Source organism: Streptomyces sp. NPDC001890, from assembly GCF_042891445.1.
Classification (GTDB): domain Bacteria; phylum Actinomycetota; class Actinomycetes; order Streptomycetales; family Streptomycetaceae; genus Streptomyces.
Genome location: NZ_JBIATE010000005.1, coordinates 111,877 through 169,547, shown reverse-complemented (window position 1 = coordinate 169,547; position 57,671 = coordinate 111,877). Strand labels below are relative to the sequence as shown.

The window sequence follows — 57,671 nt, the reverse complement described above, 5'->3', positions numbered from 1 at the left end:
GGCCACGGTCGAAGGCACCACGTATTCGCTCTTCCCGATCCGGAACACCGGCCGCGGCGCTCTTCCGGCCTCCCGCGACGTCCGTGAGTCGGTGCTCTCGGACTGGCTGCTCGCGGTCGAGGCGGACGCGAGCGACTGGCCGCCGGCCCGGCTGGACCTGCTCCAGGGCGTCACCCAGTTGATCGCCGTCGAGCGGGACCGGCGCGACGCGGCCCGTACGGTACGCCGCAGGCTCGCCCAGGAGGTCCTGGAGCTGGTCCAGACGGGTGCCCCGCCGGCCGAGATAGCCGCCAGGCTGCGCGTCGCGGCCCCGGTGCTGCTGCCGGGCCTCGGGACGGCCCCGCACTGGCAGGTCGTGGTGGCGCGGGTCGAGTGGGGCGACGCGGAGGGCCGTGCCGCCGCCGGCACCCCGGCGGGCCCCGGATCCTCGGGCCCCTCGGGCTCCTCCGCCTCCTCCGGCTCCTCCGGCTCCTCCGGCTCCTCCGGCTCCGACATCGCGGGCGGCCCGGTCGCCCAGGCGCTGCTGGAGGAGATCCTCGTCGACCCCGCGGTCACCGGCCCCGACACGGCGGACCGGATCGCCGTCGCTCATACGGGCGAGGAGGCCGTCGCCCTCGTACCGCTGCCCGCCGTCGGCGCCCCCGCGCCGGACCGGGACGCCGGTGCGGACACCGCGCACGAGGACCCCGCGCTTCATGCCGATGTGCTGCTCGCCGCCGTCCGCGAACCGCTCTCCGCGGGCCTCGCCGACGACGGGCGGCTGACCCTGGGGGTCAGCGCGGCCGTCCATTCGCCCGAGGGGCTGCGCGGCGCGCTGGAAGAGGCCCGGCACGCCCGCCGGGTGGCGGCGGCCCGCCCCGGCCGGGTCTGCGCGGCCGGCCACCAAGAGCTGGCCTCGCACGTGCTGCTGCTGCCGTTCGTACCGGACGACGTGCGCCGCGCGTTCACCGCACGTCTGCTCGATCCGCTGCGCGACTACGACCGGCGCCACCGCGCGGAGCTGATCCCGACGCTGGAGACGTTCCTGGACTGCGACGGTTCATGGACCCGCTGCGCGGCCCGGCTCCACCTGCACGTCAACACGCTGCGCTACCGGGTCGGACGAATCGAGCAGTTGACGGGGCGTGACCTTTCCCGGCTGGAGGACAAGCTCGATTTCTTCCTCGCCCTGCGTATGAGCTGATTTCCCGGCCCTGTCACGGCTGTTGGCGGCTCCGTTCGTTTGTGAAATCTTTCACCTGAGATTGAACGAACCCTTGGCCCGGCATGCGGATCCGTGCTGAGATGCCGCCAGACTCAACAGCTCGATGGCGCGCTCGGGGAGGGCAATGTGGCGCATACCGCCATGTCTGGTTCCGGAACGACAGCAGATGACGATCCGCCGCTCCAGACAGCGGTATGGCGGCTGCGGTCACGCGCCTGCTGGACGGACGCCGCCGCGCTGCTCGAACCCGGCGCCGACACCGATCCGGCCGCCGCGCTCCAGCGGACCGCCCTGCTGACCGAGCGGTGCCTGTACACCGGAAAGGGCTGGACCGACGCCGAGGACGCCCTGCGCACGGCGGAGGCGCTGGCCCACGACGACGCCGAACGCGGCGCGGCCGCCTGTGAACGCGGCCATCTGGCCTACGCGTCGACACTCCTGGGGGTACGCGACCGGGCCGACGAGGCCAGCGTCGCCCTCAGCCGGGCCGCCGCGCTGCTCGCCCCGTCCGCGCCGGGCCGCCCGCTGCTGGACTTCCGGCGCGGCCTGATCGCGCAGAACATCGCCGATTCGCCGCAGGCCGCCCGTGCCGCGTACCGCAGGGCCCACGCCGGGGCCACCGCCCAGGGGGACGCGCTGCTGCTCTCCTCCACCTGGCGCCACCTCGCCCTGCTGTCCCTGCGCGAGGGCGAAGTGGCGGAGGCGCGGCACGGCTTCGCGGAGTCCCTGCGGATAAGGGAGGAGCTGGGCTACCTGATCGGTACGGCTCCGGCCCTCATCGCCCTCGCGGACTCCGAGCCGGAGCCGGAGCTCGCGACCCGGCTGCGCGCCGAGGCGGGCCGGCTGTTCCGGCTGCTCGGGGGCGTGCCGACGTGGCTGGCCCCGCATCTGGACCCGCCCCCCGCGCAGACGGTCGAGGCCAACTGAGGCCGGGCCCGGCCGGGCGGCCCGGTGGCCCGGCGACCGGCCCCGCACCGGTCAGCCCTCGGCGCCGTTGAAGTGTTCCCGCACGAGCGACTGCACGACGGGCAGATCCTGGGCGATCAGCGCGTCGAGCAGCGCGGTGTGTTCGGCGGCGTCGGCCAGGAGGTCGGCGCGACGGGTGGCGGGGTTGCCCTCCAGCGGCCACTGGGAGCGGCGGTGCAGCTCGTCGGCGACCTGCACCAGCTGCTCGTTCCCGCAGAGCGCGAGGACCGCGCCGTGGAAGGCCCGGTCGGACTCGGCGTAGCTCGCCCGGTCGCCCACGGCCGCGGCGGCCACCGTCGCGTCGGCCAGCGGGCGCAGGGCGCACCAGGCGCCGGCCGGGACGGTACGGGCCAGCCGCAGCATCACGGGCACCTCGATCAGGGCCCGCACCTCGGCCAGCTCGGCGAGCTCGCGCGGGCCTCGCTCGGAGACCCGGAACCCTCGGTTCGGCACGACCTCGACGGCGCCCTCGATGGCCAGCTGCTGCATCGCCTCGCGCACCGGAGTGGCGGAGACCCCGAACCGGGCTCCGAGCGCCGGTGCCGAGTAGACCTGCCCCGGCTCCAGCCGGCCGTCGACCAGCGCGGCGCGCAGCGCCTCCAGGATCTGGCCGCGTACGGAGTGCCGCTGCACGGCCACCCGCGGGGCGGGCGGCTCGCTGTGGGTGTGCTCGCCGCGTGCCTGCTCGGGCACCCGGACGACCGCCGGGGCGGTCGCGGGCACGGCGGTGCCGTACGCCTCACGCGCTCTGCCCTGCTCCACTCGGACCTCCTCGGCCTGCCGTGGGCGCGGCTCGCGAGCGCCATGCCCCTTGTGCACGATAGGCGCAGGAGGCCGCAGTTCAAACATCGATCCGTTCGGGTAAGGTAAGGCTTACCTGCAAACGGTCGCGATTCGGTGGTCCCTGCATGACACTCCCCGCCCTGCTTCCCGGCACCACGGCGTCCGCCGTGACGGACGCGTACGCGCGCCTCGCCGAGGTCTTTCCCGGCCTGCGCGCCCAGGTGCTCGCGGACGACGAGACCGCTCCCGGCGGTGCGGGCTGGGTGGGTGCGGACGAACTCGCGGCGGGCGGCCCGGCACTCGACGCCTTCCTCGACTGGGACCACGCCCAGGTGGTCCGGGACTACGGGCAGGAGGCCCGCCCCGACGTGGTCGCCAGCTTCGGGCTGCACCGCTACGCCTGGCCCGCCTGCCTGCTGGTGACGGTGCCCTGGTTCCTCCACCGGCGGGTGCCCCGGGTCCCCGTCGCGGACGTGGCGTTCCAGCGGGCGCTGGGCCATCTGACCCTCCGGGTGCGGGAGTTCGCCTGCCTGCCGGACGATCCGGCCGCCGCGCTGCCGGGCGCCCGTGTGGTGCCCGACGAGGCCGCGCTGCGGGCCGAGGTGCTCACGGCGGTGGCCGACCACATCGGCCCGGTGCTCGACGGCTTCGGGCCCCGGATGCGGCGCGGCCGGCGCGCGCTGTGGGGCATGGCGACGGACGAGATCGTCGAGGGGCTCTGGTACATCGCCCATCTGCTCGGCGAGGAACGGCGGGCGATGAGCGAGCTGGAGGCGCTGCTGCCGGGCACCACGAAGCCGTACGTCGGCTCCGCGGGCTTCCGCGAACTGACCGGGCCGGACGGCGAGTCGCTGCCCACCCGCGACCGGGCGAGCTGCTGCCTCTTCTACACGCTGCGTCCCGAGGACACCTGCGTCACCTGTCCGCGTACCTGCGATGCCGACCGCGTACGGAAGCTGACGCCCGCCCCCTGATCGACACCACCCGCACGGGCGGTACGAATCGAACACGACTCAGCGGTCACGCAAGGGCATTCGAGCGGATCCCGGTCATCCGGACACCCCGCCAACCCAATGGCGTTCTCTTGCTCCGAAACCCCCCTGTGCGTGTGGGGGTTTCGGCAATCATGGCGCCCGAAATGCCCTACGCAATGCAAGGGACCGCGCATGAGACTGACCGACATATCGCTGAATTGGCTGCTTCCGGGCGCCGTGCTGCTCGTGGGAGTCCTGGCGGCGGTGGCGGTGGTCGCACGCGGCAAGCGCACCGCTGACACATCCGCGGCCGACGACAACTGGGAACGCAGCGAGGAGCGCCGCAGACGCAAGGAGGCCATGTACGCCACCGCCTCGTACATCCTGCTGTTCTGCTGTGCGGCGGTCGCCGCCGCGCTCTCCTTCCACGGGCTGGTCGGCTTCGGCGAGCAGAACCTCGGCCTCTCCGGGGGCTGGGAGTACCTCGTCCCGTTCGGCCTCGACGGGGCGGCCATGTTCTGTTCCGTGCTGGCGGTGCGCGAGGCCAGCCACGGTGACGCGGCGCTCGGCTCGCGGCTGCTCGTGTGGACGTTCGCCGGCGCCGCCGCCTGGTTCAACTGGGTGCACGCGCCGCGCGGGATCGACCACGCGGGCGCCCCGCACTTCTTCGCCGGGATGTCGCTCTCGGCCGCCGTGCTCTTCGACCGGGCGCTGAAGCAGACCCGCCGGGCCGCGTTGCGCGAGCAGGGTCTGGTGCCCCGCCCGCTGCCGCAGATCCGGATCGTACGGTGGCTGCGCGCCCCCCGGGAGACCTTCGGCGCCTGGTCGCTGATGCTGCTGGAAGGCGTACGCACCCTGGACGAGGCGGTCGACGAGGTACGTGAGGACAGGCGGGAGAAGGAGCAGAACCGTCTGCGCAGAAAGGACCAGGAGAAGCTGGACCGGGCCCACATCAAGGCGCTGAACCGGCAGAACCGGGCCTGGCACCGGGTCGGCCGCGGCACCCAGGTGGATGTCCAGGCCCTCCCCGCCACGCCGGGCTCCACGCAGTCCGTCGTGGAGCCCGCCATATCCGAGCCGGGACAACTGCCTCTGCGCCCCCGGCCATCCCTGCAAGCCGTGGCGGGTCCGAGTACCGGCACCTCGGACCGGAGCCCGGATGATCCGGCCACCGTCGACCTCACCGCCGAGGACGACACCCAGGCCCTGCCCCGGCTCGATTCACTGGAGCAGAAACTGAAAGATCTGGAGCAGCAGTTCGGCTGAAGCCGGCGGCCCTGACGGCCCGGTCCCTTCCGGTACGTCAGGGCCTTTCGCCGTCCAGTTCGAACCAGACGACCTTGCCCAGCGCATGGGCGGCGACTCCCCAGGCGTCCGCGAGGCTCCGCACCAGGAACAGGCCCCGGCCATGCGTACCGTCGTCGGCGTCCGGTACGTACGACAGGGGCAGTCCGGACACGAAGTCCCGTACCTCCACCCGCAACTTGGCGGGCGCCACACTCACCGTGACGACCGCCCCGTGCCGGGTGTGGATCAGTGCGTTGGTCACCAGCTCACTGAGCAGGAGCTCCGCCACCTGGGCCGGTTCCTCCTTCCACCGGTAGCGCAGGAACTCCCGTAACGCACATCGGACTTCCCCCACGGACGCCAGATCGGTGTGGGCCAGTCTGCGACGCAGCCGGACCGGCTGCCCGTCCTGCGCCCCCGGCTCGTGCGAGGCCTCGCCGTTCATGGAATCGGCATCTCCCTGACGCTCCATCGTCTCCCCCGCCCGCACAGTGCATCGCCCCCTGCTCATGGTCGGTCGTCCCGTGGAATCCGTTGCTTGTCGAACTCCCCCACGGAACGCGCTCACGGGATGCATGCCCCGCTGACAGGCCGTCACGCTTGTCGACTCATCAATAAGTGAACGGAGAACCGGTCCGGGCCCGCAGACCTCCGGACATCAGTCCGACACATTTCCTACCCCCGGGTTAACTTCCAAAAAATTCACATCGGTTGGCGTTGACGGGACCGTGTCTACGCGCGTCATCATGGGGTCCATGCGAATCCCCCCACGGATCACCACGCTCGGTGGCGCAGCCGCCCTCCTGTCCGTCCTCCTCGTCGGCGGCCCGGTCGCCTCGGCCACCGCCTCGAACCCGTCCACCGACTCGGTGGGCAGCATCTGCTATTCGGCGCTGCCCTCCCAGGCACACGACACCCTCGACCTGATCGATGCCGGCGGTCCGTTCCCGTACGAGCAGGACGGCACCGTCTTCCAGAACCGTGAAGGCGTCCTGCCCGGCCAGAGCACCGGCTACTACCACGAGTACACGGTCGTCACGCCCAACTCCCCGACCCGCGGCGCGCGTCGGATCGTCACCGGCGAGCGGGCCCAGGAGGACTACTACACCAGCGACCACTACGCCACCTTCGACCTGATCGACCAGGGCTGCTGAAGCCCGGTTCCTCCGGACCGATCCGCGCCGTAGCCCCCACCTGCGGCGCGGATCACGGACCGGAGCAGACATACGGACTTGTACGCTCCACCCATGACCGTGACCTATGTGATCGAAGGCTCCCGGGTCACCGGCCTGGAGCAGTTCTGGAAAGAGATCGGCGAGGCCGTGAACGGCCCCGGCGGCTATTTCGGCCGTAACCTCGACGCCCTCGCGGACTGTCTCGGCGGCGGCATGGGCACGCCCGACGACGGCGACTTCGTCTTCGAATGGCGGGATCACACCACCTCCGCTCAGGCCCTGGGCCATGAGGAGACGGCGCGCCGGCTGCGGCAGAGCCTGGACCGGGTGCATCCCACGAACCGGGCGGCGGTCCGGCAACGGCTGGACGAGGCCCTGGCCGGGCGGGGCCCGACGCTCTTCGACCTGATCGTGGAGATCCTGGCGGACGGCACGACGCCCGGCACGCTGCGGCTGTCCTGAACCCGGGGCCGGGTCCGGCGGACGCCGCCCGGGGAACGGCACCGGCCGGTCGAGCGGGGTGACCACTCGACCGGCCGGCACCATGGGGGTCGTAGGGATCAGAACTCGGTGGTGACCTTGGCGCCGTCGAACGCCTCGTTGCCGTAGAGGCTGATGAAGTGGTAGCCCGCTGCCGGGTTGTTGACGGTCAGGGTGTGCTCGTTGCCCGCCCCGACGGACTTGTCGGTGTAGACCTGGGTGGTCGCCCACTCCTTCTCGCTGTAGTAGAGGTCGGCGTCACCCGTGCCGCCGGTGGCGGTGATCTTCAGCTGGGTGGTGCCGGCCGGGATGAGGACGGCCAGGTAGGCGTAGTCGCCCTTGACGGCCTTCAGCCCGCTGCGCATGCAGTTCCGGCCCAGCATCCTGGTGTCGGCGTCCTTGCACTCGGTGATCTCGCCGGGCGGGTTGGTGGACCCGCCGCCGCAGGCACCGGCCGCGCAGGCCGCCAGCCAGGTGTTCCAGTCGGCGTCGTAGCGGCTGCCGATGGTCGACGTGAGCAGGGTGCGGGCGCCGTCCCAGTCGCCCTTGCGGTAGAGACCGAGCAGGGTGTCGACGTCGGAGCGGTGGGATTCCAGCATGTAACGGACGGCCAGGTAGCCCCAGTTGTACACGCGGGTCTGGTCGGCGTTGTCGTAGGTGGTGTCGAACAGGGTGCGCAGGGTGTAGGTGCGGTTCGCGGCCTGGGCGATGGCGGCCTCGTAGTCGAGCTTGCGGTACGAGTAGGAGACGAACTCCGCGAAGCCCTCGACCCACCAGACGGTCGGCGTGGTCATTCCGGCGGCGAAGTCGCCGTACATGTTGAAGCGGCCGTCGAGGTAGTGCGTGTACTCGTGGTTGAGGTTCCAGATCTGGAAGTCGGGGCGGGCCCACTCGGCCTCGTAGGCGATGAACCGGGGCTGGTTGCCCGCGGCCTTGGGGTCGCCCTCCAGGTACATGCCGCCGTTGTTGGTGTCGATGCCGAAGATCACTCCGGCGTAGGTCTGGTAGTCGGTGCTGGAGTCGAAGGCCACGACCTCGATGGTCTTGTTGTTGTCGTCGGCGACCGCGCCGTTGTCCCTGGCCACCTCGTGGAAGTAGGCGTCCTGGTTGCGCAGGCTGGTGCAGCTGGCTTCGAGTTCCTCCGCGGTCATGTCCTGCGCCCGGATGGTGATGCTGTCGCTACAGGTGTGCTTCACCGGCAGAACGGCCTTCTCAAGACGCTCCGCGAGGTCACAGGCGCCGTAGGCCGCGCAGTTGTCCTTGTCGTAGGCATCGACCATCTTGGCCAGATTGACCCAGAGCGAGGCGGTGGGGCCGTCGATGGAGCTCTTGCCCATCAGGTCGATCGCGAGCGGGCTCGCCTTGGCGCGCAGCGAGTCCTCCTTGAGGAAGCGGCCGAGCTCCAGCCCCGCATTGGCGGCCAGGAACGAATTCTTGGTGCCCAGCAGGTCGAGGTGGTTCGCCGCGAAGTCGTGCAGCGAGGTCAGCACGCTGGGGTCGGCCTCGATGGCGCTGATGAACTCGGGCACCTGGTGACCGCGGAACATGACCGTGTACACGCTGTTCACGGCGTTGAGCATGTACCAGGAACTGTTGTACGACTCGTCGTAGTCGGCCAGCATCCGCTTGACGATGTTCAGGTAGCGGGCGTTCTCCTCGGCGCTGTCGACCAGGATGATCGCCTCGGACAGGCTCTCGCCGTTGGCGTCGGTGACGTCGAAGGCGTGCGAGGAACCGAAGAAGCCGTCGAGTGCGCCCTGGATGGCCGTGCGCAGGCGCGGCCCGTACTCCCCGACGGTGTCGGGGTCGTAGTACTGCACGTAGTAGCCGGCCCGGAGGAAGAGGACCAGCTGGGGCATGCCGGTGCTGTCGTCACCCGGGTAGGAGGCCGACGCGCCGCGCATCGCGTCCGCGATGGTGACCATCTGGTCCTCACGGAAGGCGTTGTAGCCGTCCTGGCCCTGGAGACGGAACAGCGTGTTGACGCAGTCGGTGGTCGCCGCCTTGACCTTCTCGACCAGGGCACTTCCGGTGTTGTTGGTGAAATCGGTGGTGTTGCACTCGGCCGCGGCCTTGCCGGACTTGGCGAGGGCCCGCTTCGCGGCCTTCATCGAAGGTGCCAGGTGACTCGGGAGCGAGGTGGCCGGGTCGTCGTAGTCCCGCTTGAGCGCGTCCTTGGACGCGGACAACGGCGGCCGGTCGGCGGCCTTGAGCGACTTGCGTTCCACGTGAGCGGCATCGTCGGCGGGTGCCGTCAGCGACTCGGCGGTGGGGCCGCCGGGGTCCTCGGTCCGGGATTCCGCCCGCTTCTGGGCGGCGTCCGAGGAGTGGGGGGTCGCGGTCGACACGGCGGGGCGTTGTTCGACGGCCTGGCTCGGTGCCGTGAACAGGCCCACGCCCAGGCATGCTGCCAGGACCGCAGTGGACAATCCGGTTATTTTCTGCCGAACCCTCAGGTTCTTCACGTGCCGCCTCCCAGCGGAGTGGTGACCGCGCGACAAGGCGCGGCTGTGGGGGAATGCAAGAGGTCGGTGCCGGACCGGATCTGAAGGTCTGAACTGCACTCACGTCGTGACATGAGCACGGCCGCTTTCCCCTTGCGCGCTGTACAATGGCACATGTCACATGTTGTTTGGAACCCCTCTCGCGCACATTCATCCGCGCGACAACTTCTCGTCGCAGCACGGGATATGACAGGCGGCCCCGAACGCACCGGCCGCCACCACCACCGGCCTTCCCGGCACCGCAGCGTCTCGTCCCGGAAATGCCGGGGTTCCGGCCCCGGCCCCGACCCCCGCCCCGGCCCCCGCACCACAGAGCCCCGAGGAGCAATGCCCGTGTCCCGTTCCTTCTCCGCGCCCCGCAGCGGCAGCGGTAGCCACGATCTGCCGGTGTCACCCGCCCTGGACGCCTTCATGGGCACCGGGTGGGCCAAGTCCCCACTGCCGGCGGACCTTCGTGTCCCCTCCATCGACGCCACCCCCGCCCGCCGGGCCCGGCTGGCCGCCCGCTTCCCCGGCGAGCGCCTGATCATTCCGGCGGGCGCGCTCGCGGTCCGCTCCAACGACACCGACCACCGCTTCCGGCCGCACACCGGCTACGCCTGGCTCACCGGCCTCACCGGCGAGGACCAGGCCGGCCACGTCCTCGTACTCGAACCGGACGGCGACGAGCGGCACGAAGCGGTGCTGTACCTGCGGCCCCGGTCACCCCGCACCGGCCAGGAGTTCTACCGCGACCGCAGGTACGGGGAGTTCTGGGTCGGGCGCAGGCCCGACCTCGCGGAGGCGGCCCGTCTGACCGGCATCCGCTGCGCGCATCTGGACGCCTGGGAGAAGCTGCTGACCGGGCCGCAACCACCGGTCCGGGTGCTGGCCGGCGTGGACCCGACGGTCGACGAACTCCTGCGTTCCTGCCGCGGGTTCCCTCTCGGGCGCTCGGCACCGGCCGGGCTCGAAGCGGTGCTCAGTGAGCTCCGGCTCGTGAAGGACCCCTGGGAGACCGGCCAGTTGCAGCAGGCCGTCGATGCCACGGCGCTCGGCTTCGAGGATGTGGTGCGCAGCCTGCCGCAGGCGCTGCTCCACCCGCGCGGCGAACGCTGGATCGAGGGCGTATTCGATCTCCGGGCCCGGCTGGAGGGAAACGGTCCGGGCTACTCCACGATCGCCGCGGCCGGGGCACACGCCTGCGTACTGCACTGGATCCGCAATGACGGCCCGCTGGAACGCGATCAGTTGCTGCTGCTGGACGCCGGGGTGGAGACCGACTCGCTCTACACGGCCGACATCACCCGCACCCTGCCGCTGTCCGGCCGCTTCTCCCCCGTGCAGCGAACGGTCTACGAGCTGGTGCTCGCCGCACAGGACGCGGGCATCGCGGCGCTGCGTCCGGGGGCGCGGTTCCGTGACTTCCATCTGGCGGCCATGCGGGTCATCGCCGAAGGGCTGCACGAGTGGGGCGTGCTGCCGATGTCCGCGGACGAGGCGCTCGACGCGGACAACGGCCTGTACCGCCGGTACACGCTCTGCAGCAGCGGCCACATGCTCGGCATGGACGTGCACGACTGTGCGCAGGCCCGTGCCGGCACCTATCTGGACGGGCGCCTGGAGCCCGGTCAGGTACTGACGGTGGAACCGGGGCTCTACCTCCAGCCCGACGACGAGACGCTGCCCCGGGCGCTGCGCGGGATCGGGGTGCGGATCGAGGACGACCTCGTGATCACGGCCGACGGCGCCCGCCTCATGTCCTCCGCGCTGCCGCGCACCGTGGCCGGGATCGAGGAGTGGATGGGCTCGCTGCTGGAGTCCCGGGTGTGAGACCCGGGCCGCCGTTCATCGCGCTTCAACGGCCGCCCGGTGGGCGGCCGTTGAAGGCGATGTGGCGAGCCGGCGGTCGAGGTCGTCCGCGGGGGAACGACGAGCGGATAGCGGTGAGCGGTGAGTTGCAGACTGCAAGCGGTGAGCTGCAAGCGGTGAGCTGGAAGCGGTGTGAGCGGTGTGAGCGGTGTGATCTGCAAGCGGTGGATCAGGCCTCGGCGGCCGGCATCCGCACGCTTCTGATCCGATTGCCACCCGCTCCCGTCCCGTTGGGTTCGTCCTCGGCCCAGAGATTCCTGACATGTGACATATGACCCAGCATGCACCGCTCCGCACGCTCCGCGTTGCCCGCGATCAGGAGGTCGAGCAGCTGGGCGTGCTCCTCCGCGGACTGGACCAACAACCCGGATTCGTCGAGCCGGTTGAGCCCGAACAGACGCGACCGCTTGCGCAGATTGCCGACCTCCTCCACCAAGCGGCGGTTTCCCGCCAGGCCGAGCAGTTCGAGATGGAAGCGGCGGTCGGCCTCCAGGTAGCCGAGGATGTCGTGCTCGGCGGCGGCTGCGACGATCGCCTGGGCGAGTGGCCGCAACGCCTCCAGCTCCTTGGTCCTGCCCATCCGGGCGATGCGGCCGATGGTGGGAACCTCGATCATGACCCGCAGCTCGGTGAAGTCGTCGAGGTCCTGTTCGGTCAACTCCGTTATCCGGAAGCCCTTGTTGCGCACCGCTTCGACCAGGCCCTCACGTGCCAGGTCGAGCATCGCCTCGCGGACCGGGGTGGCGGACACCCCGAAGTCGGCGGCGAGCGCGGGAGCGGAGTAGATCATGCCCGGACGGAGCTCCCCTGCGATCAGGGCCGCCCTGAGGGCGTTGGCCACCTGGTCACGCAAGTGCTCCTGCGCGGAGATGGCGTTGAGCGTCGTCAGGCGGGCCATATCTGTTCCTCCAGCACCGTGCGGGGCCTCAGAATACAATGTCACGTTTCCGTCAGGGCCCGTCGCTCAGGAGCTGTGGACAACTCACTCAGAGCACCGAATTCCGGTGCACCGCGGCGGCGACGGCGAGGTCCTCCCAGCCCATTCCGACGCTCTTGAAGAACCGGGGGCCCTCGAAACGGGCCGACGCTTCGCCGGCGGCGCAACCGGTCACCAGCTCGGCGAGGTTGCCGTGGATGTCCTCGGCCCGGAAGGCTCCCTCCGCCATCGGGATCAGCAGATCGCCCGCCTCGGACAGCGCCGCCGACCGTGATTCGACGAAGACGGCGGAACGGGCCACCAGCGCGCTGTCGACCTCCCGGGCATCGGGGGTGTGCGAGCCGACCGCGACGACCGTCGCCCCGTCCGGTACGAGGGCGCCGTCGAACAGCGGAGTGGCGGAGGTCGTGCAGCAGAGCACCAGGTCGGCCGTGGCGACCTCCTTGGCGCCGGGCGCCTGCGCCGTACGGGCGTCCGCGCCGAGTCGACGGGCATGCGCCGCCAGCGCGTCGGCCCGCTGCGGATTGCGGCCGACGACGGTGATCCGTTCGACCCGGCGTTCCGCGAGCACTGCCGCCAGGTGCCCGTACGCCTGGGGGCCCGTCCCGAAGAGCACGAGGTGGCGCACGACGGGCCCGGTGAGGTGGCGGATCGCGAGCACGGACACGGCCGGGGTGCGCAAGGTGGTGAGCGCGGCCCCGTCCAGCAGGGCGAGCGGCAGCAGGGTGGGGGCGTCGAGCAGCAGATAGCTTCCGGTGATCCGGGGCAGCTCGCGCGCCGGGTTGGCCGGGGCCACCCCGGCGATCTTCACGCCGGTCACCTGCTGGGTGGTGGCGGGCATGATCAGCAGCTCCCCGCCGGGCACTGTGACATGGTGCCGGGCGGGGGCCGTCTCCGGATCCAGGCCCCCGCGCAGCGCCGCCTCCAGTGCGTCCACGGCTCCGGTCGGTCCCAGGGACTCGATGTCTTCGGCGCCGAGCAGGGGCAGTTTCACAGCAGGAATCCTTCGGGGAAGGGGTCGGACGGGTTCAGGAAGAATTGTGCGGTACCGGTGATCCAGGCGCGGCCGGTGACGGTGGGGACCACGGCCGGCAGTCCGCCCACGGTGGTCTCCTGGACGAGACGTCCGGTGAACGAGGTGCCGATGAAGGATTCGTTCACGAAGTCGGTGCCCAGGGGGAGTTCACCGCGTGCGTGCAGCTGCGCCATACGGGCCGAGGTGCCGGTCCCGCAGGGCGAGCGGTCGAACCAGCCGGGGTGGATGGCCATCGCGTGCCGGGAGTGGCGGGCGTCGGACCCGGGTGCGATCCACTGCACGTGCTTGAGGCCGTGGATGCCCGGGTCCTCGGGGTGGACGGGCCGGTCGGTGGCGTTGACCGCGTCCATCAGCGCGAGCCCGGCGGCCAGGATGTCGTCCTTGCGCGCCCGGTCGAAGGGCAGTCCGAGGTCGGCGAGGTGAACCATCGCATAGAAGTTCCCGCCGTAGGCGAGGTCGTAGCGCAGCTTCCCGTAGCCGGGTACGTCCACCACCCGGTCGAGCGCGACGCTGAACGCCGGAACGTTGGTGAGGGTCACGGCGGTGGCGGCGCCGTCCTTCACCTGAACGTCGACGCTGACGAGCCCGGCCGGAGTGTCCAGCCGCACGGTGGTGACGGGTTCGGTGACCTCCACCATGCCGGTCTCCACCAGAACGGTCGCCACCCCGATGGTGCCGTGCCCGCACATCGGCAGATAGCCGGAGACCTCTATGAAGAGGACGCCGTAGTCCGCGTCCGGCCGGGTGGGCGGCTGGAGGATCGCGCCGCTCATGGAGGCGTGGCCGCGCGGTTCGTACATGAGCAGGGTGCGTACGGCGTCCCGGTGCTCATGGAAGTAGCTGCGCCGTTCGGCCATCGTCGCACCGGGGATGGTGCCGATGCCTCCGGTGATGACGCGGGTGGGCATGCCCTCGGTGTGTGAGTCGACGGCATGGAAAATGTGACGTGTCTGCAAGGCTCCCCCTTCATTGGTCACGGCGTACACGAAGAAAGCGGAAACGGAACGGAACGGGCTGGGCCGGGCCGGGCAGCGCCAGGACTGTGCAGACCCTGGCGCGGGCAGAGCCGGGACCGGGCGGAGCCGGGACCGGGCAGGGCCTGGCGCGGCTCAGCCCGGTCGTACGGGCGGGTGCCGGTGTCAGTGCAGGCCCTCGGCAAGTGCCTTCTCCGTCGCGGCGCGTACGGCGGCGGCGTCTTCGGCGGGGAGCGGGAACCGCGGCGGCCTGGTACGGCCGCCGTGGCGTCCGGCGACGTCCATGGACGCCTTGATGGCCTGGACGAACTCCGGCTTCGAGTCCCACCTCAGCAGCTCGTGCAGTTCCCGGTACAGCGGCAGGGCCGTTGCCATGTCACCGGTGACAGCGGCCCGGTACAGATCCACGCAGCAGGACGGCAACATGTTCGGGCAGCCCGCGATCCACCCGACGGCACCGGCGAGTGCCAGCTCCAGCAGTACGTCGTCGGCGCCCACGAGCAGGTCGAGACCGGGCGCCCGTTCGGCGATCTCGTACGCCCTGCGGACGTCGCCGGTGAACTCCTTGACGGCCACGATGCTGCCGTCCTGGTGGAGGCGGGCAAGCAGGTCCGGAGTCAGATCGACCTTGGTGTCGTACGGGTTGTTGTACGCGACGACCGGCACCCCGACTTCGGCCACGTCGGCGTAGTGGGCGCGCACCGCCGCCTCGTCGCAGCGGTAGCCGTTGGGCGGCAGAAGGAGTACGGAACCGGCGCCCGCCTCGGCGGCCCGTTCCGCCCAGCGCCTCGACTCCGCACTGCCGTACGCGGAGACGCCCGGCATGACGCGGCTGCCGTCACCCGCGGCTTCGACGGCGACCCGGACGATCTCGTCGCGTTCGCTGTCGGTCAGGGTCTGGTACTCCCCCAGTGAGCCGTTGGGCACCACTCCGTCGCAGCCCGCCTCGATGAGCTGGCGCACATGGGTGGCGTAGGCGTCGTAGTCGATGGTGCAGTCGTCGCGCAGGGTGATCGGGGTGGCGACCATGACCCCGTGCCAGGGGCGGGTGCGCGAGTCGGTGTTCGTCTGCATCGTGGCTCCTTGAGAGGTGTGACATGTCACGGTGTGGCGGACAGAGGAAGGACAGCGGAAAGACGGAGGACGGTCGGTGGACGCGACGTTCCGGCGGAATGCGGGAAACCTGTCGCGGCGTGCCGCCGGACTCCGAGTCGAGAAGTCAGGAAGTCGAGAAGTCGAGAACCGGCCGCGGCCTACCCGGGGCCGGACAGGTCGGCGAGCGTGGAGAGCTTCACGGGGCAGGCCAGTGGGCGCCGGTCCGGGCCGCCCGGCTCCTGCCCGTCGCCGTGCCCGGTGCCGTGCCCGGTGCCGTGCCCGTCGCCGTGCGCGGCGGCCAGTTCACGGACGGCGAATCCGCACGTCCGGCCCTGGCACCACCCCATTCCGGCCCGGGTGAGCAGTTTGACGGTCCTGGTGTCACCGGCTCCCAGCTCCTCGCACGCCGTACGGATACGGCCAGCGGTGACCTCTTCGCAGCGGCAGACCTCCGTGTCGCCGGTCAGCCACTCGCTCCAGCCGGGCCCCGGCCGGTGCACGGTCCCCATCAGCGCGGCGAAGGCCCGCAGCCGGCGGCGGGAGCGGCGCAGCGCGACGGCTCTGCGCGCGTCCTGCCGCCGTACCCCGCCCCGTACCTCACGAGCGATGGAAAGTGCGGCCAACTCACCTTCGTACAGGGCGAGTTCAACACCTCCGACACCACCGGTCTCGCCGGCCGCCCAGATCCCGGGGACGGTGGTCCTGAGCTGTTCGTCGAGGGTGACCGCGTGTGTGCCGTCGGGGCCCGTACGCGTACCGCAGCCGGCCGCCACGGCGAGTTCGAGCTGTGGCACGAGCCCATGTCCCACGGCGAGCGCGTCGCAGGCGATCCGGCGGCCGGTCCCCGCGACGGGGCGCCATCGACGGTCCACCCTGCTGACGGTCACCGCCTCCACCCGCTCGTCGCCGTGCACCTCGGTGACCGCCCGGTGGCCGAGCACCCGGACCCGGGCACGGGCCAGCTCCGCCCCGAAGCGGGCCGCTTCCGCCGCCTTGCCGGGGTTGGCGGCCAGCACCCGGGGAGCACGGGCGTACGCCCCGTATCCGGCGGCCTCGACCAGTGCCGGCACGCGCGCCCCCGCACGCGTCAGCGAGACGGCGACCGCCTGCAGCAGCGGCCCGCTGCCCGCGACCACGATGCGGCGCCCCGGCAACGCCAGCCCGGACTTGAGCATGGCCTGGGCCCCCGCCGCGCCCACCACTCCCGGCAGGGTCCAGCCCGGGAAGGGCAGTTGGCGCTCGTGGGCGCCCGTCGCCAGGATCATCCGGCGGGCCCGGATGGCGGTACGGGCCTCGTCCTCGGCCTCCCCGGTGACCGCGTGCAGGATCCAGTCCCCGTCACCGGTTCGTTCGACCGTCCACACCTGGTGGCGGGTGAGGTGGCGGATCGCGCCGGTGTCGCGGTGCGCGGCCAGCCGTGCGGAGAGTTCCGTGAAGGCGTGCCAGTGGTGGTGCAGGGCCTCGGGCCGGGTGGCGCCGAGCCCGTCGGCCAGGCTGCGGTAGTACTGCCCGCCGGGGGCGTCGGCCGCGTCCAGCAGGATCACGTCGAGCCCGTGGTCGGCGGCGGTGACGGCTGCGGCCAGGCCCGCCGGTCCCGCGCCCACCACGGCGATCGCGGCGCGGTCGGTCTCCCGCGCCCGGGGCTCATCCGTCGAGTGCGGCATGCCCGTCGCCCTCCTGCGTGGTGATGACGTCGCCCGGTCCCGCGGGCAGCAGGCAGGCACGCTGGTTGGGCCGGCCGTTGACGGTGGCCAGGCAGTCGTAGCAGGCGCCGATGGAGCAGAAGGCACCCCGCGGGCGGCCGTTGACCCGGGTGGTGCGCCAGGTCAGGATGCCCGCCGCCCAGAGTGCGGCGGCGATGGTCTGGCCCGGCAGTCCGCGGATCGGGCGGCCGTCGAAGGTCAGCTGGAACTCCGGTTCGGGCGCGGCCCCGACGAGTTCGGCGGGGGTACGTGCGCGGGTGCGTCTCACTGGGTCCTCTCCTGGGGCACGGGCGCCCCGCTCTCCACCGTCATGTGACATCGCAGGTGGGATCACCTGTGGCATCACCTGTGACATGGCATGTGGCATCGAACCGGTCGGGGGCGAACGGTCCGAGATCGAGTGCGGGCCGCTCCCCCCGGATCGCGTCGGCGATCAGCCGTCCGGTCACGGGCGCCAGTCCGATCCCGGCCCCCTCGTGGCCGCAGGCGTGGAAGAGCCCCGGCACACGGGGGTCCGGTCCGATCGCGGGGAGGTGATCGGGCAGGTAGGGGCGGAATCCGTGGTAGGCGCGCATCACCCGCACGTCGGCGAGTACGGGAAAGAGCGCTGCGGCCCCGGCCGCCAGCCGGGCCACCGCCGGAACGGACAACGTCCGGTCGAAGCCGACCCGTTCGCGGCTCGCCCCGATGAGCACCGGCCCCGAGGGCGTGCCCTCCACCACCGGCGAGGTCTGGAGCGCCGCGGACCCGCTGGACACGTCGCCCACGTACTCCGCGGCGTAGACCTTGTGCCGGATCAGCCGGGGCAGTGGTTCGGTGACCAGTACGAACCCTCTGCGGGGCAGGACCGGCAGGTTCACCCCGGCCAGTGCGGCCAGGTCGCCTCCCCAGGTGCCCGCCGCGTTGACCACGACGGGGGCGCACAGTTCGCCCCTTGTCGTGCGTACCCCGCGTACGGCGCCCTCCCGGTCCCTGAGTATCCCGACCACTTCCTCCCCCGGGCACACGAGCGCACCGGAACGGACAGCCGAACGCAGCAACTCGGCTGCGGCCAGGGCTGGTTGGACCTGAGCGTCCTGCGGGTAGTGGCAGCCGCCGGCCAGGTCCGGTGCGAGGTGGGGCTCGATGTCGCGGAGCCGGTCGGATGCGAGGTGGTGCGCCTCGACACCCGCCGCCCGCTGACCGGCGGCGGTCGCGGACAGGGTGGTCAGGGACTCCTCGGAGGCGGCGACGACCACGCCGCCCTTGAGCTCGTACTCGATTTCAGGGGGCAGCTCCTCGGCCAGTTGCCGCCACAACGCGGCGGAGAGCAGGGCCAGTTCCAACTCCGGTCCAGGCACTTTGTCGGAGACCAGGAGGTTGCCCTCGCCAGCTCCGGTAGTGCCGCCGGAGACCGGCCCGCGGTCGACGACGGCTACGGACAGTCCGGACCGGGAGGTGTAGTGGGCGCAGGCGGCACCGACCATTCCGGCCCCGACGATGACGACATCCACGGGGTGTCTCGTGAGCACGGCAGTAATATGTCACATTGCTCAAGGGTCGCCAAGGGTGCGCACAGGGCCAGTTGATCAGTCATCACCCCGCCGCACCGCCCGCAGGGATGCCGGATCGGCCGGCGGGGAAGTGGAGCCATGAAACCCGCAGGCACCGACCCCTGGAGCCGTGATGCACGACGACCGCACCCTGGTGGAGGACCGGCTCGAACGCGCCCTTCACCAGTTCATCCGCCCCGCCCAGTACCCGGACCGCACCCCGCTCGCGCTCTCGGTCCGGCACATCACCGGCGAACCCGTTCCGGTGGCCCAGGTCCTCCAGGAGCCGTTCGAGCCGTTCTGCACCGGCACCGAGTGGGGGAAGCCCTGGTCGACCAGCTGGTTCCGGCTGGAGGGGACCGTGCCGTCGCAGTGGGCCGGGCGGCGGGTCGAGGTGGTCGTGGACCCCGGTTTCTCCGGTCAGGGGCCGGGGTTCCAGGCCGAGGGCATGCTGTACGACCTCGCGGGCGTCCCCATCAAGGGCATCCATCCGCGCAATCGCCATCTGACGGTGGCCTCCCCCGCGGTGGGCGGCGAGCCGGTCTCGCTGCTGCTGGAGGCGGCGGCCAACCCCGCCGTGCTGGAGCACGGCTTCGTGCCGACACCGCTCGGGGACGTGACGACGGCGGGTGACCGGCCGCTCCACCGGTTCGCCTCCGCGGAGCTGGCGCTGCTGGACGAGGAGGTCTGGCACCTGGTCCTGGACATCGAGGTGCTCTCCGAGCTGATGCGGGAGCTGCCCGTCGAGCGTTCCCGGCGCCACGAGATCCTGCGCTCGCTGGAGCGCATGCTCGACGCGCTGGATCTGCACGACGTGCCGGGCACGGCGCGGGCCGGCCGGGACGAGCTGACCGAAGCGCTGTCCCGCCCCGCCGCGGCGAGCGCGCACCGGATCTCGGCCGTCGGTCATGCGCACATCGACTCGGCGTGGCTGTGGCCGCTGCGCGAGACGGTGCGCAAGGCCTCGCGCACCTTCGCCAATGTCACCGCGCTGGCCCAGGACTACCCGGAGCTGGTCTTCGCAGCCTCGCAGGCCCAGCAGTACGCCTGGGTGAAGGAGCACCAGCCGCACATCTGGGAGCGGATCAAGCGGGCCGTGACGGACGGGCAGTGGGTGCCCGTGGGGTCGATGTGGGTGGAGTCCGATGCCAATATGCCCGGTGGCGAGGCGCTGGCCCGGCAGCTCGTGCACGGCAAGAGGTTCTTCGAGCAGGAGCTGGGGGTGGATACCGAGGAGATCTGGCTGCCGGACTCCTTCGGCTACACGGCCGCCTTCCCGCAGCTGGCCCGGCTGGCGGGGGTGAAGTGGTTCCTGACCCAGAAGCTGTCCTGGAACCAGAGCAATAAAATGCCACATCACACCTTCTGGTGGGAGGGCATCGACGGGACCAGGGTCTTCACCCACTTCCCGCCCGTGGACACGTACAACGCCCAGTTCCATGGCGGCGAACTCGCCCACGCCGAACGCAACTTCGCCGAGAAAGGGCTCGCAACCCGCTCCCTCGCCCCGTTCGGCTGGGGCGACGGCGGGGGCGGGCCCACCCGCGAGATGCTGGAGAAGGCGCGCAGGCTCAAGGGCCTGGAGGGTTCACCAAGGGTCGCCATCGAGCGGCCGACGGCGTTCTTCGCGGCGGCCGAGGAGGAGTACGGGGAGCAGGCTCCGGTCTGGTCGGGCGAGCTCTACCTGGAGCTGCACCGGGCCACGTACACCACCCAGGCCAAGACCAAACAAGGCAACCGCCGCAGCGAACACCTGCTCCGCGAGGCCGAGTTGTGGGCCACGGCAGCGGCTCTGCGCAACCTCGGCCGCGATCAGCGCTACGCATATCCCTACGAGGCCCTGGACCGGCTGTGGAAGACGGTCCTGCTGCATCAGTTCCACGACATCCTGCCCGGCTCGTCGATCGCCTGGGTGCACCGCGAGGCCCGCGAGACCTATGAGCGGGTACGTGCGGAACTGGCGGATCTGGTGGCGGACGCGGTGGCGGCACTGGGCGGCGCCCAGGGTCTGGTGGCGCTCAACTCCGCCCCGTACCAACGCCGCGAAGTGGTCGAGCTGGACGCGGCGGCGAGCGCGGTGCTGCCCTCCGCCGCGCGGGTGCAGCACCTGGGCGGCGGCCGCACGGCGGTACTGGCCGGCGCACCGGGGCTCGGCGCGGGTCCACTGGACGGTTCGGCGGTACCGGAGCACCCCGTCCGCTCGACCCGTACCGCGAACGAGGGGATCGTGCTCGACAACGGTCTGCTGCGCGTGGTGGTCGACGGCGACGGACTGATCGCCTCCGTCCGCGATCTCGGCGCGGGGCGGGACGTCCTCGTCCCCGGCCACCGGGCCAACCTCCTCCAGCTGCACCCCGATCACCCCAACCACTGGGACGCCTGGGACATCGACCGGCACTACCGCCGCTCCCGGACCGATCTGACCGACGCCGACTCCGTCGAACTGGTGGAGGAGGGCCCGCTGCGGGCGGCGGTCCGTGTCCGGCGGTCCTTCGGGCAGTCACATGTCACACAGGACATCCGGCTGGGCGCGGGCAGCCGCCGGATCGACATCGACACCGAGGTCGACTGGCGGGAGTCGGAGAAGGTCCTGAAGGCGGCGTTCCCGCTCGATGTACACGCCGAACGCTCCACATCCGAGATCCAGTTCGGCCACATCCATCGCCCGACGCACGACAACACCGGCTGGGACGCCGCCCGTTTCGAGATCTGTGCCCACCGCTGGCTGCGGGTCGCCGAGCCGGGGTACGGCGTCACATTGCTCAACGACTCGACGTACGGGCACGACGTGACCCGGACCCCGCACGGTTCGGGCCTCGGCACGACCGTACGGCTCACGCTGCTGCGCGCCCCGCACAGCCCCGACCCGGAGACCGACCTCGGCCGGCACCGGTTCGGCTACGCGCTGGCGCCGGGCGGCGAGATCACCGACGCGGTACGGGAGGGGCTCGCGCTCAACCTGCCGCTACGGGCAGCGGTGGCGCCTGCCGTGCCGTCGCTGGTCGAGGCGGGGCATCCGGCGGTCACGGTCGAGTCGGTGAAGCTCGCCGAGGACCGCAGCGGCGATGTGATCGTGCGGCTGTACGAGTCGGCGGGCGGTCGCGCCGGCACCACGCTGCGGGTCGGCTTCCCCGTCGTCCGGGCCGTGGTCACCGACCTGTTGGAACGGCCGCTGCGCGAGGCGGAGACCGACGAGCACGGTCTCGTACTGTCGCTGCGGCCGTTCCAGATCCTGACACTGCGGCTGACCCCGGCCTGAGACTGCGGTGGGCCCGGCCTGGCTCTGCGGTCGTCCCCGGCCTGAGACTGCGGTGGGCCCCGGCCTGAGGCGGCGACCGACCCCGGCCTGGCACTGCGGTCGTCCCCGCCCTGATCGGGGCCTGATCCGGCCGCGAGGGGCCGGATCAGGGGCGGGGCACGTTCCGCAGGTTGGAGCGGGCCATCTGGACCATCCGGCCCACTCCCCCGTCCAGCACGATCTTGCTCGCGGAGAGCGCGAAACCGGTCACCATCTCGGCGCTGATCTTCGGCGGGATGGAGAGGGCGTTGGGGTCGGTGACGACATCGACGAGCGCCGGGCCCTTGTGCTTGAAGGCGTCCTTGAGGGCGCCTTCAAGCTGCTTGGGCTTCTCCACCCGTACTCCGTACGCCCCACAGGCTCGGGCGATGGCGGCGAAGTCGGGGTTCTTGTTGGTCGTCCCGAACGACGGCAGGCCCGCGACCAGCATCTCCAGCTCGACCATGCTCAGCGACGAGTTGTTGAACAGTACGACCTTCACCGGCAGGTCGTACTGCACCAAGGTCAGGAAGTCCCCCATCAGCATGGTGAATCCGCCGTCGCCGGACATCGAGACCACCTGGCGGTCCCGGTCGGTGAACTGGGCGCCGATGGCCTGCGGGAGCGCGTTGGCCATCGAGCCGTGGCTGAACGATCCGATGACACGGCGTTTGCCGTTGGGGGAGAGATACCGTGCGGCCCAAACATTGCACATGCCGGTGTCCACGGTGAACACGGCGTCGTCGTCGGCCAGTTCGTCCAGCACCGAGGCGACGTACTCCGGATGGATCGGGACGTGCTTCTCGACCTTGCGGGTGTACGCCTTGATCACGCCCTCCAGCGCGTCGGCGTGCTTCTTCAGCATCCGGTCGAGGAACTTGCGGTCGGACTTGACCTTCACCTGCGGGGTCAGACAGCGCAGGGTCTCGCGGACATCTCCCCAGACGGCCAGATCCAGCTTGGAGCGGCGGCCAAGGTGCTCGGGGCGCACATCGACCTGGACGATCTTCACATCGGTCGGAAGGAAGGCGTTGTACGGGAAGTCGGTGCCGAGCAGGATGAGGAGATCACATTCGTTGGTCGCCTCGTAGGCGGCACCGTAGCCGAGCAGTCCGCTCATCCCGACGTCGTACGGGTTGTCGTACTGGATCCACTCCTTGCCGCGCAGCGCGTGCCCGACCGGGGCCTTCACCCGTTCGGCGAACTCCATCACCTCGGCGTGGGCGCCGGCCGTTCCGCTGCCGCAGAACAATGTCACACGTTTCGCCTCGTCGACCATCCGGCGGAGCTTGTCGATCTCCTCGTCACCGGGCCGCACCGTCGGCCGCGAGGTGACCAGTGCGTGCTCGATGGTCTTCTCCGGGGCGGGCTGCGATGCGATGTCACCCGGCATCGTGACGACGCTGACCCCGCCCCGGCCGATCGCGTGCTGAATGGCCGTCTGGAGCAGCCGGGGCATCTGCTGCGGATTGGAGATCATCTCGTTGTAGTGGCTGCACTCCTGGAAGAGCAGCTCCGGGTGGGTCTCCTGGAAGTAGCCGAGTCCGATCTCGCTCGACGGGATGTGCGAGGCGAGGGCGAGCACGGGGGCCATGGAGCGGTGGGCGTCGTAGAGACCGTTGATGAGGTGCAGATTGCCGGGGCCGCACGAGCCGGCGCAGGCCGCCAGCGAGCCCGTGACCTGGGCCTCCGCACCGGCGGCGAAAGCGGCGGTCTCCTCGTGCCGGACCTGGATCCAGTCGATGGACCGGTTGCGGCGGATGGCGTCGACGACCGGGTTGAGGCTGTCGCCGACGACGCCGTACATACGCTTGACGCCCGCCCGGACGAGGATGTCGACGAACTGCTCCGACACGTTCTGCTTGGCCATGGGTTGCGTACCCTTTCCGCGCTTCGGCTTCCGGACTCCGCATCCATCAACCCATGACCCGCGCGGTTACGCCTCCCAGACGCCCACGCCCGTACGGTCGTCGGAGTACCCCTTCACCCGGAGCTGGGTGTCCACGAGGAACGCCACGAGCCCGGGTGCTCCTTCGGGAGCCCAGCGTCCGGCGAGTTCCTCGGCCAGGGCGGGCTCGCCGCGCAGCGGTTCGGCCAGTCCGGGGCTGCACAGCAGCAGCGTGTCTCCCGGCCGGGCGACCGAGCCCCGGAAGCGGAACGGTTCTGCGGGCGAATCGGGCGGGCCGAACGGACCCGACGGATCTGCCGGACCGGGCAGCCCCGACAGATCTGCCGGACCGGGCGGGCCGGGCGGGGCCTCGACATGGGACGGCGCGGATGTGGTGACGGCCGGATCCGTGGTGAGGCGGTCACCGTCGGGGCTGCTCTCGGCCGGCGCAGCCCCGGACCTGGGGTCCCTGCCGAGGTCACCGGCTGCCGGGACCACCGGTTCGAGGTCCTGCCAGACACCGTCGCGCAGCCGGAAGAGTCCACCGGCGCCGATCCCGAAGAAGATCCGCGTACGGCAGTCGGGATCCGCCGACAGCAGGAGGCAGCGCAGACCCGCCGTGTACTGCTGCGGCTCCACCCCCAGCTCGGCGGCGCGGGCCCGCAGCTTGCCGTACGTGCGGTCGGTGAGGCGGTGCAGTCCGGATTTGAGCTCGCCGCGGCGGCCCGCCCTTATGTCCTCGGAGAGCCGGGCGTGGCTGCGTCCGACCGCTGCGCCGATCCAGCGGCAGGCGTCGGCCGCCGCCAGATGTGCCGATTCGGTGGCGCGTGCCCCGGTGGCGACGGCGACCAGGACCAGGGCGCGTTCGTCGGTGCCGAAGCGGGCGGTGAGCAGCGCGTCGCGGCGGGGCTCGCCGCGGAACCGCGCGGAGTCCCCGCGCACGGAGGCGGCGCGCAGGGTGTACGTGCCGTAGCGGGCGCCGTCGAGCGCGGTGTCGGCGACGATGCCGTCCAGCTCCTGCGGGACGGTGGCGGGCAGCGCGGTGGGTTCGGCGTCGTAGGTGGGCGGCCGGTCACCCACATGGCCGACGGATCCCCTGTCGGCTCCCCCGCCTCCGCCCGGACCCACCGCTTCCGACGCCGAGTCGAAACGGTCGTCGAGGCTGTCGACACTGTCCGGACTGTCGACACTGTCGGAACCGTTGGCACTGTCGGGACCGTCGGCACTGGCGACACTGGCGGCACTGTCGGGACCGTTGGCACTGTCGGAGCCGTCGGCCGCGCGGCTCGTCCCGGTGCCCCGGTCGTTCTCGTCGTAGAGCCTGCGCCACCAGTCGTCCTCGTGGGCGGCGGGCTTCTCCCCCTGCTGACTCATGTTCTTTATTGTCGACCGCGGGGGCCGTACGAAAACGGGTCATCCGGAAATAGTGGCCGCGGACATGGGTCCGCCGGACGTCCCCACCCCCCACGGGAAGGACGCCCGGCGGACCGGTCAGGTCGTGATCAGCGCACGGCGTACGCGTCGTTCACGGTCTGGATGACGGAGTTGCCGTTGGCGTCCGTCAGTTCGGTCTTCAGGGTGACCGGCTTGCCGGCCGCTCCCGCGTGGTTCACGGTCGCGGTCCACCGGCCGTCCTGCTGTGCGGTGGTCGCCTCGGTCCAGGTCTTCCCGCCGTCGTAGGAGTACGAGACCTTGGCCGCGGTCAGCTTGCCGGGCGTGTAGCCGGCGTGACCGGAGACGCTCAGGCCGATCTTCTGACCGTCCTCGGCCGCGAGGGTCTTGAGCCCGTCCGAGTCCAGGTCGTAGCCCGGGAAGAGCAGCGGGATGCCCTGGGAGTACGCGTTCTCTTCCCGCTCCGAACGGAACTTCCAGGTGGTCTCGGTGCTGGTGGACCGCTTCCACACGGCGGCGGGCTGACCCAACCGGGTGGTCTGCATGGTGAGTTCGTACGCGGCGTCCTCCGCCGGGACGGTGAACACCCCGGACGGCCAGCCGGTCTCGCCGATCAGCTTGCCGCCGCTGGACAGCCTCATGTTGCCCACGTCACCGAAGGAGCCCTGCAGACCGGCGTGCTCGCTGTCGCTCCAGAAGCCCGGGGCGACGCCGATCAGGTTGTCCTGGCGCTCGGCGGCGAGCTGGAGCTTGCCGGCCACGTCACGCGGGGCGGCGGGGACGGGGATGCCCCGGTACCAGTTCTCCGTACGCTTCGAGCCTGCCGTGTAGGTGCGCGGCTGGTCGACCATCATCTCGCCCCAGGGGAAGCTGGAGGAGATGTACCGGACCCACGCGGTGTCGCCCGCCGAGTAGTACTCGGTGCGCTTGCTGGGGGCGGCGACGTAGTCGGTGACGCCGGAGAACGCACCGCCGTACGGCCGGTTGATGATCATCATGTCGACGTAGTCCGCCGCGAGGCCCATCGCCTCGTAGTTGGCCGTGACCTTGCCGAGCTTGGTGTCGCGAACCTTGTAGGTGCGGTCCGAGGTGACCGGGCCGGTCTCCGGGAAGGCCAGGTTGTAGACGAACGGGCTGACCGCGGTGGCCGTCCAGCTCAGCCGGACCGGGCCGTCGGCCAGGGCGGTCTTCAGCGCCTCGGCCTCACCGGCCTCGATGCCGAGCGCGGGCAGCGTCGACGCGGCGTAGCCGATGGACGGCTGCCAGGGTCCTGCGGAGGGACGGTGGGCGATGATGGCCTTGGCGCCCGCGGCCCTGGCGTTGCGCACCTGGGCGTAGACGTTGTTGTTGCCGTCGGCGACCTGGACCAGGGCGATCTTTCCGGCGGCGTCCGCGGCCTTCAGCTCGTCGGGGGTACCGGTTCCGGCGTCGACGAGGGCGGCCTCGCCGGTGCCGTCGAGGTTGACGGAGCCGGTGCTCGCCACCTTCGGGTGCAGTTCGACACCGCCGACGACCGACAGCTTCTCGATCTGCGGGGCGTACGCGCGCCAGAAGCTGGCGAACTCGAAGTCGCCGTCACTGGCCTTGCCCTGCACGTCGACCAGGTAGTTCCTGACCGCGGAGCCACCGGAGACGGAGCCCGCGTGCAGCCAGACATCGTCCCAGGTGCGGCCGAACGCGAGCGTCGTGGAGCGGCTCTCGGAGGCGCGGTCCTCGGTCTTCACCTGAAGCCGGTGTGCCTTGCGGGCATCCAGGACCAGGGTCGTGTCCTTGGTGACGTTCACCTGGGGCCGCGCGAGGTAGGCGACGGACTCGTCCGCGTTGCCGGTGGCGTCCTTCGGGTCGGCCGTGGTGACGAAGCCGGAGACGAAGTACGCCCCGGGGCGCACCTGGTAGACCTGATCGGTGGAGCCGTCGTTGAAGCGGCGCTCGCCCTTGGAGTCGTCGGTGCCGATGACGTCGAGCGAGGAGGAGCCCGCAGCCGGCTTGCCGGCGCCGTCGACGAGCTTGACCCGCAGCGTGACGGTCTCGGCCCCGACATACAGCGAGAACGGGGTGGAGACCCTGGCGCCGCCGGGGCCGGTGGCCAGCACGCGTCCGGTGACGTCACCGTACTGCGCGGCCTTCAGCCTGGCCGTCGGATCGATCTGCAGCGGGACCTTGACGGTGGCTCCGGCCGGGACGGTGACGGTGTTCGCACCGAGCTTCGCGACGGAGGAGCGGACGGCCGAGCCGTCGTTGCCGGTGACGCCCTGCACACTCAGCGACAGCTTCACCGGCTTGGTACCGGAGTTGGTGTAGGGGACGTCGACCGTGGTGCGGTCGGTCCGGTCCTGCGGCCAGTTGTAGGTGCCGCCCTGGATGGCGGGGGCGCCGACGACGGTGGTGTCGATGGCGGCCTTGACGTCGAGGCGGCCGCCGCCGGTCTCGCGCACGTCGCCGGGGATGTCGCTCTTCGCGGACGAGACGAGCGCCGCCTTGATCTGCTGGGCGGTCCAGTCCGGGTGACGCTGCTTCACGATGGCCGCGGCGCCCGCGACATGCGGAGTGGCCATCGACGTACCGGACATCGACTGGTACGCGTAGACGCCGCGGCCACCTGCCGCGGCGGCCGAGATGGCGACGCCGGGGGCGGTGATCTCGGGCTTGAGGGTGTGCGATCCGATGACCGGGCCGCGGCTGGAGAACTGGGCCGTGGTGTCGTCGCGGTCGACGGCCCCGACGGTCAGCACGCTCGGGGCGCAGCCGGGCGAGGAGACGGTGTTGAACGTCGGGCCCGCGTTGCCGGCCGCGATCACGAACAAGGTGCCCTTGTTCTGCGCGAGTTCCTCGGCGGCGACGCTCATCGGGTCGGTGCAGTCCGTCGGTTCGGGGCTGCCGAGGCTCATGGAGACGACATCGGCCTTCTGGTCGACGGCCCACTGCATGCCGGCGATGATCCAGGACTCGGCGCCGGAGCCGCTGTCGTTGAGGACCTTGCCCGCGAGCAGGTCGGCGCCGGGTGCGACGCCCTTCTTCTTGCCGCCGCTGGCCGCGCCGGAGCCGCCGACGGTGGAGATGGTGTGGGTGCCGTGGCCCTGGCGGTCGTCGGTGGAGTCGGAGTCGGTGAAGTTCTCCGAGGCGGCGACCCGGCCCTTGAGGTCGGGGTGTTCGGCGTCGACACCGGTGTCGAGGACGGCGACCTTGGTGCCCTTGCCGTCGTATCCGGCGGCCCAGGCGAGGTCGGCGCCGACCTGCTTCGTCGACCTGTCGAGGGTGGCCTGAACCTTGCGGTCGAGCCAGAGCTTCTTCATGCCGGAGGTCGAGAAGGAACGGGTACCCCGGGTGACGTCCGACCAGAATTCGGCGGCCTTCTCCTTCTCCGCCTTGAGGGCGAGACCGCCGATGGCGTCGAGCGCGAGTCCGCGCTTGGCGCCGCGCGGGGTGGCGAAGGTGGAGCGGGCCTGTCCCTCGCCGTACACCGCGATCAGCGGCAGCGACTTGGTGTGGGCGTCGTCGTAACCCTGCCGGATGAGGCCGGTGACATTGAAGAGCTCCTCGTCGACCTTGCCCGCGGCGAGCGCGGCGGCGGCGCTTTCGGGGTAGACATAGAGGTCCTTGCCGGACTGCCTGGTCTGCACCAGGGGAACGGTGCCGTCCTCGCGGGGCAGCGCGGTGGCCGAGTCGGCCCCCGAACTGTCCTTGCCCACCAGGATCTTGTCACCGGTGACCAGGGTCACGGTGACCGACTTGTCCTTCTTGGCTTCGGCGGCCGAACTGCCGGTCAGTGCTCTCTTCCCTGTCGCGTCGTCCTGCGGCGCTGCCGCGGACGGTGCGATCGCGGTGACGGCCAGGACGGCGGCGGTGGCCGCACCCAGCGCCGTACGCGATATCGGACGCATCGCTCTCCCCAAGTAAATCCGGAACCAATCAGCGCAAACCGCAGTCTTCCGGAGGTTGTTGGTACTTCGGTGGCGCCACATTGGCAGAGCGCCAGGCGATAAAGGGATGATGTACACGGCGGGTTTACGCCGTGGCCGCTTTCCGCCATGGGAGGACGCCCGACGACGGCGACATCGTGCGGAATCAACGCGTCCGGGAGGGGTCCGGAAATGCTGGGAGCCATAGGGCTCGACGAGATACAGGAGTCGGCGTACCGCGCACTCGTGGCGGTGGGGGCCGCGGAGGTCTCCGATCTCGCGCACCGGCTGGGCCTTCCCGAGCCGGACACCGAGCGGGCGCTGCGCAGGCTGGAGCAGCACGGTCTGGCCGCGCAGGCTTCGGCCCGCACGGGACGCTGGGTGGCGGCTCCGCCGGGAGTGGCGCTCGGGGCCCTGCTCACCCAGCAGCGCCATGAGCTGGAGCAGGCGGAGCTGGCGGCGGCGCTGCTCGCCGAGGAGTACCGGGCAGAGGCCGCCGAGCCTGCCGTGCACGATCTGGTCGAGGTGGTCACGGGGGCGAGCGCGGTGTCGCACCGCTTCCACCAGTTGCAGCTCGGTGCGACGAGCGAGGTGTGCGCCCTGGTCACCGGGAAGCCGATCGCGGTCAGCGGGATGGAGAACGAGGCCGAGGAGCAGGTCGCGACGCGCGGGGTGTCCTACCGGGTGGTGGTCGAGCGGGAGACGCTCTCGATGCCGTTCGGGATCCTGGAGCTGTCGACGGCGCTGAGCCGGAACGAGCAGTGCCGGGTCATCGACCGGGTGCCGACCAAGCTGGTCGTCGCGGACGGCGCCCTGGCGATGGTGCCGCTGACCAGGCACGGCGCCGAACCGGCCGCCCTGGTGGTCCATGCCTCCGGGCTGCTGGAGTCACTGATGGGACTCTTCGAGGCGGTGTGGCGCGAGGCGATGCCGCTCAGGCTGGGCGAGGGAGGCCGGTTCCAGGAGGAGGCCACCGGCCCCGATCCCACGGACCTGGAGATCCTTTCGCTGCTGCTGGCCGGGCTGACGGACGCGAGCGTGGCGAAACAGCTGGAGCTGGGACTGCGGACCGTACAGAGAAGGGTGAAGGGGCTGATGGAGCTGACCGGCGTCTCCACCCGGCTCCAGCTGGGCTGGCACGCGTACGAACGGGGCTGGGTGGCCCGCACGCCCCGGCCCTGACCCGCACGCCCCGGTTCCGGCCCACACACCCCGGTTCCGGCCCGTGCGCCCCCGGCTCCGAAGAGACCCGTCACGGTCCCGAAGAGGCCGCCCCGGCACGGCCGCGACCACACACCGCTACTGCTCCGATACGGCCCTGAGCTGCACCGACCCCCTCTGCCCCCGGGTGCGCTGGCGGGCGGGACCGGCCGGACTCCGGCAGGCTGGTCAGATGAGCGTGTGGCAACTCGTCGCCGTCGGCCTCGTCATGCTCCTCGGCCTGCTGGGTGTGCTGGTGCCGGGGGCACCCGGGCAGGCGATCGTCTGGGCAGCCGTGCTGTGGTGGGCGCTGACCGACATGACGCCGGTCGCCTGGGGCGTACTCATCGGCGCGACGGCGCTGCTGCTGCTGAACCAGGCGCTGAAGCCGCTGCTGCCGCCACGCCGCCCGCGCGAGACGGGCGCGCCGCGCAAGACCCTGATGCTCGGCGGGATCGGCGCGATCGTGGGCTTCTTCGTGGTGCCGGTGATCGGTGCGGTCGCCGGATACGTGGGGACCATCTACGGAGCGGAGCGGCTGCGGCTTGGCAGCCACGGGGCGGGGTGGACATCGGTGCGCTCGGTGATGCGGGCGACCGGCTACGCGGTACTCGTCGAGCTCTTCGCGTGCCTGCTGGTGACGGGCGCCTGGCTCGGCGCGGTGATCTGGGCCTGATCCACGCCCCACCCTTGCGACATCCTGCTGGACACCGTCCAGATACACGGAAACACATCGGATCTCTCCCGCTCCATTGACGCAGCAATACCCCGGGCCTACCTTCCCTCAAGGAATAGCTCGGATGAATTGAGCGCCTGCGTACGAGTCGCCAGGAGAAGCCTTGTCCACAGCACCGGACCCCTCCCGCTCGCCCCGGACCGAAGCCTCATCCCCGTCCCGACCCGCCCCTTCGCGCAGGACGGTGCTCGCCACCGGCACCGCGATCGGCGGCGCACTCGTGGCGGTCGGCCCGGCCGTCCCCGCCCTGGCAGCCACCCCGGCCGCACCTGCCCCCACCCCGGCCCCCGCCACCCCCACCACCGTGCACTCCCCCGACGACAGCTGGCGTACGGTCCTCGACGACGCCGATCTGCTCTGGCAGAAGCTGCCGAAGACCTGGTACGAGGGCCCGTACCTCGGCAACGGCCGCCTCGGCTCCGGCATCTACGCGGAACCCGGCGCCACCACCCGGGCCGTCCGCTTCAACGTCCAGCACTCCGAGGTCCAGGACCACCGCCCCGAGTTCGGTTCGCTCTTCGGCCTCGCCCGCCTCCCCATCGGCCACTTCACCCTGGAGCCGGTCGGCGCCATCACGGGCATCGAGTGGTGGATGCGGCTGCGCACCGCCCAGCTCGAAGGCACGATCACCACGACCGCTGGCACCCTGAAGCTCCGTGCCTTCGTCCACTCCACCAGCGATCTGCTCGCCGTGGAAATCACCCCGAGCGCGGGCGAACAGGACTTCCGCTGGGTCTTCCACCCCGCCGAGGCGATCAGCCCGCGCGCCGCCTTCAAGCCGGTCCCGGACGGCTACACCGGCAACCCTCCCGCGGTGACCGAGCAGCACGGCGACACCACCACCGCCGTCCAGCCGCTGCTGGCAGGCGGTCAGCACGTCACCGCCTGGCGCGAACGCACCAGGGGCACGACCCGCACCCTCTACGTCACGGTCGCGCACTCCCACCCGGCGACGACAGCCCGCGACCGTGCGCTGCGTACCGTCAAGACCGCTTCCGCGCTCCCGTACGGCCCGCTCGCCGCACCCCATCGCGCCTGGTGGGACCGGTTCTACCGGAAGAGCTTCCTGTCCCTGCCCGACGCCCGGCTGCAGCGGTTCTACTGGATCCAGCTCTACAAGACCGCGTCGGCGGCCCGCAAGGACGCCCCGGTGATGGCCACCTCCGGCCCCTGGCTGGAACCCACGCCCTGGCCCAACACCTGGTGGAACCTCAACGTCCAGCTGGAGTACTGGCTGATCCACGGCTCCAACCACCTGGAACTGGACGCCGTCACCCGCGCCCTCAGCGAATTCCGGGACCAGCTCTCGCGCGAGGTCTCCGCCCCCTACCGGGCCGACTCGGCCGGCATCCCCCGCACCACCGATCCCCAGTTGGTCAACGGTGCCTCGGTGACCGACGGCGGCTACGGGGTCGGCATCCCCGGCCAGGACCCGCCCACTCCCGAGGTCGGCAATCTGACCTGGGCGCTGCACAACGTCTGGCTCTCCTACCGCCACACCATGGACGAGTCGATCCTGCGCGACACGCTCTTCCCGCTGCTGCGCAAGGCCGTCAACTACTACCTGCACTTCCTGACGCCCGGCGCGGACGGAAAGCTGCACCTCCCGGCGACGTTCTCCCCCGAGTACGGCGTCAACGCCCCCGACTGCAACTACGACCTGATGCTGCTGCGCTGGGGCTGCCGCACCCTGCTGGAATCGGCCGAGCGGCTCGGCGTCCGCGACCCGCTGACCGCCCGCTGGCAGGAGGTCCTGGCCAGACTCGCGCCCTACCCCGTCGATGCCGACGGATTCATGATCGGCGCCGGGGTCCCGTTCGCGAAGTCGCACCGCCACTACTCGCACATGCTCGCGGTGTACCCGCTGTACGAGCTGACCGGCGCGACGGCCGGCGAACGCGCCCTGATCGAGAAGTCCCTCGCCCACTGGGTCGGCTTCGAAGGCGCCCTCCAGGGCTACACCTTCACCGGCGCCGCGTCGATGTCCGCGCTGCTCGGCAAGGGCGAGGACGCGCTGAAGTACCTGGGCCAGTTGATGAGCCGCTTCATCCAGGCGAACACCATGTACAAGGAGTCCGGCCCGGTCATCGAGACCCCGCTCTCGGCGGCCCAGTCGCTGCACGACATGGTCTGCCAGTCCTGGGGCGGCACGATCAGGGTCTTCCCGGCACTGCCCGCCGCGTGGCGGGAACTGACCGTGCACGACTTCCGGACCCAGGGCGCCTTCCTGCTCAGTGCGGTACGCGAGGAGGGCCGGACCCGCTGGGTGCGGCTGACCAGCGAGGCCGGCGCACCCTGCGTCGTACGCCACGGCATCGACGGCCCGGTGGAGATCCGCGACCGGCGCGGACGGCCGCTGGAGCACGAGGCGTCGGCCGACGGCACGGTGCGCATCCGCCTCGGCAAGGGCGAATCGGCGCTGATCACGGCGCGGGGCGACCGGCCTGACCTGACCATCCGCCCGGTAGCGGCGAACGAACCCGCTCCGCGCTGGGGTCTGCCCGCCTGAGCCCCCTCACAGCAGCCCCAGGTGGCGCACCCCGTACGAACGCCAGGGCCGCCACCGGTCCGCCTCGGGCCGCCCGTCCGGATCCACGTCCGGGTCACCGAGCGCACGCATCCTGATCAGCGCCGCGGCTGCCGGGCCGATCCCCGGCAGCCGCAGGAGCGCCTGCTCGGCCTCGTCGCGGTCGGCCCCGGCGTCGAGCCTCAGGTCCCCGTCGGCGAGCGCGGCCGCCAGCGCCCGCAGCTCCGGATCGCTCGCCGCACCGGCCAGCACCCCCGGCTCGGGAAACACATGCGTCAGCCCGCCGAAGGGCACGTCCAGGGCCTTCCCGTACAGCTTCACCAGCCGCTCCGCCTCTTCCCGCCCCACCAGCGCCCGTACCGCGAACTCCTCCGGGTCCGCGGCGCCCGGCGAACGCAGCCCGGGGCGGGCGGCGACGCCCGGCGCGAGGAGCGGGTCGGCGCCGAGCCGCTCGTCGACGGCGTACGGATCGGCGTCCAGGTCGAAGAGCCGCCGCAGCCGCTGGACGGCCGTTGTCAGGTCCCGCAGATCCGTGAGGTGGATCCTGGCCTCCAGCCAGGCCCCGGCGGACCGCTCGTCGACCGCCACGACGCCCGTGCCGTACGGAAGCCGCAGCGCGCGCCGGTAGACCCGGGCGCCCGGCTCACCGCCGACCTCCTCGATCCGGGCGACCGTCTCGGCGGCCAGGAGGTCGAAGACCTCACGGGTGGCGTACGGCCCCCGGTGGGCGAGCCGCAGCGGGATCCCGGCGGTGTGCGCCTCCCGGACCGCCGCTCCCAGCCCCGTCCCCGCCTCGGCCCGCAGCGCGCTCGGCGTCCGGGCGTAGATCTGCCGGATCGTGTCGTTGAACTGGCGCACGCTGGCGAAGCCCGACGCGAAGGCGATCTCCGTCACGGGCAGCCCGGTCGTCTGGAGCAGCACCCGTGCCGTGTGGGCCCGCTGGGCGCGGGCGAGCGCCACGGGGCCGGCGCCCAGCTCGGCGTTGAGCTGCCGCTGCACCTGGCGTGAGCTGTAGCCGAGCCGGTGGGCCAGACCGGGCACGCCCTCCCGGTCCACCACACCGTCGCCGATCATCCGCATGGCGCGGCCCACGACATCGGCCCGCACGTTCCATTCCGCCGAGCCCGGCACGGCGTCCGGGCGGCACCGCCGGCAGGCCCGGAAGCCGTGGCCCTGCGCGGCGGCCGCGGTCGGGTAGAAGCGGACGTTCTTCCGCTTGGGCGTGACGGCGGGGCAGCTCGGCCGGCAGTAGATCCCGGTCGTTTCGACGGCGAAGAAGAACTCGCCGTCGAAACGGGCGTCGCGGCTGCTCACCGCCTCGTACCTGGTCCGTTCGTCCATCACACCGTCCAGTGTGCGGCACCCACCGGCACCGGACTGGCGGTTTTCGGACGTGGACCCACCGGTCGGCGGCCCGGGACGCCCGCGGACCGGGGACCACCGCCTACCGCACCCGGCCCCGCTTCGCCTCCATGGCGAACCGGCCCTCGGCGCCCTTGCGCTTCCAGTCGCGCAGCATCTCCGTGCGCATCCGGGCGTCGGTCTTGGCGGCGATGCGCTGGTTCTCGCGGATCAGCTTGCGGAAGCTGTCGAGGCGCCGCTCGTGCAGCGAACCGTCCTCGATCGCGGCGAGCACCGCGCAGCCGGGCTCCGACTCATGGGCGCAGTCGTGGAACCGGCACTGCTCGGCCAGCTCCTCGATCTCGGAGAAGACCTGGCCGACACCGGCCTCCGCGTCCCAGAGCCCGACCCCGCGCAGCCCGGGGGTGTCGATCAGCACGCCGCCGGAGGGCAGCAGCAGCAGATTGCGGGTGGTGGTGGTGTGCCGGCCCTTGCCGTCGACGTCCCGCGCGGCCTGCACCTCCATCACGTCGCGGCCCAGGAGGGTGTTGGCGAGGGTCGACTTGCCCGCGCCGGAGGCACCGAGCAGCACGCTGGTACCGCCCGAGACGATGGCGGAGAAGACATCGATGCCCTCTCCCGTGGCGGAGCTGACGGTCAGCACCTGCACCCCGGGCGCGACGCCCTCGATGTCCTGGACGAGGTACGACAGCGTGGTGGCGTCCGGTACGAGATCGGCCTTGGTCAGCACCACGATCGGCTCGGCCGCACCGTTCCCGGCCGGCCCGCCGCCCCCCAGCAGCGCGTCACCGCTGGAGCTGGACATGGCGAGGGCGAGGAAGCGCTCCACCCGCCCCAGGTCGAAATCGACCGCGAGCGAGAGGCAGATGACGATGTGGTCCACATTGGTGGCGAGCACCTGGCCCTCGGAGCGCTGCGAGGACGTCGAGCGGACGAAGGCGGTTCGCCGCGGCAGCAGCGTCCGTACGAACTGCGGGTCGCCGTCGGGGTCGACCGCGACCCAGTCGCCGGTGCAGACGATCCGCATCGGATCGCGCGGGACGACGAAGGCGGTGTCGGCGCGGAGCGTGCCCTCGGGGGTGACGACATCGCACTGACCGCGGTCCACCCGCACCACGCGCCCGGGCAGCAGACCCTGCTCGGCGTGCGGCGCGAATTCGGCCGCCCACGCGTCGTCCCAGCCGTACGGGGACAGCGGGTGCGACGCGGACGAGCCCTGAAGAGAGGAGACAGAAGAGGGGAAGGACGGGAAAGACAAGGGAAACCCTTCAAAGGGTGGCCCCGGCAGCGCGCACACGGGCGCGGAGAGTTGCGGAGTAGGTCAGCCGGCGACCACGGGGGTGGGAACGATGCTCTTCGAGTTGTGGGCAGCGCCCATCGCAGCGACAGTCATCACGATCCTCACCTCCTGGTTCAAGCACGGGACCGACAGCGGTAGTTGATCTCCGCCGTCCGGAACAGTGAACACCATAGCCCGCACGCACCGGCCGGCTCAACACATTTGATCGAGGCCGTGTCCATCCGTCGGATGGAAACGATCCGGGCCACTTTCATCAGGTTTATCCCGGTACATCCCTCAATCAGGTGATACGCATGCACAACGCCCGGTCCGGGGCCGTTATGGTGCCGAGCATGACCTCACCCCAGACCGGTACCGGCACGTTCACACAAGCCCAGTTGGGCACGATCACACTGATCGGGTGGAGCGGTGAACATCCCGCCGACGGCCAGGATGTCGCCTTCCTGCTCGTCTACTCGCTGGGCGACGGCTCGGAGGGCCCCGCCGTCGGCGAGACCGCCACGCGCGCGGCCCTGGAGCGCTGCGGACTGCCGGTCGGCAGCGCTCCGGTGTACGCCGCCGAGAACCCGGGCCTCCCCGTGAAGCTGCTCGTCCAGGCCGGCCAGGCCGTCCTCACGCTGCCTCACTTCACGGCCCAGTACCCCGCACCGCCCGAGTGGCTGGCCGCGGCCGGCCTGCGGGGCGAGGTGCACACCATGTTCGCCACCCGGCCGTGGCCCCAGGGCGCACCGGGCCGGCCGGTGAGCGAGGAGCTGCTGCGGTCCTTCGCGGCCGACCCGGAGGTCATCACGACCTCCGCCCACTGCGTCGTCCCGGTCCGCAGCCTGGGCTGACCCGCCCCCGGAACGCCGGATGCCCACCGCCCCCCGTGGTGCGGTGGGCATCCTTGTGCGTGGAGCCCTGGGGCGGTGTGCCCCGGATCCTGCTGTACGGCGCGGTGCACCGCGGTGCGGGCTGCCACGGGGTGAATCCCTGGGCAGCCCGCGCCTCGGGCGCGTCAGTCGTTGGCGATGCCGTTGCCCGAGAGCACCGGGATGTCGTCGACCAGGTGCGACAGCGGCTCGTCGCCCTTGGCCTGGGTGGAGTTCTCGGCGCACTGCTGGTTCTGCGGCGAGGACAGCACGTTGACGTCCTGGACCGCGACCGGCACCAGCACGCCGACGAGCGAACCGGCGTTGGCCTTCACCGGCAGACCGACGCAGGCCTTGTTCAGCGTGCCCTGGACGAGCTGGAACTGCGGGCTGCCGTCGCCCGTGGTCACGCTGTTGCCGAAGTCGCTCACGGCGCCGTTGCCGTTGACCGACGTGGTGCCCTCGTCATTGCCGATCGCCATGGCCGCGGGGGCCGCGGCGGCGGACAGACCGACCAGGGACACGGCCACTGCTGCGCCGGCCATCATCTTCTTCATCACGCTTCACCTTTCGGAGCGTCCCGTTGTGGAACGTACTGATCAACCCGCTACGGAAGCGTCGGTTCCGCAGTACCACTCAAACGGGTTCGATCCGGCATGAGTTCGACGGTCGTGGTCACCCGTCGACGGCCTCGCCGGAGGTACGGGCCGCGGGAACCCTGCTGCCGGCGCGGCTCCGGTCGGGCCCTGCCGGGGGCGCGGGCTCCGGACCGCCGCGGGCCGCCTGCCACTCGGCGAGCAGCCGGTCGTAGATGGGTGTGCCGTCCTGTGCGCGCCACTGCCGGTCGCGGGGGCGTTGACTGTCGTACTGGTCCATGTGTGGCCCCTACCCGGTGCGGCGGGTGAGGGCTGCCCGTACTACGGCAACCGGCCCAGTCCACCCGCCCCTTCGAGGGGCCGTCGCGTCCCGGACGCACGAGTGGGGCCGGCACATCCGGGCGGCCGGAGACCGGCTGCCGCGTGGATGTGACGGCCCCACAAGGTGTTTCAGCTACTGCGTGCAGGCGGGCTCGAAGCTGCCCGCGGCACGCTCCCCTGCCGATCCGTGGAGTTCAGCGAGGAGAGCCCGGCGCGGTACGGCCTCAGTTGTTGCCGGCACCGTTGCCGGACAGGATCGGGATGTCGTCCAGGATGTGCGAGAGGGCCTCGTCACCCTTGGCCTGGGTGGAGTTCTCCGTGCACTGCTGGTTCTGCGGCGAGGCCAGGACGTTGATGTCCTGGACCGAGACCGGGACGACCCCGAGGACCGAACCGACGTTGGCCTTGGCCGGCAGGGCGATGCAGGGCTTGTTGAGCGAGCCCTGGATGAGCGCGAACTGCGGGCTCATGTCGCCGTGGGTGGCGGAGTTGCCGTACGACTGGATGGCGTCGTTGCCGTTGACCGACGTCGTGCCGCTGTCGTTGCCGATGGCCATGGCCTGCGGGGCGATCGCGGCGGAGACACCGACGATCGAAGCAGCGACTGCTGCCGAGGCCATAATCTTCTTGATCATTGAATAGCCCTTCTGGGGTTTTCTGTTGCCCGCCTGTCCGGAGCGAACTGATCAACTCGCGACGACGGGGATAGTTGTGCTGATTCACTCGAACGGTGCTTTTACGTTCGACTGTTCGCCGAATTCAGTGCACCGGAGGAATACGAAAGGCCGGGGCCGGCCGGGAACCGCTGTGACGCGACAGGTCAGCCGCCGACCGGCAGGCCGCCGATGAGCGGGGCCGCACCCTTGGCCGCACCGGTCGCCTGGTCGGCCAGCTTGGTGACGGTGCCGTTCTTCTGCACCGATTCCGCGGCGTCGCCGACCGTGTCGACGATCGGGTCGACGGCCTGCGGGGCGCTCTCCACCACCTGGTTGATGCCTCCGTTGAGGCTGAAGTTGGGGGCCGTGGCGTTGGTGACGGCGAAGGCGGGAGCAGCCGTTCCGAGCGCAACCACGGAACCGGCAACGAACGCAGCAGTCTTCGCGTACTTCACTTTCGGGTTCCCTTCTGCAGCGGCATCTGTTCGGTCGCGCACCCGCGCCGCACGAGCCTTCTTTAGCCGTGCCTTCTGCCGCTTTCACCCTGGGTAACGATGCGATGGCGACACGGCAACTGGACGGAGTCGCCTTTTCTGCGGGACCACCCGATCGAATGCCGGGGAGAATGCAGAAAGGCCCCGGATCGCATCGCATGCGATCCGGGGCCTTCCGGTCACGGGCGTTCGGCCCGTCCGACCAGGGATCAGACGTTGGCGCAGTTGTTGCCGAAGGCGGGGTTGAGCAGACCGATCACGTTCAGGGTGTTGCCGCACGCGTTGATCGGAACGTGAACCGGGATCTGGACGGAGTTACCGGACAGCACGCCCGGGGAGAGGGCGGCACCGCCCTCGGCGCCCGAGTCGGCGAAGGCGGGGGCGGCGGCACCCATCGCCATCAGGGTTCCGGCGGCGATGGCGGCAACCTTGGTGTACTTCACTTTTGTTCCCTTTCTTCGACGGAGTCCGAAGCAGCAACGTCTTTCGTGCCGCACGAGCGCGATCCTGATCACTCGTAACTCCGCCGCTGTAATTCATAACGATTTAAGACCATGGGCGAAACTCTTCAGCCAGAAGATTCTCTGAAAGTCGCCCGATTGACGCAATATCGATCGCTCGATATCACCAACGAGATCTTCCGACAATCCGACCCACCCATTCCGGGGAATGACAGCAACAGGCCCGGGCCGCGCGGAGGAGGAACACCGGCGGCCCGGGCCTGTTACGGCTGGGTCAGCTGCGGATCAGCTGTTGCCGGCACCGTTGCCGGAGAGCACCGGGATGCCGTCCAGGATGTGCGAGAGCGGCTCGTCGCCCTTGGCCTGGGTGGAGTTCTCGGTGCACTGCTGGTTCTGCGGCGAGGACAGGACGTTGAGGTCCTGGACCGCGACCGGGACCAGGCCGACGAGCGAGCCGGCGTTGACCTTGGCCGGCAGACCGACGCAGGGCTTGTTCAGGCTGCCCTGGACCAGGCCGAACTGCGGGCTGAGGTCACCGTGGGTCTCGGCGTTGCCGAACGACTGCGAGGCTCCGTTGCCGTTGACCGAGGTCGTACCGCCGTCGTCACCGATGGCCATGGCCTGGGTCGCGCCCAGACCGAGGATGGAGGCGGCAACGGCACCCGTAGCCAGAACCTTCTTGATCACGATTAACCCTTCTCGTACTGGATGCCCCGTACCGGAGCCCCCTGCCCAACTCACCAAAGGGCGTTTGGTTCTCTCCATTCACCCGAATGCCCGTGAGTGCGCACAGCAGTACGAAATAGCATTTCGGAGGCGACCGGACGGGAGCGGTCCGACCGGGTACCTTGTGGCTCCCAACAGCCCTTTCCTGCCCGATCGCCCGAACTCCGCGCATGCCCGCCGAGCCCGGACCGGCCGGTACGTGTACTCCATTCGTGTGATCACAAAATTTCCACGACCTACCGAGTTTCCTCAACAATTCCTCCTCGTTATGAGTGACACATGCGAGCAGGTTCGGGCGCTTGACCGGCAGAGGCACGGATGCCTCACATGAAGCGCATGCCTTCATGTTCTCCGTGCTTTCCGTAACCGCCGCTTGCCGAGTCACGCGCGGGCACCGCCGGATCGTCCTACCGGCGGCCTCCGCACCGGCCTGATGAAGGAACTGCGAGCCTTCCGCTCGCACGGGATGTCCTAAGAAGGGGCAGTCAATGCGAAAAGCCTTGAGTAAGAGCGTGCTGGTGATGGCGGCGGCGTCAGGGATCCTGACCGCCGCTGGTGGATACGCGTTCGCGGATGCCTCCGCCGACGGCGCGGCCGTCGGTTCGCCCGGCGTCGGCTCGGGCAACAACGTGCAGGTACCGGTACATGTGCCGGTCAATGCGTGCGGCAACACGGTGAATGTGATCGGCCTGCTGAATCCCGCGTTCGGCAACACGTGCGTGAACGCCGGCGGTTCCGGTGCCGGAGGCCGGGGCGCGAGCGCCGAGGGCGGCGCGGTCGGCTCCCCCGGGGTGCTGTCCGGCAACAACATCCAGGCTCCGGTGGACGTGCCGGTCAATGCCTGCGGCAACACCGTGGATGTCGTCGGTGCGCTGAACCCGGCTGCCGGGAACACCTGCGCGAACGTGGACGGGCCGCCCGTCGAACCGCCGGTGGTCGAGCCGCCCGTGGTCGAGCCGCCTGTCGAACCGCCCGTAGAGCCGCCCGTAGAGCCGCCTGTCGAGCCGCCGGTGGTCACGCCGCCGGTCACTCCTCCGGTGGTCACGCCGCCGGTCACGCCCCCGGTGGTCACACCCCCCGTGACGCCCCCGGTGGTCACGCCTCCCTCGACGCCTCCCGTGGCCACGCCCCCGGTCACGCCTCGCGGTGGTGAACCGCGGCCCGGTGTCGAACCCAGGGGCACCGTCGGGCAGCTGGCGCACACCGGTGCCGATGCCGACCTGGCCATGGCCGGTGGGGCCGCCGCGGCCATGGTGCTCGGTGGAACCCTGCTGGTCCGCCGTACCCGCGCCGCGAAGGGCTGACAGGCGCCGTCGGTGGACAGCCGCTGAAAAGCGGACCAGAAAGCAGCGGTCCGTCGCCGCAGCCGGGGCTGTGGCGGCGGACCGCTCTCCTCACTGTTCCGGGCGGGGCTCAGACCCTGCTGAGCCCCGCCCGGTCGAGGCAGGCCGCGATCTCGGCGGTCTCGGCCTCGTCCAGGCGGCGCATCGGCGCGCTCATCGTGTTCGTCCCGATGATCCCGCGCAGCATGAGTGCCGTCTTGAAGGCGCCGAGGCCCGCGGCGGTGGCGGACGCCGTGCCGGGACGGGCCGCGCGGACGATGTCGAAGAGCGCGACCAGGCGGCCCTGTTCGGCCCTGGCCGCGGCCCAGTCGCCCCGTACCGCCGCCTCGTGCAGACGTACGTAGCCGTGCGGGTCCACGTTGCCGAGCCCGGGGACCGAGCCGTCCGCTCCCGCCAGCATCATCGCGTCGACCACCAGTTCGTGCCCGGTGAGCACGGAGAACTCCGGGAGTTCACGGGCTCCGAGGGCCAGTCGGCGGAACGAGCCGTCGTCGCCGCTGGAGTCCTTCACCCCTGCCAGCACCCCGTCCGCGGCAAGCGGCAGCAGCAGCTCGGGGTCGAGCTTGCTGTGTACGCAGACCGGTACGTCGTACGCCAGGACCGGCAGGTCGAGGGCGGCGGCGATGTCGCGGAAGTGGCGGTCGATCTCGGTGGGGTGCGTGCGCGTGTAGAAGGGGGCGGTGACGACGACGGCGTCGGCGCCGAGCGCTTCGGCGGCGCGGGCCCGCTCGATCGCCCGGTCGGTGGTGGTCTCGATCGCTCCGACGAGTACCGGGACCTGGCCGGCGCAGGCGGACGTGATGACCTCGATGACCTCGTCCTGCCGGCCGGGCGTCAGGTAGGCGGTCTCGCCGGAGCTGCCGAGGGCGAACAGGCCGCTGACGCCGCCGTCGAGCAGATGCCCCACGACCCGTTCCAGGGAGGGGCGGTCGATCTCGCCGTCCGCGGTGAGCGGGGTGACGACGGGCGGGATCACGCCGGTCCAGCGGGGGTTCCGGGCGGTCATACGGTGCTCCTTGCGGATGGTACGGGGGACGTGGGGATCTGGGGGTGGACGCAGTGCCAGCGGTGTCCGTCCCGGCCGGCGGCCGCGGCGGGAAAGACCGTGGCGCAGGCGTCGTCGGCCTTCCAGCAGCGGGTGCGGAACGGGCAGCCGGACGGCGGGTTGGTGGCCGAGGGGACGGGGCCGGTGAGCACGATGCGCTCGGTGGTCTCCAGCAGGCTCGGGGTCGCGGAGAGCAGTGCCTCGGTATAGGGGTGCGCGGGCGCGCCCGCCACATCGGCCGCCCGTCCCTCCTCGACGATCCGGCCGAGGTAGAGGACGGCGAGGCGGTCGGCGAGGTAGCGCACCGTCTGGATGTCGTGCGAGATGAACACCATGCCGAGCCCGAGGCGTTCGCGCAGGTCGACCAGGAGGTTGAGGACCTGGGCGCGGACGGAGACGTCGAGCGCGGAGGTCGGTTCGTCGGCGACGATCAGTTCCGGTTCGAGGGCCAGGGCGCGGGCGATGGCGACGCGCTGGCGCTGGCCGCCGGAGAGCTGTCCGGGGAGCGCGGCGAGGGTGTGGCCGGGCAGGCCGACCAGGTCGAGGAGCTCCTCGACGCGTGCCTCGCGTGCCTCGCGGGTGCCCCGTTTGTGCACGTCGAGCGGGTCGCGGAGGATCTGACGGACCGTGAGCCGGGGGTTGAGGGCGGTGGACGGGTCCTGGAAGACGACGCCGACGGCGGAGCCGAAGTCGTCGCGGCGCTGCGCCGCGGACATCGTCCACAGGTCCCGGCCGTGGAAGGTGACCTGGCCCTCGGTGGGCTTCTGCAGTCCGGTCAGTACCCGGGCCAGGGTGGACTTGCCGCAGCCGGACTCGCCGACCAGGCCGACTATCTCGCCGCGCTCGACCTCCAGGGTGGCGTCGGTGAGGGCGTGCACGGCATCCCGGCGGAAGAGGCCGCCGCTGCGTGCCTTGTGGCGTACGTGGACGCCGTCGATCCTGATCACAGGGCGCTCCCTTCCAGCTGGGCGGGCTTCGCGGGGTGGTGACAGGCGAAGCCGTGGTCGAGCGCGGCGTCGCGTGCGGTGAGTTCGGGTGCGGTGGTACGGCACAGGTCGGTGGCGGCGTCGCAGCGCGAGGCGAAGCGGCAGCCGGTACCGAAGCCCTGGGGGGCGGGGACGATGCCGCGGATCTGGTGCAGCCGGTCGGCGCCGGCCTCCAGGGAGACGACCGAGCCGAGCAGACCGCGGCTGTAGTGGTGGGTGGGGCCGGTGAGTACGGAGCGGGTGGCGCCGATCTCGGCCAGGCGGCCCGCGTACATCACGGCGACGCGGTGCGAGAGGTCGCCGACGAGGGCGAGGTCGTGCGAGACGAGGACCATGGCGAAGCCGAGTTCGTCGCGCAGTTTCACGAGGAGTTCGACGACCTGGGCCTGGACGGTGACGTCGAGGGCGGTGGTCGGTTCGTCGGCGATGAGCAGGCGGGGGTCACGGGAGAGCGCCATGGCGATCAGGACGCGCTGGCGCTGGCCGCCGGAGAGCTCGTGGGGGTAGCTGCGCAGGGTGCGTTCGGGTGCGAGACCGACGAGTTCGAGAAGTTCGGCCGGGGTCTTCGTACCGCCGCGCGAGGTGAGCTGCTTCAGCTGGGTGCCGACGAGGACGGAGGGGTTGAGGGAGGAGAGCGCGTCCTGGTAGACCATCGCGATCTCCGGGCCCATCAGGGCGCGGCGTTCCTTCGGCGGCAGCTCCAGCAGGTTCCGGCCCCGGTAGAGGATCTCGCCGCGGACCTCGGCGTTGCGGGCGAGCAGGCCCATGACGGCGAGGCTGGTGATGGACTTGCCGCAGCCGGACTCGCCGACCAGGCCGAGCGTCTCGCCCTCGTGGACGGTGAAGTCCAGCGAGTCGACGACGGGGATCTGCCCGTAGCGGTCGGGGAAGCGGATCGACAGGTCCCGTACGACGAGCAGTTCGGCGGCGTCGTCTGTTACCGGGGTGATGGCCGGCTCGGTGGAGTCGACGCGGTCGGCGAGCCTGGCGAGGGCGGCGTCGACGTCCACGGTGGAGGCGGTCTCGACCGGGTCGGGGGCGGTGGCCGCGGTGGGGTCGACGACGGCCTTGGCGCTCCTGGGCGCGGCGGAGGCGTCGGTGAGGCCCTCGGAGAGGATGTTGAGGGCGAGGACGGTGACGAGCAGGGCGAGTCCGGGGAAGAAGGTGGCCCACCAGCCGCCGGCGAGGAGGATCTGCCGCCCGTAGGCCAGGACGCTGCCCCAGCTGGGGTCGGGGTCCTGCACACCGGCGCCGATGAAGGAGAGACTGGCCTCGAAGATGATCGCCTCGGCGACCATGACGGTGGCGAACACCATGACCGGGGCCATGCAGTTGACGGCGACGTGGCGGAGCACGATGTAGCCGCGCCGGGCGCCGATGACCTTCTCGGCGGCCACGTAGTCCTCGCCGTACTGGGAGAGCACGTTGGCGCGGACCACGCGGGCCAGCGACGGTGTGTAGACGAAGGCGATGGTGAAGATGATCACCGGGACGCTGGTGCCGAAGACCGCGACGAGGACGGCGGCCAGCGCGATCGGCGGGAACGACATCACGACGTCGAGGGTCCGCATCACGGACTCGTCGCCGAGCTTGCGGGAGGTGGCGGCGACCGAGCCGAGCAGCGCGCCGGCGATCAGCGCCACGGCGGTCGCGCCGAGGCCGATGACCAGTGAGTAGCGGGAGCCGTGCACGACCCGGGCGAAGACGTCGCGGCCGGCCCGGTCGGTGCCGAACCAGTGGGCGCCGCTCGGTGCCTGCACCGGGGTGCCGGTGGTCAGCGGGTCCTGGGTGAACAGCGGGGCGAGGACGGCGCCGAGTACGACGACGACCAGTACGCCGAGGGCGACGCGGGAGGTGACCGGGAGGGAGCGGAACGCGATGCCCGGTCGGGACAGTTTGTTGGCCAGACGGCCGGTGGCGAACATGTCACACCGTCCTGATGCGCGGGTTGACCAGCAGATAGAGCAGGTCGACGATGACGTTGACCACCAGGAACGCGATGGCGATGGTCAGTACGGTGCCCTGGACCAGGGCGACATCGCCGCCGGTGACACCTTCGAGGATGAGTTTGCCCATGCCGGGCAGGTCGAAGATCGCTTCGATGACGACGGCGCCGCTGAGCATGTAGCCGACCTTGATGCCGAGCACGGTCAGCGGGGTGACGAGCGCGTTGCGCAGCACCGAGCGGATCACCAGCAGCGGCGGGAGGCCGTTGCCCCGGGCGGTGCGTACGTAGTCGCGGTCGAGTTCGGCGACCATCGAGGTCCGTACGAGCCGGGCGAGGGACGCGGAGACCGGGAGCGCGAGCGAGATCGCGGGCAGGGCCATGGTGGTGAGCCAGCCGCTGAAGGAGTCGGCCGGGTTGGTGTAGCCGCCGGTCGGGAAGATCCGGGTGTTCAGTGCGAACTGCTGGATGAGGAGCACCCCGAGCCAGAAGGACGGGATGGCGACCCCGGCCATGGAGACGACCCGGAACAGCTGGTCGGGCCAGCGGTCCCGGTACATCGCGCCGGTCACTCCGAACAGCACGGCCAGCACGACCGCGAGGAGCAGGCCGAGCAGGGTCAGCTGGAGGGTGAGCGGGAAGGCGGCCGTGATCCGGTCGGCCACGGGCTGGCTCGGCGGGACGGTCATCCCGAGGTCGAGGTGGAGCAGTTGGCCGAGGAAGTGGAAGTACCTGACCGGGAGGGGGTCGTTGAGGCCGTTGGCCTCGGCGAAGGCCGCTCGGGCCTCGGGGGTGGCGCTCTCCCCGAGCGCATTGAAGGCCGGGTCGGCCGGCGAGAACTGGAGCACCACGAAGACGAGCAGCGCGATGCCGAGGATCATCACCGGCATCATCGCGACGCGACGCAGCGCGAGCCGGAGAAAAGCAACCATCGTCGGGTTCCTTGCGATTGGGCGGTCTGGTGGCCCTGGCACCGGGGGGCGGGGTGCCGGACCGGGCTGTCGAACCGGGCTGTCGGACCGGGCCGTCGGACCGGGCCGTCGGACCGGGCCGTCGGTCACCTGTGACATGTCGCCGGCGCACCGTCCGTGGTCGGGTGGTGCGGGTGGCACGGCGGCGGTGCGTGGTGCAGTGGCGCCGCGGTGCGATGCGCCGCGGTGCGGTGCGGTGCGGTGACATGTCACAGGTGACCGGTGCGCTTCGGTCAGGCGCGGCTGACGTCCAGGAAGGAGAGGCCTGTGGTGGGCAGCGGCTTGAAGCCGGGCAGCGCCTTCTCGTTCCAGGCCGTGGGCAGCTTGCGGTGGAGAATCGGGTAGAGCGCGGCCTCGTCGGCGACCAGGTCGGTGACCTCGCCCCACAGTTCCTTGCGCTTGGCCTCGTCGGCGGCCTGGGCGGCCTTGTCGAGGGTCTGCCTGACCTTCTTGTACGCCGCGGACCTGCCCCAGCCGTAACGGCTCTCGGGCCAGAAGCCGTAGTAGAACCAGCGCAGCAGGAGGTCGGCGTCGTTGCCGAAGACGGACGGGTCGCCCGGGGCGACCAGCACCTCGAAGGCACCCTTGTCGATCTTGGCGTACTGGGCCGGGGACTGGGCGATGTCCAGGGTGACCTTGACGCCGGCCGCCTCCCAGCTCTCCTTCAGCAGCGGGGCGATGTCCTTGACCCAGCCGGTGTCGGTGGTCAGGACGGTGAAGGAGAGGTTCTTGACGCCCGCGTCGGCGAGCAGCTGTTTGGCCTTCGCCACGTCGTGGGTGTAGACCGTGGCGGCCTTGTGGTAGTCGGGGTGGGTGGCGGGGACGTATCCGGTGGCGGCCGCCGCGTTGCCCACCATCGCCGTCGAGATGATCTTCTCGGTGTCCAGTGCGTAGTGCAGCGCCTGGCGCACGCGCTTGTCCGCGAACCGCTTGTCGGCGGTGTTGAACATCAGGAAGAGCAGGCCGAAGGACTGGACGGACTCGGTCTTCGAGGAGCCCGCGAGCCGCTTGACGTCGATGTAGGGCACGTCCTCGATGGCCTGGACCCGGCCCGACTCCATGGCGCTGACGCGTGCCGACTGGTCCGACATCAGCCGCCAGACCATCTTCTTGGCCTTGGCCGGGTGGGGGCCGTTGTACTTGTCGTACGCCTCGAAGACGATCTTGTCCTCGCGGGTCGCCTCGATGAACTTGTACGGCCCCGAGCCGACCGGCTTGGCGTCGAACGCCTTGGGGTCCGGTTCGACGATCTTCTTCGGGACGATCCGGGCCACGGCGATACGGGAGGGGAAGAGCGCGAAGGGGTACTTCAGCTTGAACTCGACCGTGCCGGCGTCGACGGCCTTCACCGTGTCGATGAAGGGCACGAACTGCGCCATGAGCGAGGCGTTCTTCGGGTCCAGGATGCGTTCGAAACTGAACACCACGTCGTCGGCGGTGACCGGTGATCCGTCGTGGAAGGTCGCGCCCTCCCGAAGCGTGGCCCGGTAGGTAGTGGCGTTGATCTTCTTCGGCAGCTCGGTGGCGAGTGCGGGACGGGCCACGAGTGTTGCCGGATCGAGATCCACGAGGCCCTCGAAGATGTGCATATTGGCGGCGTACGGAGTGGCGCCCGAGGTGATCATCGGGTCGAAACCGGTCGACAGGGGGTACGAGAGACCGGCCTCGATCAGGCCGCTGCCGCTGCCCTTGTCCGCCGTGCCGTCGGCGGTCGACGACGGGCCGCCGCAGGCGGAAAGGCTCGCCGTGATGGCGGCTGCGGCACCGACGGCACCGGTGTATCGCAGGAAGGTGCGGCGCTCGACACCGGCTGGTCTCAGCTCGGGCACGGGTCCTCCAGGGACGTCGAAGGTGGAACGTGAGGGGGAGATCTGGCAGGGAAGCGGGTGGTGGGACGCAGGATCACGAGGGATCAGGAACCCCGGGCATCGGACGTCAGATGTCTGATGCCTTGATAGCGTGGGAACGTAGCTGGACAATCGAGAGGGGTCAAGAGGTGGGGAGTTCACATATGTCCGGTGCGAAGCCCGGCCGGCAGCTGCTGCGACAGGAAGTGGTCGAGGGCATCAAGCGCTACATCCTCGAAGAGCGCCTCCGCCCCGGGGACCCGCTGCCCACCGAGCCCGCCCTCTGCGAGGCGCTCGGCGCCAGCCGCTCCAGCGTCCGCGAGGCGGTCAAGATCCTCGCCGCGCTGGACATCGTGGAGGTGCGGCACGGGCACGGCACGTACGTGGGCAGGCTGAGCCTGTCGGCCCTGGTGGAGAGCCTGACCTTCCGCGGACTGCTCTCCCCCGACGACGATTTCCAGGTGATGGCCGACCTCGTCGACGTACGCGAGCTCTTCGAGCGCGGGATGGCCGACCGGATCGTCTCACTGCTCAACGAGGAACAGCTCGACCGGCTGGACGGACTGGTCACCACGATGCGCAGGACCGGCGCCCAGGACGGGCACGGCTTCGTGGAGGCGGACCGGGCGTTCCACGCGCTACTGGTGGCCCCGCTCGGCAACGAGCTGATCGGCCAGCTCTCGATGGCCTTCTGGGACGTGTACTCGATCGTCGCGCCGCACCTCGACGGGTTCACGCATGCCGACGAGATGGCGACGATCGCGGCCCACCAGAACATCGTGGACGCCGCGCGGGCCGGGGACATCGCCGGCTTCATGAAGGCGCTGGGCGAGCACTACGCCCCGGTCAGGCGCCGGATCTCCGAGGCCCGCGCCCGCGACAGCGCCCTGGACTGAGGCGCCGCCCCGGCGGATCGGGGCCACCGGCCCCGGCCCGCGATCCGCCGGCCGGGCCCTTGACGGCCGCCGCGAAGGCTGCCTAGGGTCCGTGTGCCGCCAGGACGTCTGACGTCTTCTGTCTCGATGTCCGGCGTTCACACCCCGGCGCATCCCAGGAGGGCACCTCCATGCCGTTGACGGACCTCTCGCTCGCGGACTGCCGCGCATACCGGCCCGAACTGCCCGTTCCGGAGGGCTTCGACGCCTTCTGGTCGAGCACCCTGAGCGAGGCGCCCGCCGCCGATGGTCCGGTGCCGGAGCCGGTGTTCGCACCCGTGGACACCGGGCTCACCCGGATCGATACGTACGATGTGACATTGCCCGGATTCGCCGGACGCCCGGTCCACGGCTGGCTGCACCTGCCGGCCGGGGCCGCCGAACCCCTCGGCTGCGTGGTCGAGTTCCTCGGTTACGGACGTGGGCGGGGCCTCCCGCACGAGAACACGCTCTGGGCGTCCGCCGGGCACGCGCACCTGATCATGGACACCCGCGGTCAGGGCTGGTCGGCCGCGGGCGGCTCCACCGCCGATACGGACGCCGGGGCGGCCGGCACCGTACCCGGCTTCCTCACCCGTGGCATCGAGAGCCCCGGGACGTACTACTACCGGCGGGTGTTCACCGACGCGGTGCGCTGTGTCGAGGCGATGCGCGAGCACCCCGCGGTCGATCCGGACCGGATCGTCGTGACCGGGGTCAGCCAGGGCGGCGGGATCTCGCTGGCGGTGTCGGGGCTGGTGCCGGGGCTGGCCGGGGTGATGCCCGACGTGCCGTTCCTCTGCAACTTCCGGCGCGGCGCGGAGATTTCGGGCCGGCCGCCGTTCACCGAGATCGCCGAGTACCTGAAGCTCCACCGCGACCGCACCGGGGCGGCGTTCACCACCCTGTCGTACTTCGATGCGGCGCTGCTCGCCACCCGCGCCACCGCTCCCGCGCTGTTCTCGATCGCGATGATGGACGAGATCTGTCCGCCCTCCACCTGCTTCACCGCGTACAACCACTACGCGGGGCCCAAGGACGTACGCGTCTACGAGTTCAACGGGCACGAGGGCGGCACGGCGTACCACCAGCGGGAGCAACTGGCCTGGGTGCGTTCCCTGTTCGCAGGCCCGCCGTCGGGGCGGGCCGGCCACTCCTGACCGGAGGCACCTTCCGTGCGCAGACGATCCATGCTTCTCGCCGCCGGCGCGGCAGCCCTGGGCACCCGGTTCGGCGGCCGAGCCTTCGCCGCCGCTCCGGGCGGCGATCCGCTCCTGGACCACGACACCCCCGTGGACCTGGACGGCAGCGAGTACGTCGACCTGTCGAATCGGGTCGGCGAACTCGCCCCGCTCACCGCCGGGACCGTTCTCGTCACCTTCCGCACCACCAGCCACAACGAGGCGATGACCCTGCTCAGCGCCTCCGACCCGACCGAGCCCTCCTCCAACATCACGCTGAACCTGAGCGGCGGCGCCCTTCAGTTCTCCGTGCGTGAGAAGGGTGCGGTGCTCATCAATGTCATGACCAGGACACGGTATGACGACGGGCTGCGCCATACCGTCGCCGTCACCGTCGACTCCTCCGGCACCCGGCTCCACGTCGGCGGACGCACCGTCTTCGAGACGGCGCGGCACTCCTTCTTCGCCGATGTCTCCGGGCTGGGCGCGCTCGCTCTCGGCCGCAATCTCGACAGCGACCACCCCGGCGGCGAGTGGTTCTGCACCGGCACGATCGAGCGGGCCGCGGTCTGGGACCGGGTGCTCGGCGAGGCCGAACTGGTCGCGCACAGCCCCCGCCCCGACCTCGCCGACCTGGGCAGGATCTCCACGGTCCTGAACAGCGACACGCCCGCCACCTGGGTCGTCACCGGTGACAGCATCACCCATGGCGCCCTGCACACCCATGGCTGGCGCAGCTACCCGGAGCACTGGACGGAACGGGTCCGCTGGGAGCTGGGCAAGCCGAAGAACCGTGACTTCGTGATCGATTCCGGCGTGAGCGGCGCCACCAGCGCCGAACTCGTCGCCACGTTCGGGGAGCGGGTCACCGCCTTCTCGCCGCGCGTGGTCTCGATCATGATAGGTACGAACGACATCGCCACGTCCGGCCTCGGCCCCGAGGCGTACCGGGCCAACCTCGTCTCGTTGGTCGGCTCCGTGCGGGCGCTGCCCGGCTCGCCGGTGCCGGTGCTCCAGTCGCCCAACCCGGTCGATCCGGCGAAGTGGCCAGGCCGGGTGGGACTTTCCCGGTACGCGCAGGTGATGGGCGAGGTCGCGGCAGCGCAGAACGTGGTGTTCGTCGACCAGTACAGCGACTGGCTGAACGGCAACGGCGGCCAGGTCCCGCTGTCGCTGCTCAACGACGGGCTCCACCCGAACGAGCGGGGCCACCACCGCCTCGCACTGAAGATGATCAAGGACTTGCGGGTCTTCGACCCCGGCAGCCGGGTCTGTTCGCTGCGGGTCCCGTAGCGGCGCCCCTCGCGAGAAGTACCGCCCCTTCCAAGAAGCACATCCCCCTTCCGAGAAGAGAGATCGTCCATGCAGCGAAAAGTCTCCGTCGCCCTGCTCAGCGCCGCCCTGCTGGTGGTCACCGCGACCGGCACCGCCCACGCCGCCTCCCCCGCCCCCGGTCAGCTGACCTCGCAGGACCTGACCGTCGACGGAGTGGGCTCGCCCCACTACCGCATCCCGGCACTCACCACCTCGGTCAAGGGCACGGTGCTCGCCGCCTACGACGCCCGCCCCACCCTCGGCGACCTGCCGGGCAACATCTCCGTCGTGCTGCGCCGCAGCACGGACAACGGTGTGACATGGCAGCCGCAGCAGGTGGTCCGCGCGGACGCCGCGCCCAAGGGCTACGGCGATCCGAGCCTGCTCGTGGACCGCACCACCGGCCGGATCTTCCTGTTCTACGCGGCCGGGGTGAACCAGGGCTTCTTCGGCTCGGGCACCGGCAACGACGAGAGCGACCCGAACATCCTCCAGGCCGACTACAGCTACTCCGACGACGACGGGGTGACCTGGACCCATCGCCGTATCACCAAGCAGATCAAGAACCCCGCCTGGGCGGGCATGTTCGCCGCCTCCGGCGAGGGCATCCAGCTGCGCCGGGGCCCGTACAAGGGCCGGCTGATCCAGCAGTACGCCGTCCGCATCAACGGCGCCAACTACGCGGCGAGCGCCTACAGCGACGACCACGGCGAGACGTGGAGGATGGGCAATCCGGTCGGCCCCGGCGGCGACGAGAACAAGACCGTCGAGCTGTCCGACGGCAGGATCATGCTCAACAACCGCTCGAAGCCGTACCGGACGATCGCGTACTCCACCGACGGCGGGGTCAACTACACCCCGTTCGTCCAGGACACCCAGCTCACCGACCCGGCGAACAACGCCTCGGTGATGCGGTACGCCCCCGATGCCGCACCGTCCGACCCGCAGTCCTCGTGGCTGCTGTTCAGCAACACGGAGGACGCCTCGGCACGGCGCAACCTCACGGTGAAGATGTCCTGCGACAACGGGAGGACCTGGCCGATCCGGAAGGTCGTGGACCCGGGCGCCGCGGCCTACTCGACGCTGACCCGGCTCGCGGACGGCCGCCTCGGGCTCCTCTACGAACGGGCCGACTACACGCACATCACCTACTCGTCCTTCGACCTGAAGTGGCTCGGCGGCACCTGCGCCGACATCACGATCACCCCACCCGCGACGCTCGGGGCGGGCACCGCCGCCGAGGTGACGGTCCGGGTGGTCAACCGGATGGACGTGCGCCGTGACCGGGGCACCATGGATCTCACGGTGCCCGGCGGATGGACGACGAGTCAGGTCGTCGTCCCGGCACTCGACCCGGGCCAGGGGGCCAATGTGAAGGTCCCGGTGACAGTGGCCGCGGGCGCCTCGGGCAGTGCCACGCTCACCGCCACGTACCGGGCGAACGGCAAGCAGGCGTCCGGCAGCACCACGGTGACCGTGACTCCGTAGCGCGCCGGGTCTCCGGGAGGTGCCGCGCGTCCCCGGTCCGCCCTCGCGCACCGGTGCGACGATGAGGGCGTCCAGCACCTCCCGGAGCGTCAGAACAGGTGGTAGCGCGATGGCAGTGACGGGTTTGCGCATCGGGGTGGTCGGCGGCAGCATCGCCGGCTGCGCGATGGCGATCGCCGGGGCCCGGGCCGGGGCGGACGTCACCGTCCACGAGCGCAGCGACGGAGCGCTGCAGGACCGGGGCTTCGGCATCGTCGTCCCGCCGCCGCTCCACCGGGAACTGGTCGCGGGCGGGTATCTGGGCGCGGACATGCCGACCACCCCGGTCGCCACCCGGGTCTGGCTGGCACGGGCACCGGGGCGGCGGCGGCCGGCACGTGAACTGGCCCGGCAGCAGGCCCCGGTGGCACCGTGCAACTGGGGTCTGCTGTGGCGGGCGCTGCGCGCCAACGCCGGCGGCGGTGCCTACCACCGCGGGCACCCCGTCGCCTCCGTCGGGCGCACGGCCTCGGGCGGCGCCGTGATCCGTACCGCGGACGGCGAGCGGGAGTACGACGTCGTCGTCGGAGCGGACGGGCACCGTTCCGTCACCCGCGAGCTGCTCGCACCCGAGGTGCGGCCGGTGCCCGCCGGGTATCTGGTCTGGCGGGGCACGATCCCGTCGAGCGCGCTGCGCGACCATCCGAAGCAGCTGGAACTGCTGGAGTCCGCCTGGGTCACCGTGGGATTCCCCGGCGGGCACGGTGTCTTCTATCTGATCCCCGGGGCGACCGCGGGTTCGCGGCTGCTGGCGTACGCGGTCTACGCCCCTCCCCCGGCCGCCGGCGCGGCCACCGGCCCCGCGTCGGACGTCCCGGTCTCCGCCGCGTACGTGCGGCACATCGCCGAGGAGCACTTCCCCGCCGAGTGGGCCGACATCGTCGCCCGGGGCGAACACAGCGCCCAGGCGCTCCACCCGGTGGCCGACTTCGTGGTGTCCCGGGCGGCGGAACCCCCCTTCCTGCTGGCCGGCGACGCGGCGAGCGTGACCCGGCCGCACACCGCGAGCGGGGCGGTCAAGGCGCTCCAGGACGCGCTGTGCCTGGAACGGTCGCTGCGCGCCTCCGCCTCGGCGGCCGAGGCCCTGCACCGGTACGCGGACGAGCGTTCCGCCGAGGGGGTCCGCCTGGTCGGCCTCGGCCGCAGGCTGGGGCGCGTGTTCGTCGAGAACGCGCCGGACTGGCCGGCGCTGGGGCCCGCCGAGGTGGAGGCGCTGAGCCGTGCCGCGCTGGACGGTGACGACAGCTACTTGTACGGCAGCGTCCAGCGGCAGCAGTAAGGGGCGGGGTCAGCGGCCGGCCGGTGCGGACAGGGCCGCTTCGGCGGTCAGCGCGGCCATGTCCACGACCCGGTCTGCGGCCTCCGCCACGGCCGGGTCGTGCGTGGCGACGACCGTGACGCAGTCGTCCTGACGGGTGCGTTCGGCGAGGAGCGCGGCCAGTTCGCCTGCCTGCGAGCGGTCGACGGCCGCCGTCGGTTCGTCGATCAGCAGCAGCTTCGGGGAGAGGAAGAGCGCACGGGCCAGGGCGACGCGCTGGCGTTCGCCGCCGGAGAGCTGCTCGGGGCGGTGGCGCAGGCGGTGGCCGAGACCCACCCGGGTCAGGGCCTCGGCGGCGCGGGAGCGGTGCGCGCGGGGGCGCCCGGCACTGATGTAGACGGCTGCGAGCAGCTGGTCCACGGCGGTCAGTCCGGAGAGCAGATTGCCGCTCTGGAACATGTAGCCGATCCGTTCGCGACGCGCCTCGGCACGCCGGGCGTCGGAGAGCGCGGCGAGGTCCTCGCCGTCCAGCAGGACCTGCCCGGCGGTGGGCCGCAGCAGCGCGCCCGCGACGGCGAGCAGTGTGGACTTGCCGGAGCCCGACGGGCCGACGAGGGCCGTCATGCGGCCGGATTCGAAGGTGACGTCGAGGCCGTCGAAGACGGTGGTACGGGCGTCGGCCCGGCCGAACTCGACGGTGACGCCGTTCAGTTCGAGGCTCATCGGTTGGCTCCCAGCATGGTCAGCGGGTCGGCTTGGGTGACCCGGCGCAGGGTCAGGGCGGTGCCCGCGAGGCCGACGGCCGCGACGGTGCACATGGTGGCGGCGAGGGTGGTGGCGGGCAGGCTGAACGGCACCTGTTCGCCGACCAGCAGCCCGACCGCTCCGGCGAGCACGGCGCCCGCCACGGTGCCGAGGACGACGACCAGGGCCGCCTGGAGCACGGTGTGGGCGAGCAGCCGGCGGCGGGAGGCGCCCATGGCCCGCAGCAGGGCGAGCTCGGGCTGCCGCTGCACGGTCCAGACGGCGAAGAAGGCGCCGACCACGAGCGGCGCGATCAAGTAGAGGAAGACCTGGATCGAGGTCATGGTGACGCGCTCGCCGGTGTAGCCGGGAGCCGCCTCGTACGCCTTCTCCTTGGTGAGGGTGGTGGTGGAGTGCCGCTTGTCGAGGGTGGCGGCGGAGGTTTTGGCCGGCGGGGTGCGCAGGGCCAGGGCGCTGAACTGGTCGGGGATGGCGGCGGTCGCGGAGGCGGGGGCGCCGGGGGTGCTGAAGCGGATGCGCTGCCAGGTCTTCAGCGGGACGTAGGCGACGGGCACATGGCCGTAGCTGGAGCGCTCGGTCTGTCCGATGACGCGCAGCTTGATGCCGAGCCGGTCGATGACCAGGGTGTCGCCGACGCGTACGCCGTCGTCGGCGAGCTTGGCGGACATCACGATGCTGTCCGCCGCCGCGTCGGCGAGGTTCTTGCCCTCGGTGACCGAGGGGGCGAGGAAGGAGCCGGGCTCGACGCCGAAGGCGGCGAGGTCGACCTCGGCGCCGCGGTTCGTCGTGCCGCGGGTGATGGAGACGCCCAGCGGGGTCGTCTCGGTGTCCGCGTCCGCCCGCCAGGCGGCGGCGGTCTCCTCGTCGAGGAGGCTGCGGGCGAACTGGTCGGAACGGGCGTCCGAGGAGAAGACCAGCTGCGCGGCCGGGAGGCGGCGCAGCGCGGAGATGGTGTCGTCTCCGAGGCCGGTGGTGAAGCCGGAGACGATGCCGACGAGTGCGGCGACGAGCACCACGACGGACCCCATGAGCAGGAAGCGCCCTCGGGCGGCGCGCAGCTCCAGCAGTGCGAGGAACACGGCGGTTCCCTTCGATGGATCGATGTTAGGGACGGTGTGTCGCCAAGATAGATGATGGGGACGTGGTGTCGCCAAGTGGGGGTCGGGAGTGTGCCGGGGCTTCTAGACTGGGCCGGTGCCCAGGATCAATGCCGCCACCGTCGCGGAGCACCACGCCCAGCAGCGGCTGGCCCTGGTGCGGGCGGCGCGCGAACTGCTGGAGGGCGGCGACGCCGAGGCCGTGACCTTCACCGCGGTCGCCAGGGCGACGGGCCTGGCCCGCAACAGCCTGTACAAGTACTTCCCCGGCCGGCCCGAACTGCTCGCCGCGGTCGTCGAGGACGCGATGCCCCGCTGGACGGACGCCATCCGGGCGGGCATGTCGGCGGCCGGCACGCCCGAGGAGAAGATCGCCGCCTATGTGTCGTCCCAGCTGGAGCTGGTGCGCGGCGGGGAGCACCGGATCGCCCAGGCGCTGGCCGGTGTCCGGGACGCGGCAGTGGTGCGGGAGAGCGCGGGGCGGGCGCACCGGGAGCTGCTCACCCCGCTGATCGGCGCGCTGACCGAGCTGGGCGAGGAGGACCCGCGGCGCACGGCGCTGCTGCTCCAGGGAATCGTCAACGCGGCGACGACGGCGATCGAGAACGGTGACGACCCCGCGGCGGTGACGGACCGGGCGGTGCGGATGGCCGTCACCGCGATCACCGGGGCGACGCCGGGGCGGTGAGACCCCGCCATCGCGCCGGTGGCCGGACAGACGCGCCCGGCTACCGGACCGGTGGCGGCTCCAGGCGGGTGCGGATGCCGTCGAAGTGGGTGCGCATGGCGCGAGCCGCGCGTTCACCGTCGGCCGCCGCGACCGCCGCGACGATCTCGCGATGCTGGGCGCAGGTGGCGACCGGGTCCTGATGGCCGTCGTCGAGATCCTCGCGCACCCGGTCCATGGCCGCCCAGAACGCGTCGAGCACCTCGCTGAGCAGGTGGTTGTCGAGGGAGGCGTAGAGCGCGAGGTGGAAGGCGCGGTCGGTGGAGCGCGCCACCCGGCCGCCGTCACGCGCCTCGTCCTCCATCTTCGCGACGAGACCGCGCAGCACATCGAGGTCCTCGTCGGGGATCTCGGCCGTGACGGCGCCGACCAGCCCGGCCTCCAGCGCCTCCCGTACCTTCATCAGCTCGAAGAGGCCCGGCTCCCCCTGCCGGTGGCGGACGGCGGCCCGGAAGGCGAGCCCCTCGGCGAAGGGTGACAGGGAGAGCGAGCCGACGAAGGTGCCGAAGCCCCGGCGGATCTCCACGACATTGACGGCCTGGAGCGCCTTGAGGGCCTCGCGCA

At 71.1% G+C, this 57,671-nt stretch carries 48 protein-coding genes (2 of these 48 only partly in view); 19 read left to right on the top strand and 29 right to left on the bottom strand.

Features of this window, described 5'->3' with window-relative positions:
- Positions 1–1,183: the 3' portion of a PucR family transcriptional regulator gene (locus ACFYY1_RS17215; protein WP_388585841.1), read on the top strand. Its footprint begins 620 nt before the window's first position; the window shows 1,183 of its 1,803 coding nt (coding positions 621–1,803); its start codon lies beyond the left edge, outside the window; the stop codon is at positions 1,181–1,183.
- Positions 1,184–1,345: 162 nt separating this feature from the next.
- Complete coding sequence (locus ACFYY1_RS17210; protein ID WP_388585838.1) at positions 1,346–2,131, top strand: hypothetical protein; 786 nt, start codon at positions 1,346–1,348, stop codon at positions 2,129–2,131.
- A gap of 51 nt (positions 2,132–2,182) precedes the next feature.
- Here ACFYY1_RS17210 and ACFYY1_RS17205 read toward each other — a convergent pair whose 3' ends face one another.
- On the bottom strand, positions 2,183–2,932 hold the full coding sequence (locus ACFYY1_RS17205; protein WP_388585837.1) for a GntR family transcriptional regulator: 750 nt from the start codon (positions 2,930–2,932) through the stop codon (positions 2,183–2,185).
- 146 nt (positions 2,933–3,078) lie between these two features.
- On the opposite strand from ACFYY1_RS17205, the gene ACFYY1_RS17200 reads away from it, so the two are divergent.
- On the top strand, positions 3,079–3,927 hold the full coding sequence (locus ACFYY1_RS17200) for a (2Fe-2S)-binding protein (protein WP_388585835.1): 849 nt from the start codon (positions 3,079–3,081) through the stop codon (positions 3,925–3,927).
- A 192-nt stretch (positions 3,928–4,119) separates the two neighbouring features.
- Positions 4,120–5,193 carry a DUF2637 domain-containing protein gene (locus ACFYY1_RS17195; protein ID WP_388585833.1) on the top strand — a complete coding sequence of 358 codons (1,074 nt, stop codon included), beginning with the start codon at positions 4,120–4,122 and terminating at the stop codon, positions 5,191–5,193.
- Positions 5,194–5,230: 37 nt separating this feature from the next.
- On the opposite strand, the gene ACFYY1_RS17190 is transcribed toward ACFYY1_RS17195, so the two are convergent.
- Positions 5,231–5,593 carry an ATP-binding protein gene (locus tag ACFYY1_RS17190; protein ID WP_388586272.1) on the bottom strand — a complete coding sequence of 121 codons (363 nt, stop codon included), beginning with the start codon at positions 5,591–5,593 and terminating at the stop codon, positions 5,231–5,233.
- 376 nt (positions 5,594–5,969) lie between these two features.
- Here ACFYY1_RS17190 and ACFYY1_RS17185 point away from each other — a divergent pair, with 376 nt between their 5' ends.
- Positions 5,970–6,368: a ribonuclease domain-containing protein gene (locus ACFYY1_RS17185; RefSeq protein ID WP_388585831.1), complete on the top strand. Its 399-nt coding sequence runs from the start codon at positions 5,970–5,972 to the stop codon at positions 6,366–6,368.
- Between the two features lie 93 nt (positions 6,369–6,461).
- A complete protein-coding gene (locus ACFYY1_RS17180) occupies positions 6,462–6,851 on the top strand; it encodes a barstar family protein (RefSeq protein WP_388585829.1) in 390 nt (129 codons plus the stop codon).
- Between the two features lie 98 nt (positions 6,852–6,949).
- Here ACFYY1_RS17180 and ACFYY1_RS17175 read toward each other — a convergent pair whose 3' ends face one another.
- Positions 6,950–9,334 carry a M9 family metallopeptidase gene (locus ACFYY1_RS17175; RefSeq protein ID WP_388585827.1) on the bottom strand — a complete coding sequence of 795 codons (2,385 nt, stop codon included), beginning with the start codon at positions 9,332–9,334 and terminating at the stop codon, positions 6,950–6,952.
- 366 nt (positions 9,335–9,700) lie between these two features.
- Between ACFYY1_RS17175 and ACFYY1_RS17170 the strand changes: the two genes are divergently transcribed.
- A complete protein-coding gene (locus ACFYY1_RS17170) occupies positions 9,701–11,185 on the top strand; it encodes an aminopeptidase P family protein (RefSeq protein ID WP_388585825.1) in 1,485 nt (494 codons plus the stop codon).
- A gap of 208 nt (positions 11,186–11,393) precedes the next feature.
- On the opposite strand, the gene ACFYY1_RS17165 is transcribed toward ACFYY1_RS17170, so the two are convergent.
- From ACFYY1_RS17165 to ACFYY1_RS17135, 7 genes are all read right to left on the bottom strand, one after another.
- Positions 11,394–12,122 (bottom strand): GntR family transcriptional regulator, encoded by a 729-nt coding sequence (locus ACFYY1_RS17165; RefSeq protein WP_388585823.1) that lies wholly within the window; start codon positions 12,120–12,122, stop codon positions 11,394–11,396.
- A gap of 88 nt (positions 12,123–12,210) precedes the next feature.
- Positions 12,211–13,155 (bottom strand): ornithine cyclodeaminase family protein, encoded by a 945-nt coding sequence (locus ACFYY1_RS17160; protein ID WP_388585821.1) that lies wholly within the window; start codon positions 13,153–13,155, stop codon positions 12,211–12,213.
- On the bottom strand, positions 13,152–14,153 hold the full coding sequence (locus tag ACFYY1_RS17155) for a proline racemase family protein (protein WP_388585819.1): 1,002 nt from the start codon (positions 14,151–14,153) through the stop codon (positions 13,152–13,154). Before ACFYY1_RS17155 ends, ACFYY1_RS17160 begins: the two co-directional genes overlap by 4 nt.
- Before the next feature lie 183 nt (positions 14,154–14,336).
- The gene (locus ACFYY1_RS17150; protein WP_388585817.1) at positions 14,337–15,245 is read right to left on the bottom strand and encodes a dihydrodipicolinate synthase family protein; all 909 of its coding nucleotides are present in this window, start codon (positions 15,243–15,245) and stop codon (positions 14,337–14,339) included.
- Positions 15,246–15,424: 179 nt separating this feature from the next.
- Positions 15,425–16,930: an NAD(P)/FAD-dependent oxidoreductase gene (locus ACFYY1_RS17145; RefSeq protein ID WP_388585815.1), complete on the bottom strand. Its 1,506-nt coding sequence runs from the start codon at positions 16,928–16,930 to the stop codon at positions 15,425–15,427.
- The gene (locus ACFYY1_RS17140; RefSeq protein WP_388585814.1) at positions 16,911–17,237 is read right to left on the bottom strand and encodes a (2Fe-2S)-binding protein; all 327 of its coding nucleotides are present in this window, start codon (positions 17,235–17,237) and stop codon (positions 16,911–16,913) included. The genes ACFYY1_RS17145 and ACFYY1_RS17140 overlap by 20 nt, the downstream gene beginning before the upstream one ends.
- Positions 17,238–17,277: 40 nt before the next feature.
- Entirely contained in the window at positions 17,278–18,480 is a 1,203-nt protein-coding gene (locus ACFYY1_RS17135; RefSeq protein WP_388585812.1) for an NAD(P)/FAD-dependent oxidoreductase, read from the bottom strand.
- A gap of 154 nt (positions 18,481–18,634) precedes the next feature.
- Between ACFYY1_RS17135 and ACFYY1_RS17130 the strand changes: the two genes are divergently transcribed.
- Positions 18,635–21,760, top strand: a complete 3,126-nt coding sequence (locus ACFYY1_RS17130) for an alpha-mannosidase (protein ID WP_388585809.1) — start codon at positions 18,635–18,637, stop codon at positions 21,758–21,760.
- Between the two features lie 145 nt (positions 21,761–21,905).
- On the opposite strand, the gene ACFYY1_RS17125 is transcribed toward ACFYY1_RS17130, so the two are convergent.
- The 3 genes from ACFYY1_RS17125 to ACFYY1_RS17115 all read right to left on the bottom strand — a co-directional run bounded on the left by ACFYY1_RS17125 (position 21,906) and on the right by ACFYY1_RS17115 (position 28,939).
- Entirely contained in the window at positions 21,906–23,648 is a 1,743-nt protein-coding gene (locus tag ACFYY1_RS17125) for a pyruvate dehydrogenase (protein ID WP_388585806.1), read from the bottom strand.
- 66 nt (positions 23,649–23,714) lie between these two features.
- Positions 23,715–25,040: a protein phosphatase 2C domain-containing protein gene (locus ACFYY1_RS17120; protein WP_388585805.1), complete on the bottom strand. Its 1,326-nt coding sequence runs from the start codon at positions 25,038–25,040 to the stop codon at positions 23,715–23,717.
- A gap of 128 nt (positions 25,041–25,168) precedes the next feature.
- Positions 25,169–28,939, bottom strand: coding sequence for a S8 family serine peptidase (locus ACFYY1_RS17115; RefSeq protein WP_388585803.1), 3,771 nt, complete (start codon positions 28,937–28,939; stop codon positions 25,169–25,171).
- A 210-nt stretch (positions 28,940–29,149) separates the two neighbouring features.
- On the opposite strand from ACFYY1_RS17115, the gene ACFYY1_RS17110 reads away from it, so the two are divergent.
- The 3 genes from ACFYY1_RS17110 to ACFYY1_RS17100 all read left to right on the top strand — a co-directional run bounded on the left by ACFYY1_RS17110 (position 29,150) and on the right by ACFYY1_RS17100 (position 33,402).
- Positions 29,150–30,139, top strand: a complete 990-nt coding sequence (locus ACFYY1_RS17110) for a helix-turn-helix domain-containing protein (RefSeq protein ID WP_388585801.1) — start codon at positions 29,150–29,152, stop codon at positions 30,137–30,139.
- Between the two features lie 211 nt (positions 30,140–30,350).
- Positions 30,351–30,833: a DUF456 domain-containing protein gene (locus ACFYY1_RS17105; protein ID WP_388585799.1), complete on the top strand. Its 483-nt coding sequence runs from the start codon at positions 30,351–30,353 to the stop codon at positions 30,831–30,833.
- A gap of 244 nt (positions 30,834–31,077) precedes the next feature.
- Complete coding sequence (locus ACFYY1_RS17100; RefSeq protein WP_388586269.1) at positions 31,078–33,402, top strand: glycoside hydrolase family 95-like protein; 2,325 nt, start codon at positions 31,078–31,080, stop codon at positions 33,400–33,402.
- Positions 33,403–33,408: 6 nt separating this feature from the next.
- Here ACFYY1_RS17100 and ACFYY1_RS17095 read toward each other — a convergent pair whose 3' ends face one another.
- Both ACFYY1_RS17095 and rsgA read right to left on the bottom strand, forming a co-directional pair.
- Positions 33,409–34,761 (bottom strand): DNA-3-methyladenine glycosylase 2 family protein, encoded by a 1,353-nt coding sequence (locus tag ACFYY1_RS17095; RefSeq protein ID WP_388586267.1) that lies wholly within the window; start codon positions 34,759–34,761, stop codon positions 33,409–33,411.
- 103 nt (positions 34,762–34,864) lie between these two features.
- A complete protein-coding gene (rsgA, locus tag ACFYY1_RS17090; protein WP_388585796.1) occupies positions 34,865–36,040 on the bottom strand; it encodes a ribosome small subunit-dependent GTPase A in 1,176 nt (391 codons plus the stop codon).
- Between the two features lie 374 nt (positions 36,041–36,414).
- On the opposite strand from rsgA, the gene ACFYY1_RS17085 reads away from it, so the two are divergent.
- Entirely contained in the window at positions 36,415–36,915 is a 501-nt protein-coding gene (locus ACFYY1_RS17085; protein WP_388585794.1) for a DUF5949 family protein, read from the top strand.
- Positions 36,916–37,079: 164 nt separating this feature from the next.
- Here ACFYY1_RS17085 and ACFYY1_RS17080 read toward each other — a convergent pair whose 3' ends face one another.
- The 6 genes from ACFYY1_RS17080 to ACFYY1_RS17055 form a co-directional block, all read right to left on the bottom strand.
- Positions 37,080–37,490, bottom strand: coding sequence for a rodlin (locus ACFYY1_RS17080; RefSeq protein WP_388585791.1), 411 nt, complete (start codon positions 37,488–37,490; stop codon positions 37,080–37,082).
- A gap of 118 nt (positions 37,491–37,608) precedes the next feature.
- Positions 37,609–37,809 carry a hypothetical protein gene (locus tag ACFYY1_RS17075; protein WP_388585789.1) on the bottom strand — a complete coding sequence of 67 codons (201 nt, stop codon included), beginning with the start codon at positions 37,807–37,809 and terminating at the stop codon, positions 37,609–37,611.
- Between the two features lie 265 nt (positions 37,810–38,074).
- Positions 38,075–38,485, bottom strand: coding sequence for a rodlin (locus ACFYY1_RS17070; RefSeq protein ID WP_388585786.1), 411 nt, complete (start codon positions 38,483–38,485; stop codon positions 38,075–38,077).
- A 185-nt stretch (positions 38,486–38,670) separates the two neighbouring features.
- A complete protein-coding gene (locus ACFYY1_RS17065) occupies positions 38,671–38,961 on the bottom strand; it encodes a hypothetical protein (protein WP_388585784.1) in 291 nt (96 codons plus the stop codon).
- 248 nt (positions 38,962–39,209) lie between these two features.
- Entirely contained in the window at positions 39,210–39,443 is a 234-nt protein-coding gene (locus ACFYY1_RS17060) for a chaplin (RefSeq protein WP_388585782.1), read from the bottom strand.
- A 303-nt stretch (positions 39,444–39,746) separates the two neighbouring features.
- Positions 39,747–40,148, bottom strand: a complete 402-nt coding sequence (locus ACFYY1_RS17055; protein WP_388585779.1) for a rodlin — start codon at positions 40,146–40,148, stop codon at positions 39,747–39,749.
- A gap of 527 nt (positions 40,149–40,675) precedes the next feature.
- On the opposite strand from ACFYY1_RS17055, the gene ACFYY1_RS17050 reads away from it, so the two are divergent.
- Positions 40,676–41,491, top strand: a complete 816-nt coding sequence (locus tag ACFYY1_RS17050) for a chaplin (RefSeq protein ID WP_388585777.1) — start codon at positions 40,676–40,678, stop codon at positions 41,489–41,491.
- A gap of 109 nt (positions 41,492–41,600) precedes the next feature.
- Here ACFYY1_RS17050 and ACFYY1_RS17045 read toward each other — a convergent pair whose 3' ends face one another.
- From ACFYY1_RS17045 to ACFYY1_RS17025, 5 genes are all read right to left on the bottom strand, one after another.
- Positions 41,601–42,536, bottom strand: coding sequence for a dihydrodipicolinate synthase family protein (locus tag ACFYY1_RS17045; RefSeq protein ID WP_388585774.1), 936 nt, complete (start codon positions 42,534–42,536; stop codon positions 41,601–41,603).
- Positions 42,533–43,522 carry an ABC transporter ATP-binding protein gene (locus ACFYY1_RS17040; RefSeq protein ID WP_388585771.1) on the bottom strand — a complete coding sequence of 330 codons (990 nt, stop codon included), beginning with the start codon at positions 43,520–43,522 and terminating at the stop codon, positions 42,533–42,535. The genes ACFYY1_RS17045 and ACFYY1_RS17040 overlap by 4 nt, the downstream gene beginning before the upstream one ends.
- On the bottom strand, positions 43,519–45,486 hold the full coding sequence (locus ACFYY1_RS17035; protein ID WP_388585768.1) for a dipeptide/oligopeptide/nickel ABC transporter permease/ATP-binding protein: 1,968 nt from the start codon (positions 45,484–45,486) through the stop codon (positions 43,519–43,521). The genes ACFYY1_RS17040 and ACFYY1_RS17035 overlap by 4 nt, the downstream gene beginning before the upstream one ends.
- 1 nt (position 45,487) lies before the next feature.
- Positions 45,488–46,438, bottom strand: a complete 951-nt coding sequence (locus ACFYY1_RS17030; protein WP_266728937.1) for an ABC transporter permease — start codon at positions 46,436–46,438, stop codon at positions 45,488–45,490.
- Between the two features lie 272 nt (positions 46,439–46,710).
- Positions 46,711–48,306 (bottom strand): ABC transporter substrate-binding protein, encoded by a 1,596-nt coding sequence (locus ACFYY1_RS17025; protein ID WP_388585765.1) that lies wholly within the window; start codon positions 48,304–48,306, stop codon positions 46,711–46,713.
- 182 nt (positions 48,307–48,488) lie between these two features.
- Between ACFYY1_RS17025 and ACFYY1_RS17020 the strand changes: the two genes are divergently transcribed.
- The 5 genes from ACFYY1_RS17020 to ACFYY1_RS17000 all read left to right on the top strand — a co-directional run bounded on the left by ACFYY1_RS17020 (position 48,489) and on the right by ACFYY1_RS17000 (position 54,539).
- Positions 48,489–49,220: a FadR/GntR family transcriptional regulator gene (locus tag ACFYY1_RS17020; RefSeq protein WP_388585762.1), complete on the top strand. Its 732-nt coding sequence runs from the start codon at positions 48,489–48,491 to the stop codon at positions 49,218–49,220.
- 170 nt (positions 49,221–49,390) lie between these two features.
- Positions 49,391–50,398 (top strand): acetylxylan esterase, encoded by a 1,008-nt coding sequence (locus ACFYY1_RS17015; protein ID WP_388585759.1) that lies wholly within the window; start codon positions 49,391–49,393, stop codon positions 50,396–50,398.
- Positions 50,399–50,413: 15 nt separating this feature from the next.
- Positions 50,414–51,712 carry a GDSL-type esterase/lipase family protein gene (locus ACFYY1_RS17010; protein WP_388585756.1) on the top strand — a complete coding sequence of 433 codons (1,299 nt, stop codon included), beginning with the start codon at positions 50,414–50,416 and terminating at the stop codon, positions 51,710–51,712.
- Positions 51,713–51,781: 69 nt separating this feature from the next.
- Positions 51,782–53,221: an exo-alpha-sialidase gene (locus ACFYY1_RS17005; protein WP_388585755.1), complete on the top strand. Its 1,440-nt coding sequence runs from the start codon at positions 51,782–51,784 to the stop codon at positions 53,219–53,221.
- A gap of 109 nt (positions 53,222–53,330) precedes the next feature.
- The gene (locus ACFYY1_RS17000; RefSeq protein WP_388585753.1) at positions 53,331–54,539 is read left to right on the top strand and encodes an FAD-dependent monooxygenase; all 1,209 of its coding nucleotides are present in this window, start codon (positions 53,331–53,333) and stop codon (positions 54,537–54,539) included.
- 9 nt (positions 54,540–54,548) lie between these two features.
- On the opposite strand, the gene ACFYY1_RS16995 is transcribed toward ACFYY1_RS17000, so the two are convergent.
- Both ACFYY1_RS16995 and ACFYY1_RS16990 read right to left on the bottom strand, forming a co-directional pair.
- Positions 54,549–55,241: an ABC transporter ATP-binding protein gene (locus ACFYY1_RS16995; protein WP_388585750.1), complete on the bottom strand. Its 693-nt coding sequence runs from the start codon at positions 55,239–55,241 to the stop codon at positions 54,549–54,551.
- Positions 55,238–56,362, bottom strand: a complete 1,125-nt coding sequence (locus ACFYY1_RS16990; protein WP_388585747.1) for an ABC transporter permease — start codon at positions 56,360–56,362, stop codon at positions 55,238–55,240. The genes ACFYY1_RS16995 and ACFYY1_RS16990 overlap by 4 nt, the downstream gene beginning before the upstream one ends.
- A gap of 115 nt (positions 56,363–56,477) precedes the next feature.
- Here ACFYY1_RS16990 and ACFYY1_RS16985 point away from each other — a divergent pair, with 115 nt between their 5' ends.
- Complete coding sequence (locus tag ACFYY1_RS16985) at positions 56,478–57,068, top strand: TetR/AcrR family transcriptional regulator (RefSeq protein WP_388585746.1); 591 nt, start codon at positions 56,478–56,480, stop codon at positions 57,066–57,068.
- 40 nt (positions 57,069–57,108) lie between these two features.
- Here the strand turns inward: ACFYY1_RS16985 and ACFYY1_RS16980 are convergent, their stop codons facing one another.
- On the bottom strand, positions 57,109–57,671 hold the 3' portion of the coding sequence (locus ACFYY1_RS16980) for a FadR/GntR family transcriptional regulator (RefSeq protein ID WP_388585744.1). 136 nt of this gene lie beyond the right edge of the window; 563 of the gene's 699 nt are visible here — the last part of the coding sequence; the start codon falls outside the window, past its right edge — the gene reads right to left on this strand; it ends in the stop codon at positions 57,109–57,111.

Coding starts and splice junctions, on each gene's coding strand:
- ACFYY1_RS17210 (WP_388585838.1), top strand. CDS start 1,346: ATGTCTGGTTCCGGAACGACAGCAGATGACGATCCGCCGCTCCAGACA.
- ACFYY1_RS17200 (WP_388585835.1), top strand. CDS start 3,079: ATGACACTCCCCGCCCTGCTTCCCGGCACCACGGCGTCCGCCGTGACG.
- ACFYY1_RS17195 (WP_388585833.1), top strand. CDS start 4,120: ATGAGACTGACCGACATATCGCTGAATTGGCTGCTTCCGGGCGCCGTG.
- ACFYY1_RS17185 (WP_388585831.1), top strand. CDS start 5,970: ATGCGAATCCCCCCACGGATCACCACGCTCGGTGGCGCAGCCGCCCTC.
- ACFYY1_RS17180 (WP_388585829.1), top strand. CDS start 6,462: ATGACCGTGACCTATGTGATCGAAGGCTCCCGGGTCACCGGCCTGGAG.
- ACFYY1_RS17170 (WP_388585825.1), top strand. CDS start 9,701: ATGCCCGTGTCCCGTTCCTTCTCCGCGCCCCGCAGCGGCAGCGGTAGC.
- ACFYY1_RS17165 (WP_388585823.1), bottom strand. CDS start 12,122: ATGGCCCGCCTGACGACGCTCAACGCCATCTCCGCGCAGGAGCACTTG.
- ACFYY1_RS17150 (WP_388585817.1), bottom strand. CDS start 15,245: ATGCAGACGAACACCGACTCGCGCACCCGCCCCTGGCACGGGGTCATG.
- ACFYY1_RS17145 (WP_388585815.1), bottom strand. CDS start 16,930: ATGCCGCACTCGACGGATGAGCCCCGGGCGCGGGAGACCGACCGCGCC.
- ACFYY1_RS17130 (WP_388585809.1), top strand. CDS start 18,635: ATGCACGACGACCGCACCCTGGTGGAGGACCGGCTCGAACGCGCCCTT.
- ACFYY1_RS17125 (WP_388585806.1), bottom strand. CDS start 23,648: ATGGCCAAGCAGAACGTGTCGGAGCAGTTCGTCGACATCCTCGTCCGG.
- ACFYY1_RS17120 (WP_388585805.1), bottom strand. CDS start 25,040: ATGAGTCAGCAGGGGGAGAAGCCCGCCGCCCACGAGGACGACTGGTGG.
- ACFYY1_RS17115 (WP_388585803.1), bottom strand. CDS start 28,939: ATGCGTCCGATATCGCGTACGGCGCTGGGTGCGGCCACCGCCGCCGTC.
- ACFYY1_RS17110 (WP_388585801.1), top strand. CDS start 29,150: ATGCTGGGAGCCATAGGGCTCGACGAGATACAGGAGTCGGCGTACCGC.
- ACFYY1_RS17105 (WP_388585799.1), top strand. CDS start 30,351: ATGAGCGTGTGGCAACTCGTCGCCGTCGGCCTCGTCATGCTCCTCGGC.
- ACFYY1_RS17095 (WP_388586267.1), bottom strand. CDS start 34,761: ATGGACGAACGGACCAGGTACGAGGCGGTGAGCAGCCGCGACGCCCGT.
- ACFYY1_RS17085 (WP_388585794.1), top strand. CDS start 36,415: ATGACCTCACCCCAGACCGGTACCGGCACGTTCACACAAGCCCAGTTG.
- ACFYY1_RS17080 (WP_388585791.1), bottom strand. CDS start 37,490: ATGAAGAAGATGATGGCCGGCGCAGCAGTGGCCGTGTCCCTGGTCGGT.
- ACFYY1_RS17075 (WP_388585789.1), bottom strand. CDS start 37,809: ATGGACCAGTACGACAGTCAACGCCCCCGCGACCGGCAGTGGCGCGCA.
- ACFYY1_RS17070 (WP_388585786.1), bottom strand. CDS start 38,485: ATGATCAAGAAGATTATGGCCTCGGCAGCAGTCGCTGCTTCGATCGTC.
- ACFYY1_RS17050 (WP_388585777.1), top strand. CDS start 40,676: ATGCGAAAAGCCTTGAGTAAGAGCGTGCTGGTGATGGCGGCGGCGTCA.
- ACFYY1_RS17045 (WP_388585774.1), bottom strand. CDS start 42,536: ATGACCGCCCGGAACCCCCGCTGGACCGGCGTGATCCCGCCCGTCGTC.
- ACFYY1_RS17035 (WP_388585768.1), bottom strand. CDS start 45,486: ATGTTCGCCACCGGCCGTCTGGCCAACAAACTGTCCCGACCGGGCATC.
- ACFYY1_RS17030 (WP_266728937.1), bottom strand. CDS start 46,438: ATGGTTGCTTTTCTCCGGCTCGCGCTGCGTCGCGTCGCGATGATGCCG.
- ACFYY1_RS17020 (WP_388585762.1), top strand. CDS start 48,489: ATGTCCGGTGCGAAGCCCGGCCGGCAGCTGCTGCGACAGGAAGTGGTC.
- ACFYY1_RS17015 (WP_388585759.1), top strand. CDS start 49,391: ATGCCGTTGACGGACCTCTCGCTCGCGGACTGCCGCGCATACCGGCCC.
- ACFYY1_RS17005 (WP_388585755.1), top strand. CDS start 51,782: ATGCAGCGAAAAGTCTCCGTCGCCCTGCTCAGCGCCGCCCTGCTGGTG.
- ACFYY1_RS17000 (WP_388585753.1), top strand. CDS start 53,331: ATGGCAGTGACGGGTTTGCGCATCGGGGTGGTCGGCGGCAGCATCGCC.
- ACFYY1_RS16995 (WP_388585750.1), bottom strand. CDS start 55,241: ATGAGCCTCGAACTGAACGGCGTCACCGTCGAGTTCGGCCGGGCCGAC.